This is a genomic window from Streptomyces sp. NPDC056161 (genome assembly GCF_042268025.1).
Lineage (GTDB): Bacteria > Actinomycetota > Actinomycetes > Streptomycetales > Streptomycetaceae > Streptomyces.
The window spans coordinates 57,143-114,813 of record NZ_JBHJUV010000018.1 but is presented as its reverse complement, the minus strand read 5'-3'; the positions used below and the strand labels follow the sequence as shown (position 1 = coordinate 114,813).

At 70.9% G+C, this 57,671-nt stretch carries 41 protein-coding genes and 1 pseudogene (2 of these 42 running past the window's edge); 31 read left to right on the top strand and 11 right to left on the bottom strand.

The window, feature by feature from the left end; translation table 11 throughout:
* The 19 genes from ACFC09_RS18835 to ACFC09_RS18745 all read left to right on the top strand — a co-directional run.
* Positions 1 to 452: the 3' end of an amino acid adenylation domain-containing protein gene (locus ACFC09_RS18835; protein ID WP_376529421.1), read on the top strand. The gene continues 1,219 nt to the left of window position 1, outside the view; only the last 452 of its 1,671 coding nucleotides appear in the window; its start codon lies beyond the left edge, outside the window; the stop codon is at positions 450 to 452.
* A 62-nt stretch (positions 453 to 514) separates the two neighbouring features.
* Complete coding sequence (locus tag ACFC09_RS18830) at positions 515 to 1,663, top strand: hypothetical protein (RefSeq protein WP_376529418.1); 1,149 nt, start codon at positions 515 to 517, stop codon at positions 1,661 to 1,663.
* Positions 1,660 to 2,304 (top strand): HAD family hydrolase, encoded by a 645-nt coding sequence (locus ACFC09_RS18825; protein WP_376529415.1) that lies wholly within the window; start codon positions 1,660 to 1,662, stop codon positions 2,302 to 2,304. The genes ACFC09_RS18830 and ACFC09_RS18825 overlap by 4 nt, the downstream gene beginning before the upstream one ends.
* A 301-nt stretch (positions 2,305 to 2,605) precedes the next feature.
* A complete protein-coding gene (locus tag ACFC09_RS18820) occupies positions 2,606 to 3,160 on the top strand; it encodes an AAA family ATPase (protein ID WP_376529412.1) in 555 nt (184 codons plus the stop codon).
* Between the two features lie 303 nt (positions 3,161 to 3,463).
* On the top strand, positions 3,464 to 3,631 hold the full coding sequence (locus tag ACFC09_RS18815) for a hypothetical protein (RefSeq protein WP_376529409.1): 168 nt from the start codon (positions 3,464 to 3,466) through the stop codon (positions 3,629 to 3,631).
* Positions 3,632 to 3,937: 306 nt separating this feature from the next.
* A complete protein-coding gene (locus ACFC09_RS18810) occupies positions 3,938 to 4,627 on the top strand; it encodes a HEAT repeat domain-containing protein (protein WP_376529406.1) in 690 nt (229 codons plus the stop codon).
* A complete protein-coding gene (locus ACFC09_RS18805; protein ID WP_376529403.1) occupies positions 4,614 to 5,612 on the top strand; it encodes a MerR family transcriptional regulator in 999 nt (332 codons plus the stop codon). Before ACFC09_RS18810 ends, ACFC09_RS18805 begins: the two co-directional genes overlap by 14 nt.
* A gap of 335 nt (positions 5,613 to 5,947) precedes the next feature.
* Positions 5,948 to 6,826 carry an alpha/beta fold hydrolase gene (locus ACFC09_RS18800; protein WP_376529400.1) on the top strand — a complete coding sequence of 293 codons (879 nt, stop codon included), beginning with the start codon at positions 5,948 to 5,950 and terminating at the stop codon, positions 6,824 to 6,826.
* 566 nt (positions 6,827 to 7,392) lie between these two features.
* Positions 7,393 to 7,923, top strand: a complete 531-nt coding sequence (locus tag ACFC09_RS18795; protein WP_376529398.1) for a (2Fe-2S)-binding protein — start codon at positions 7,393 to 7,395, stop codon at positions 7,921 to 7,923.
* Complete coding sequence (locus tag ACFC09_RS18790) at positions 7,910 to 8,899, top strand: FAD binding domain-containing protein (RefSeq protein ID WP_376529396.1); 990 nt, start codon at positions 7,910 to 7,912, stop codon at positions 8,897 to 8,899. The genes ACFC09_RS18795 and ACFC09_RS18790 overlap by 14 nt, the downstream gene beginning before the upstream one ends.
* Positions 8,896 to 11,106 carry a xanthine dehydrogenase family protein molybdopterin-binding subunit gene (locus ACFC09_RS18785; protein ID WP_376529393.1) on the top strand — a complete coding sequence of 737 codons (2,211 nt, stop codon included), beginning with the start codon at positions 8,896 to 8,898 and terminating at the stop codon, positions 11,104 to 11,106. Before ACFC09_RS18790 ends, ACFC09_RS18785 begins: the two co-directional genes overlap by 4 nt.
* A gap of 336 nt (positions 11,107 to 11,442) precedes the next feature.
* Positions 11,443 to 12,651 (top strand): PP2C family protein-serine/threonine phosphatase, encoded by a 1,209-nt coding sequence (locus ACFC09_RS18780; protein ID WP_376529585.1) that lies wholly within the window; start codon positions 11,443 to 11,445, stop codon positions 12,649 to 12,651.
* Between the two features lie 212 nt (positions 12,652 to 12,863).
* The gene (locus tag ACFC09_RS18775) at positions 12,864 to 14,081 is read left to right on the top strand and encodes a sensor histidine kinase (RefSeq protein WP_376529389.1); all 1,218 of its coding nucleotides are present in this window, start codon (positions 12,864 to 12,866) and stop codon (positions 14,079 to 14,081) included.
* A complete protein-coding gene (locus ACFC09_RS18770; protein ID WP_376529386.1) occupies positions 14,078 to 14,752 on the top strand; it encodes a response regulator in 675 nt (224 codons plus the stop codon). The genes ACFC09_RS18775 and ACFC09_RS18770 overlap by 4 nt, the downstream gene beginning before the upstream one ends.
* A 275-nt stretch (positions 14,753 to 15,027) precedes the next feature.
* Positions 15,028 to 15,846 (top strand): ABC transporter ATP-binding protein, encoded by an 819-nt coding sequence (locus tag ACFC09_RS18765; protein WP_376529383.1) that lies wholly within the window; start codon positions 15,028 to 15,030, stop codon positions 15,844 to 15,846.
* Entirely contained in the window at positions 15,843 to 18,377 is a 2,535-nt protein-coding gene (locus ACFC09_RS18760; RefSeq protein WP_376529381.1) for an FtsX-like permease family protein, read from the top strand. Before ACFC09_RS18765 ends, ACFC09_RS18760 begins: the two co-directional genes overlap by 4 nt.
* A 61-nt stretch (positions 18,378 to 18,438) precedes the next feature.
* A complete protein-coding gene (locus ACFC09_RS18755) occupies positions 18,439 to 19,836 on the top strand; it encodes an MFS transporter (protein WP_376529379.1) in 1,398 nt (465 codons plus the stop codon).
* A complete protein-coding gene (locus ACFC09_RS18750) occupies positions 19,833 to 21,047 on the top strand; it encodes an FAD-dependent monooxygenase (protein ID WP_376529377.1) in 1,215 nt (404 codons plus the stop codon). The genes ACFC09_RS18755 and ACFC09_RS18750 overlap by 4 nt, the downstream gene beginning before the upstream one ends.
* A gap of 89 nt (positions 21,048 to 21,136) precedes the next feature.
* Positions 21,137 to 21,259: a hypothetical protein gene (locus ACFC09_RS18745; RefSeq protein ID WP_376529374.1), complete on the top strand. Its 123-nt coding sequence runs from the start codon at positions 21,137 to 21,139 to the stop codon at positions 21,257 to 21,259.
* A 65-nt stretch (positions 21,260 to 21,324) separates the two neighbouring features.
* Here the strand turns inward: ACFC09_RS18745 and ACFC09_RS18740 are convergent, their stop codons facing one another.
* The 5 genes from ACFC09_RS18740 to ACFC09_RS18720 all read right to left on the bottom strand — a co-directional run bounded on the left by ACFC09_RS18740 (position 21,325) and on the right by ACFC09_RS18720 (position 25,995).
* Entirely contained in the window at positions 21,325 to 21,762 is a 438-nt protein-coding gene (locus ACFC09_RS18740) for a VOC family protein (protein ID WP_376529371.1), read from the bottom strand.
* A gap of 462 nt (positions 21,763 to 22,224) precedes the next feature.
* Positions 22,225 to 22,821: a cysteine hydrolase family protein gene (locus ACFC09_RS18735; RefSeq protein ID WP_376529369.1), complete on the bottom strand. Its 597-nt coding sequence runs from the start codon at positions 22,819 to 22,821 to the stop codon at positions 22,225 to 22,227.
* A gap of 32 nt (positions 22,822 to 22,853) precedes the next feature.
* Positions 22,854 to 24,332, bottom strand: a complete 1,479-nt coding sequence (locus tag ACFC09_RS18730; protein WP_376529367.1) for an MFS transporter — start codon at positions 24,330 to 24,332, stop codon at positions 22,854 to 22,856.
* Positions 24,329 to 24,829: a MarR family winged helix-turn-helix transcriptional regulator gene (locus ACFC09_RS18725; RefSeq protein ID WP_376529364.1), complete on the bottom strand. Its 501-nt coding sequence runs from the start codon at positions 24,827 to 24,829 to the stop codon at positions 24,329 to 24,331. Before ACFC09_RS18725 ends, ACFC09_RS18730 begins: the two co-directional genes overlap by 4 nt.
* 188 nt (positions 24,830 to 25,017) lie before the next feature.
* Positions 25,018 to 25,995, bottom strand: a complete 978-nt coding sequence (locus ACFC09_RS18720; protein ID WP_376529362.1) for an AsnC family transcriptional regulator — start codon at positions 25,993 to 25,995, stop codon at positions 25,018 to 25,020.
* A gap of 116 nt (positions 25,996 to 26,111) precedes the next feature.
* Between ACFC09_RS18720 and ACFC09_RS18715 the strand changes: the two genes are divergently transcribed.
* Positions 26,112 to 27,566: a carboxylesterase/lipase family protein gene (locus ACFC09_RS18715; RefSeq protein ID WP_376529359.1), complete on the top strand. Its 1,455-nt coding sequence runs from the start codon at positions 26,112 to 26,114 to the stop codon at positions 27,564 to 27,566.
* A 208-nt stretch (positions 27,567 to 27,774) separates the two neighbouring features.
* Here the strand turns inward: ACFC09_RS18715 and ACFC09_RS18710 are convergent, their stop codons facing one another.
* Complete coding sequence (locus ACFC09_RS18710) at positions 27,775 to 28,719, bottom strand: NADP-dependent oxidoreductase (protein ID WP_376529357.1); 945 nt, start codon at positions 28,717 to 28,719, stop codon at positions 27,775 to 27,777.
* Between the two features lie 83 nt (positions 28,720 to 28,802).
* Here ACFC09_RS18710 and ACFC09_RS18705 point away from each other — a divergent pair, with 83 nt between their 5' ends.
* Positions 28,803 to 29,372: a TetR/AcrR family transcriptional regulator gene (locus tag ACFC09_RS18705; RefSeq protein ID WP_376529355.1), complete on the top strand. Its 570-nt coding sequence runs from the start codon at positions 28,803 to 28,805 to the stop codon at positions 29,370 to 29,372.
* 440 nt (positions 29,373 to 29,812) lie between these two features.
* The gene (locus ACFC09_RS18700; protein ID WP_376529353.1) at positions 29,813 to 31,993 is read left to right on the top strand and encodes a SpoIIE family protein phosphatase; all 2,181 of its coding nucleotides are present in this window, start codon (positions 29,813 to 29,815) and stop codon (positions 31,991 to 31,993) included.
* A gap of 32 nt (positions 31,994 to 32,025) precedes the next feature.
* On the opposite strand, the gene ACFC09_RS18695 is transcribed toward ACFC09_RS18700, so the two are convergent.
* Positions 32,026 to 33,210, bottom strand: a complete 1,185-nt coding sequence (locus tag ACFC09_RS18695) for a type III polyketide synthase (protein WP_376529350.1) — start codon at positions 33,208 to 33,210, stop codon at positions 32,026 to 32,028.
* A gap of 508 nt (positions 33,211 to 33,718) precedes the next feature.
* On the opposite strand from ACFC09_RS18695, the gene ACFC09_RS18690 reads away from it, so the two are divergent.
* The 3 genes and pseudogenes from ACFC09_RS18690 to ACFC09_RS18680 form a co-directional block, all read left to right on the top strand.
* The gene (locus ACFC09_RS18690; protein WP_376529347.1) at positions 33,719 to 34,072 is read left to right on the top strand and encodes a hypothetical protein; all 354 of its coding nucleotides are present in this window, start codon (positions 33,719 to 33,721) and stop codon (positions 34,070 to 34,072) included.
* 143 nt (positions 34,073 to 34,215) lie between these two features.
* The gene (locus ACFC09_RS18685; RefSeq protein ID WP_376529344.1) at positions 34,216 to 36,795 is read left to right on the top strand and encodes a DUF6185 family protein; all 2,580 of its coding nucleotides are present in this window, start codon (positions 34,216 to 34,218) and stop codon (positions 36,793 to 36,795) included.
* Positions 36,796 to 36,939: 144 nt separating this feature from the next.
* Positions 36,940 to 37,203 (top strand): annotated as a pseudogene (locus tag ACFC09_RS18680) (hypothetical protein); the annotation flags it as partial.
* A gap of 239 nt (positions 37,204 to 37,442) precedes the next feature.
* On the opposite strand, the gene ACFC09_RS18675 reads toward ACFC09_RS18680, so the two are convergent.
* Positions 37,443 to 38,384 carry a class I SAM-dependent methyltransferase gene (locus ACFC09_RS18675; RefSeq protein WP_376529342.1) on the bottom strand — a complete coding sequence of 314 codons (942 nt, stop codon included), beginning with the start codon at positions 38,382 to 38,384 and terminating at the stop codon, positions 37,443 to 37,445.
* Between the two features lie 433 nt (positions 38,385 to 38,817).
* On the opposite strand from ACFC09_RS18675, the gene ACFC09_RS18670 reads away from it, so the two are divergent.
* Entirely contained in the window at positions 38,818 to 41,811 is a 2,994-nt protein-coding gene (locus ACFC09_RS18670; RefSeq protein ID WP_376529340.1) for a BTAD domain-containing putative transcriptional regulator, read from the top strand.
* A gap of 147 nt (positions 41,812 to 41,958) precedes the next feature.
* Here the strand turns inward: ACFC09_RS18670 and ACFC09_RS18665 are convergent, their stop codons facing one another.
* A complete protein-coding gene (locus ACFC09_RS18665; protein WP_376529338.1) occupies positions 41,959 to 45,810 on the bottom strand; it encodes a S8 family serine peptidase in 3,852 nt (1,283 codons plus the stop codon).
* Between the two features lie 583 nt (positions 45,811 to 46,393).
* Here ACFC09_RS18665 and ACFC09_RS18660 point away from each other — a divergent pair.
* Positions 46,394 to 47,932 (top strand): amino acid permease, encoded by a 1,539-nt coding sequence (locus ACFC09_RS18660; protein ID WP_376529336.1) that lies wholly within the window; start codon positions 46,394 to 46,396, stop codon positions 47,930 to 47,932.
* Here the strand turns inward: ACFC09_RS18660 and ACFC09_RS18655 are convergent.
* Complete coding sequence (locus ACFC09_RS18655; RefSeq protein WP_376529333.1) at positions 47,922 to 49,772, bottom strand: right-handed parallel beta-helix repeat-containing protein; 1,851 nt, start codon at positions 49,770 to 49,772, stop codon at positions 47,922 to 47,924. The two genes, ACFC09_RS18660 and ACFC09_RS18655, sit on opposite strands and share 11 nt — an antisense overlap.
* 370 nt (positions 49,773 to 50,142) lie before the next feature.
* Between ACFC09_RS18655 and ACFC09_RS18650 the strand changes: the two genes are divergently transcribed.
* Positions 50,143 to 51,264, top strand: a complete 1,122-nt coding sequence (locus ACFC09_RS18650) for a PP2C family protein-serine/threonine phosphatase (RefSeq protein WP_376529331.1) — start codon at positions 50,143 to 50,145, stop codon at positions 51,262 to 51,264.
* A 48-nt stretch (positions 51,265 to 51,312) separates the two neighbouring features.
* Here the strand turns inward: ACFC09_RS18650 and ACFC09_RS18645 are convergent, their stop codons facing one another.
* Positions 51,313 to 51,834 carry a hypothetical protein gene (locus tag ACFC09_RS18645; RefSeq protein WP_376529329.1) on the bottom strand — a complete coding sequence of 174 codons (522 nt, stop codon included), beginning with the start codon at positions 51,832 to 51,834 and terminating at the stop codon, positions 51,313 to 51,315.
* A gap of 501 nt (positions 51,835 to 52,335) precedes the next feature.
* Here ACFC09_RS18645 and ACFC09_RS18640 point away from each other — a divergent pair.
* From ACFC09_RS18640 to ACFC09_RS18630, 3 genes are all read left to right on the top strand, one after another.
* The gene (locus ACFC09_RS18640) at positions 52,336 to 52,899 is read left to right on the top strand and encodes an RICIN domain-containing protein (RefSeq protein WP_376529328.1); all 564 of its coding nucleotides are present in this window, start codon (positions 52,336 to 52,338) and stop codon (positions 52,897 to 52,899) included.
* An 814-nt stretch (positions 52,900 to 53,713) separates the two neighbouring features.
* Positions 53,714 to 55,150, top strand: coding sequence for an acyltransferase domain-containing protein (locus ACFC09_RS18635; RefSeq protein ID WP_376529325.1), 1,437 nt, complete (start codon positions 53,714 to 53,716; stop codon positions 55,148 to 55,150).
* Positions 55,147 to 57,671: the beginning of an SDR family oxidoreductase gene (locus ACFC09_RS18630; RefSeq protein WP_376529322.1), read on the top strand. The gene runs 3,760 nt beyond the window's last position; 2,525 of the gene's 6,285 nt are visible here — the first part of the coding sequence; its start codon is at positions 55,147 to 55,149; its stop codon lies beyond the right edge, outside the window. Before ACFC09_RS18635 ends, ACFC09_RS18630 begins: the two co-directional genes overlap by 4 nt.

Sequence of the window (57,671 nt, the reverse complement as noted above, 5' to 3'; positions counted from 1 at the left end):
ACGACAGCCGCTTCCTGCGCCGACGGTCCGGTGGGGCCGCCTTCGTCGTGCCGGCCGGCGAGACGGTCCGCGAAACGGACTGGTACCGGACCGGCGACCTGGTCCGCAAAGAGGGCGACGGCCTGGTCTTTCTGGGAAGGCTGGACGACCAGGTCAAGGTTCGCGGCCACCGCATCGAGGTGGGCGAGGTCGAGGCGCAGCTGACGTGCCATCCCGCGGTCCGCGAGGCGGTCGTGGTCGCCCACCAAGCCGGGGCGGAGGCGACGCTGGTGGCCCACTACACGGGTGCGGTCACCGCACCCGCCGAACTCACGGGATTCCTCCGTGACCGGCTCCCGCTCTATATGCTGCCGAGCCGCTTCCTGCACCGGGAGGCGTTCCCGCTCAATGCCAACGGGAAGATCGACCGCCGGTCGCTGCCCGCCCCCGACCCGGAGCAGACACCGGGCTGAGCAGCGAGCACCCGGCCGGGGCGCACACGCCCACCACCACTTCGACTCGTTCCGGAGGAGACATGTCAGGCACCACGACCGGTGAGGAACCGAGGATCCTCCTCATCGGTGCCGGTGATCTCACCATACGGTTGGGTCATCTGCTCGCGAGCGCGGAACCGGAGACGCGGATCGTCCTGGCGAGCCGCTCACTGGAGCGAGCCACCCGCTTCGCGAACCTGACGAAGCTGGCGGCCGGCAACCTCGGCCGCACGCGAGAGATCGAGGCGGTCGCGCTCGACATGGCCGACGTGGACCGCACCGCGGAGGAACTCCGGCGCATCCAGCCGACGATCGTCTTCCTTGGCGCGTCCGTCCAGGCCGCCCGCGCCATCATGGATCTGCCCGGCGAGTTGTTCAGACGCCTGGACGAAGCGCAGCTCGGCCCGTGGCTGCCGATGCACCTCACGCTCGCCTACGAGTTGATGCAGGCCGTGCGGGTCGCGGAGTCGGAAGCCGTCGTCGTCAACGGCGCCTACCCCGACGCGGTCGGCCCCGCGCTGGCGACCATCGGCCTCGCACCTGACGTCGGTATCGGCAACATCGGCAACATCGTGCCCGGCATCACCTGGGCGGCCGCCGAGGAACTGGGCGTGTCCCCGGCCGAGGTCGGCGTGAAGGCCGTCGGACACCACTACTTCAGCCACCATGTGCACCGCTTCGGCGAGGCGCACGGCATTCCGCACCTGCTCGACGTGTCCGTCGGGGAGACGAAGGCAGAAATCGACGCCGACGCGGCGTACGCGCGGCTGGCCGGCGGACTGCGGCGCCAGGGCGGCAAAGAAGGCCAGCAGCTGACGGCCACGTCCGCTGCGCGCCTTCTCCTCGCACTGCTGTCCCGCAGCGAGAGCTCCCTGCACGCACCCGCTCCGGGCGGAATGGTCGGCGGCTACCCGGTGCGTGTGTCGCGCGACGGCGTACGGCTCGACCTGCCGTCCGGCATCGGCCCCGCGGCGGCAGAGGCCGTCAACCGGCAGTGCCAGAAGCTGGACGGAATCGAGCGCGTGGCAGCCAACGGCACGGTCCACTTCACCGACGAACGCATGGTGGTCATGCGGAACATGCTGGGCTACCACTGTTCGGAGCTGAAGGTCACCGACTCACGCGCCGCGGCGACGGAACTCGCCGAACGCTACGACGCCTTCCTGCGCCGGAACGGTCTCGGCGCATGACCGCGCAGACCGTGCTGTTCGACCTCGACGGCGTGCTCGTCGACAGCCAGGACGCCGAAGTGCGGGCTCTGCTCGACTTCGCCGAGAGCGTGCACGCCCGGGTCCCGGCCGAGGGCTTCGCCGAACTGGTCGCGGGCCGCCGCATGAGCGAGTCGGTCGGCATCATCGGACGGCACACGGACACCCCACTGCCGGACGACGCGGTGGCACAGGTGAGGGAAATCGCCGAGCGGTACCTGGGGACCCGGCTGCGCGCCACGCCCGGGATGGCAAAGGCACTGCGGGAGATCACAGCACGCCGGTACGTCGTATCGAACTCGCCCCTGAGCATGATCGAGGACCGCCTGCGCCGGACCGGTCTCGCGGGCTTCTTCGACGGCTCCCACTTCTCGGCGTACGAACTGGGGACTTGGAAGCCGGACCCCGGGCTGTACCGGCAAGCGGTGGAACTGCTGGCGGTGGACCCCGAGACCGTCGTCGCGGTCGAGGACAGCGAGGTGGGAGTGCGCTCCGCCCACGACGCCGGTCTCCGGGTCTACTGGTACCGGCCTGACCGGCACGACGAGACCCGGTGTTCCCAACGAGTCCGCGTCTTCGGGGACATGAACGCCCTGCCGGGACTGATCGCCACCGACGCGTGACGGTGGCGGGCGCGGTGCCGTACCCGTCACAGTCCAGGATCCGTGTCCTTGAGCCGTCGGCAGGCGTTGGGCACTTGTGCCGGGAGCGGCAGTGTCACGACCAGCGTCGTGTACTCGTCCCCGCTGCCGCGGCGCCCCCTCGGCCACTGACACACCCGGCGTCCTCCGCAGCGGCCGGAAATCTCCGTACACGACACCTTCGCCGTTCGCGGGCAGATCAGAAGGCGGCACCAGCACGGCCGCGTACTGCCTGCATGAGGCTGGGCCGCAGCTGGCTGCCGCCTCTGCTATCTCTATGGGGGTGAGTTCACTTCCCACGCTCGTCGTCGTCAGCGGCCCACCCGCAGCGGGCAAGACCACACTCGCGCACGAGATCGCACGCGCAGTGGGATGTCCCGCCATCTGCCGGGACGAAATCAAGGAGGGCATGGTGCATGCCACCCCCGGATTCGAGCCGGGACCCGCGGACGAACTGAGCATGCGCACACTGCCGACGTTCTTCGGAGTTCTGGAGCTGCTGCTCAAGTCCGGCGTGACGACCGTCGCGGAGGCAGCCTTCCAGGACCGTCTGTGGCGGCCCGGTCTGGAGCCTCTCCGCCCGTTGGCCCGGATCCGCATCGTTCACTGCGTGGTCGACCCGAACGTGGCGCTGGAGCGGAAACAGCGACGTTTCGAGGACAACCCCGTACGCAGAGCGCACGAGGACGCCCCGCAGGGCGACGCTGTGGCGCACGCGCTCAGCCACAGTGAATTCAACCGGGTCTCGATGGACGCCCCCTGGATCGAGGTCGACACCACCGACGGATATACCCCCGGGCTCGAAGAGATCGCAGCGTTCGCCGGCAGGCGCGACTGACGTTCCGCCCGACAAGCTCCGGCGATCACCGACAGCACGACCTCGGCGCCATCAGGCCACCACCCGTCAGCGGGTACACAGCGGTCCGTGACGTCGGTAAGTGGGCAACAAAGGACAGCACGTACACAGAGACGACGCCGAGAGCCACGAAGTGCCCCTGCCCGGGGGACGCGTGACCCAGGGAGTCGTGAGGTGCGGTGACACGGTCCGCCGACCCGTCACAGCGGCATCGGCATTCGTGTACGAATCCTCACCGACGCCTACGGACTCGACGCCGCCGCCCGTGGGAATCTCGTCGACGCCATGCTCGACCGCCAAGTACGTAACGCCAGATGGTGGCGAGAACGTCTCACCGGCCCTGGACAGCCTGCCACCGGCAGTGAGCTGATCACCGCACGCATCGCGTGGTCCGAGCGGGAATACGACTACACCTCCGCCAACCGCTCCGCCTTCGCCCAGGCCCTGCGCTGACTTCGTGAGGCCGACACCTCACCCACCACGGGGAACGATCACTCCCCGCACAGGAGAAGACCATCGCCACGGCGGACAGGGCACCTCGGCCGAAGCGGCAGGCGCCGCGTCACGTCCATCTCGCGGCCACCGCCTTCCGGGGTGCGGCCGCTCCGCTGCGCCCGCGCAGCGATCATCGAGCACCTGGAGCCGGACCTGCTGGGACACACCCGGGGCACCCTCGCAGTGACTCGTGACCGGGCAGCCGACCCTCTTGACCTTGACACGGTGACAAGGTCTTCACTGCTTCCCAAGGAGGTGGTCCCGATGACCATGACGAGACAGGACACGGATGCGACACGAGCGCTCCAGGGACTGGAGGACAGCCGTTCGTCCGCGCGACTTCGGGCTGCTCTGGCGATCGGTACGGCGCCTGACCCGTGCTTCGTCGACAAGCTCATCGAGCGATGCGCGATCGAGCCCGAGTTCTTCGTCCGCGACATGCTGACCTGGGCGCTCACCCGCCATCCGGTGTCCCTGACACTCCCCGAACTGCTCCGCGAAGTCCGTTCGGAGCGTGCGCAGGCACGCAGCCAGGCACTGCACACGCTCTCCAAGATCGGAGACCGGCGGGCGTGGCCGGCGATCACACGGGCGCTGCTGTCCGACGCAGACGACGAGGTGGCGCGGAGCGCCTGGCGGGCCGCGGTCACGCTCGTACCGGAAGGCGAGGGGTCCGCTCTGGCCACGATGCTCGCGACGCAGCTCGGGCGCGGTGAGCAGGAGACACAGCTGAGTCTCAGCCAGGCGCTGGTCGCGCTGGGCGAAGTGATTGCGCCGGCCCTGCACGCCGCGACGACGGCTGATGACCCGCGTGTGCGTGCGCACGCGCTCGCCACACAACGGCTGCTGCGCGACCCGGACACCGGATTCGAGTTGGCGATCAAGGAAGCCAAGCGCGTCGTGGCCCTCGCCGGGGTCCCCGAGACGGACGATGAGAACTGTGCTGATCGGTGAGGTGGCAAGACGGTCCGGGGTCAGTGCCCGCATGCTCCGGCATTACGAATCGCTCGGCCTGGTGCGGCCTTCGGGCCGTACGGGATCCGGCTATCGGGAGTACTCCGGCGAGGACATCCGGCGGATCTTCCACATCGAGAGCCTGCGGTCGCTGGGCCTGTCACTGCGGGAGATCGGGCGCGCGCTCGACGACCCCGGTTTCGCGCCCTCGGCGCTCGTCGGCGACCTCATCCGCCAGACACGCGACCGCATCGCGGCCGAGACCGAGCTGCTCACGCAGCTCCGCCGGATCCATGCCGCGGATCCGACCGGCTGGAAGGACGTGCTCCGGGTCGTTGCGCTCCTGCAAGCACTGGGGTCGAAGAGCGCCGACGCGCGCCAGCGCGCGGTCCTCTCCTCGGGCGACGAGGTGCCGGTGGAGGCCCTGGTCGAGGCGGCGCTCAGCGAGACGGAGCCGAATGTCGCCGGGGCCCTGCGATGGGCGCTGGCGCGATTGGGGGGCGGCGCCCTGGCGCCGCTGGCGGAGGGCCTCAGCTCACCGGTGGCCGCGGTGCGGGAACGTGCCGTTCAGGCCCTCGTCGAGATGCCCGGTGATGAAGCCACCGCACCGCTGCGGGATGCCCTTGCGAACCCCGACGGCGTGGTCCGCGGGTACGCGGCTCTGGCGCTCGGTACACGCGGAGTGGCCGAAGCGGCCCCGGCCCTCGTCGACATGATCGTGGAGGGAAGGAACGACACCGATGCGGCCGATGCACTGAGCGTGCTGGCGAGCGACGCCGCGACAGCGGAACGGATCGCGACCGGGCTCGTCGACCGCCTCGCCGACACCACCACCAAGGCACCTGCACGCGGGCGGCTGACCCAAGCGCTGGCGGACATTCCGGGGACGACGGCGACACGTGCCCTCGCGGGGCTGTCGCATGACAAGGACCGCGCTGTTGCGCTGACCGCCGCATACCTTCTTCAGCTCCGCGACGCACGGTGACGGATCTCTCTCCCCCCGGATGCCCCACGGCCAGCAGGGCGGACGGGACCCAGACCTGTCGCCGTCCGCCGAAGAGGGACAAAGGCCAAGGACCGTCGCCCACGCCACAGCGCCCCGCTCCGGCCGGTCTCGGCGAAGACACCTGAATCGGTCCGTCCACCCCAGCCGCACATACTTCCGCACTCGGAGCACACACCTGCCCCAAGGACCTGTCGGCCCTGGTGGGCGACTGACGGAGCAAGGGCGACCGGACCTGCCTGAAGTCCTGACGCAGACAACACCCCGATACTTGCAGACCTGCTGAAAGCCATCGACACCCTGACTGAGGAACCGGAATGAACAGCATCTACGCCTCTGACGAGGGTGCTCGCCTCCTTGCGCGGCAGTACACCGCTTTCCTGGAGCGGTGGCCCGTGCCCGCCGAGCGGCTGCACCTGTCCACCCGCCAGGGGGAGACCTTCGTCGTGGCCAGCGGACCCAACCACGGGGCGCCCCTCGTCCTCCTGCACGGCTCCGGGGCGAATGCGGCGATGTGGGCCGACGACGTGGCTTTGTGGGCCCGGCACTTCCGCGTCTACGCCATCGACGTGATCGGCGAGCCCGGCTTGAGTGCTCCGTCGCGGCCCGCGCTGAACTCCGGCGCATACGCGCTGTGGCTGGATGACGTGCTGGACGCGCTACATGTCGAGAGCGCCGCGTTCATTGGGACCTCGTTCGGTGGATGGCTGGCCCTCGACTACGCAATCCGCCGCCCGAAGCGGGTGGACAGGCTGGCGCTCCGCTGCCCCAGCGGAATCGGCCGCCAGAAAATGGGAGTGCTGGTCGCCTCGCTGTTCCTGCTGCCGTTCGGGGACCGGGGAAGGCGCACGATGATGGATCTGGCCCTGGGCCCCATCTCGCCCCAGGCTGAGGGCACTGTCCAGGAGCGCACCTTCGGGGAGTACGTGATGCTCATCCACAAGTACTTCCGGCCGCGAAGGGAGAAGCTGCCCGTCTTCACGGACAGCGATCTGGCGGCTCTGGACATGCCGGTGCAAGTCACCGTTGGTGGCCGCGACAGACTCATTGACTCCCACGACACCCATCGTCGTCTCCAGCAGGTCGCACCCCGGGTCTCGGTCGCTTTCATCCCGGAGGCGGGCCATCTGCTCAAGCATCAGGCCCAGCCGGTCCTGGACTTCCTCCTCCCGGCGGAAGGCACACCTCATGCCTGACACCCTTCAGCACATCACAGGCATACCCGTACTGGTCCGCGCCGGATGCCGCGCGGCTCCGCGATGAACACGACGCGACCGATCTGATCGGTGAAGGACATCGGCACGACGCTGACCTGCCGCAGTCGCCGGCGCGGTCGATGCGCCATGTCTTCTTTTCCGACAGGTCAGCGAACTGCGGCGCGTACGCGTGCGCACGTGAGGACAGGCCGTCGATGACCGGTCCTGCACCCGTTGTCCGGTGGCTGCCGGCCTCGCCAGCAGTTCGCTCACCTGGGGATTCCTCGGACATGGGTGCGACCTTCGGCTGACCATGTGCTCCGGCCAGGGTGCACGTGACCATGACGGGCAGGAGTTGGAGGGCATCCCCGGCCAACTCCGCCTGGGCGGCACGTCGGACGAACCGGAGCTGGAGTCGCGGCCGCCGCCCGGGAATCCTCGGGATCGGACCGCGTGCAGAATCCCCCATTCGGCGCATAGCATGACATGAAGTGTTGTCCAGTGAATCGGCTCAGCGAGTCCGCGTGTGGGCTGGAGCCGTTCGTGACCCCTCGCAAGGAGGACGGATGACGGACGGGGCGAGTCGGCAGGACGTGAGCGAGCGGCCTGCGATCTCAGAGCGGGTCGTGACACTCACGGTGAACGGCCGGTCGTACACCCTGCGCCTGGACACCCGGGTCACCCTGCTGGACGCCCTCCGTGACCGGCTGGGTCTCGTGGGTACGAAAAAGGGCTGCGACCAGGGCGCCTGCGGTGCGTGCACGGTGCATCTGGACGGCAGGAGAGTGCTCTCCTGCCTGACCCTGGCGGCCCAGGCCGAGGATCGGGCGATCACCACGATCGAGGGCGTCTCGGGCACCGACGGGCCGCATCCGGTGCAGCGGGCGTTCATGGAGCACGACGGTTTCCAGTGCGGCTTCTGCACGCCCGGACAGATCATGTCGGCGGTGGCGCTGATGGCTGAGGGCCGAGCCGGCTCCGACGAAGAGATCCGGGAGTTCATGAGCGGCAACTTGTGCCGCTGCGGTGCCTATCCCAACATCGTTGCCGCCATTCGCGAGGCGGCGTCCGGGAGAGGTCACGATGCGCACCTTTGACTACGTGCGGGCCAACGACACCCAGGAGGCAGTGCGACTGCTGGCGGACGATCCGGCGGCGTCCTGCCTGGCGGGCGGCACGACCCAGCTCGACCTGATGAAGGACGGCGTGCTGGAGCCGGCGCGGCTGATCGACATCACCAGGCTCCCGCTGCACGGAATCGAGCGCCGCGGTGAGTCCCTGCACGTCGGGGCGCTCGCCACCATGGAGGAGCTGGCTGCCGATCCCACGGTTGCCGAGCGGTTGCCCATGGTGCGCGAGGCCCTGCTGCTGGGCGCGTCGGTGCAGCTGCGGAACATGGCCACCATCGGGGGCAACCTGCTCCAACGCACACGCTGCCGATACTTCCGCGACCCCACGGTCGTCGAGTGCAACAAACGCGCGCCGGGCTCGGGCTGCGCCGCGGTGCAGGGCGTGGCCCGTATGCACGCCGTGCTCGGGGTGAGCGAGCGGTGCGTCGCGCTGCACGCCTCCGACCTCGCCGTCGCACTGGTGGCACTCGACGCGGTCGTGCACATCATGGGTGCGTCGGTGCGTCGCACCGTGCCGCTGACAGAGTTCTACCTTGCGGCCGACCAGAGCCCGGAGCGCGAGAACGTCCTGGAGCACGCCGAGCTGATCACCGAGGTCGAGATCCCGCTGCCGCCGTCCGCCGCCCGGTCGGGCTACCTCAAGGTTCGCGACCGGACGTCGTACGAGTTCGCCCTGACCTCGGCCGCGGTGCTGCTCGTCGTGGACGACGGCACGATCCGTCAGGCCCGGGTCGGGCTGGGCGGGGTGGGGTCGAAGCCTTGGCGGGCCTACGAGGCCGAGCACGTGCTGACCGGCGCGCCGGCCGGCCCGGCCACGTTCCAGGACGCGGCCGACGCGGCGATGCGCGACGCCTGGACCGTCCCGGGCACGGAGTTCAAGGTCCCGCTCGCCCGCCGCACCCTGGTGCGCGAACTCCAGACAGTGTCAGGAGTGACCACATGAGCACCGTCGAGTACAGGCCGCTGGTCGGCGCGGGCATCAGCCGGGTCGACGGCCCGCGCAAAGTGACCGGCACCGCGCCGTACCCGATGGACTTCAGTGTCCCCGGTCAAGCCTACGGTGCCGTGGTACAGAGCACCGTCGCCGCGGGCCGGATCGTCCGCATGCACACCGAGGCGGCCGAGGGCTCCCCCGGTGTGCTCCTCGTCCTCACCCATGAAAACACCCCGAAGGTCGGGGCGGGTCCCACAACGGTCCTCGGGGAATCGCCTCCAGCGCCGCTGCGGAACGACCGGATCCTCCACCACGGTCAGCACATCGCCTTCGTGGTGGCCGAGACCCCGGAGCAGGCGACCGCCGCGGCGCGCCTGGTGCGGGCCGACTACGAAGTCACGGAGCCGCTGCTGGACCTCCAGGACCCGCGGGCCGAACAACTCGTCGACCCGTGGCAGATGGACACCGCGAGGGGCGACACCACCGCCGCGTTGGAGACGGCCGCGGTGACCTTCCGGGCCGTCTACACGACGGCGGACAACACCAACAACCCGCTCGGGCTGTTCGCCACGCTGGCCGTCTGGGAGGGCGACACGCTCACCGTCCACGACACCAGCCAGTGGCCGTCGATGGTGCGCACCACCCTCGCCATGGTCTTCGGCATCCCGGAGAGCTCGGTGCGGGTCTTGGTGCCCTATGTCGGCGGGGGCTTCGGCGCCGGTCTGCGCGTCTGGCCGCACGTGATCCTCACCTCTGTGGCCGCCCGGGTGCTCAACCGCCCGGTCAAACTGGTCCTGACCCGGCCTCAGATGTTCACCTCTGTCGGGCACCGCCCCAGCGGGGTGCAGTGGCTCAGCATCGGTGCGGCGCGTGACGGCGAACTGGTCGCTCTCGACCACCGCAGCCTGTCCTCCCTGAGCATGGAGGACAACGACTACGAGCCCTTCACCGCGGCCACCTCCTTCGCCTACCGGTGCCCGAACGCGATCACCCGGGATCGACAGGCGCGGATCAACATCGCCGTCCCGACATCGATGCGCGCCCCGGCCGAGGCGCAGGGCAACTTCGCGCTGGAGTCGGCCCTCGACGAGCTGTCCTACACCCTGGGCTTGGACCCCCTGGAGCTGCGGCTCCGCAATCACACCAGCGTCGACCCGCGCAACGGTCTGCCCTGGTCCAGCAAAGCCCTCCTGGAGTGCTACGACGTCGGCGCACGGCGTTTCGGCTGGTGGGATCGGAATCCTGAGCCGCGCTCCATGCGCGACGGCAACTGGCTCATCGGCTACGGCATGGCGAGCGCGCTCTTCCCGTATTTCGCGCTTCCCTGTGCAGCGCAGGCCACCGTCAACGGCGACGGCAGCGCGCTGGTGCGCAGTGCAGCCACGGACATCGGCACCGGTACGTACACCGTGATGGCCCAACTGGCCGCCGAAGAACTGGGCCTGCCTCTGGACCAGGTCCGCTTCGACCTGGGCGACTCCGACATGCCCAACTCGACGATGGCAGGCGGCTCCGGCCTGACCGGCGCCCTGGGCAACGCGGTGCACGACGCCTGCCGACGGCTGGTGCGCTCATTCGTGGAGTTCGCCCGCAGCGACGCCGACTCACCGCTGCGGGGGGCGTCCCCCGACGATGTGGAGTGCGCGGAGGGAAGGATCCACCTCGCGGGCCGTCCGGATCGCGGGGAGCCGTACGTCGACATCCTCGCCCGGCACGGACTGTCCGAACTGTCGGCCAACGGGAACAGTACCCCGCCGGTCCCCACCGAGCTGGGCATGTCCCTTGCCGGCGCGTACGGCGCCAAGTTCGTGGAGATCCGGGTCGACGCGGATCTCGGCCTGATCCGGGTCGTACGGGTGGTCTCCGTGATCGACGGTGGCCGCATCCTCAATGCGAAGACGGCCCGAAGCCAGATCATCGGTGGCACGGTCGGTGGCATCGGCCTGGCTCTTTACGAGGACACCGTCACCGACCCGCGCACCGGTCGCATCTCCAACGGCACGTTCGCCGACTACCTCGTCGCGGTCAACGCCGACATTCCCGAGCTTGACGTGGTCTTCGTCGGCGAGCCCGATCGCGGCACTCCCACCGGTACCAAAGGCGTCGGCGAGGTCGGCCTGGTGGGCATCGCACCCGCGATCGCCAACGCCGTCCACCATGCCACCGGAAAGCGTGTCCGCGAGCTGCCGATCACCCTGGACGCCCTGCTTCTCTGACTTCGGCTCGTCAAGCACCGAATGCCCCGCCGCGCCGTCTGCGCCGGCTCCCTGGCCCAGCTCGTCGCCATGTCCCAGACCCTCAGCGCCGAGCTGGAGGACAGCGGTGTCCAGCTCCAGGTGCTGTGCCCCGGCGTCGTCGCCACCGAATTCCACACGCGCCAGGGCCTCGACATGAGCGTCGTGCCCCGCTTGTCCCCGGAGGACGTCGTCACCGCCGGCCTGCGCGGACTCGAACTCGGCGAGAACTCGGCGAGAACTCGGCGAAGCGGTCTGCGCCCCGGGCGTCGAGAGGCCGGGATCGGTGCGAGACTGGGACCGGAAGGGGTGATCCCCGTGTCGGACCCATCGCACACGTCCGCCGGTACCGACACCGCCGTCGATGAGAACCGGCTGGAAGAACTGATCATCGAGGCGCAGACGGCCCTGCCCGTGGAACTGCCTGCCCTGGCGAACCGGTGCGCCTCGGCCCTCGGCTTCGACACCGCGCTGATCTACCTCATCGACCTGCAACAACGGCTGCTCGTCCCGCTCGACGAGACCCTGGAGTCGCTGCCGGTCGGCGACTCGTTGGCCAGCTGGGCGTACCGCACCGTCTCCCCGCGGCTGGCCGACGCCGACGACGGCGTGATCATATGGATGCCCCTGGTCGACGGCGCGGAGCGGCTGGGCGTGCTGGCGGTGCGGACCGCCGCGCTCGACGGGGTACGACTGCGCCGCAGCCGGATGCTGGCCCATCTGTTCGCCATGCTGCTCACCTCCAAGCGCGCCTACAGCGACTGGCTGGTCGCCCGCACCCGCACCGCGACCATGCGGTTGCCCACCGAGATGCTGCGGGCCTTCCTGCCACCCCGCACCATCGGCAGCAGCAGGTGCGTCTCGACCGCGGTTCTGGAACCGGCGTACGAAGTCGCCGGTGACGCCTTCGACCACTCGGTGGTCAAGGACGTGCTGCACACCCTGATCCTCGACTCCATGGGGCACGATCTGACCTCCGGCCTGACCGCGTCGGTCGCCATGGCGGCGGCACGGAACGCCCGCCGCTGCGGTGGCGACCTGGCCGACGTCGTCGGCTCCGTCGACCAGGCGCTCGCCCGGTGGCTTCCCGACCAGTTCTGCACTGGCGTGCTGTGCCGGTTCGACGCGCGGACCGGTGTGCTGCGCTGGGTCAACTGCGGTCACCCGCCGCCGCTGCTGATTCGTGCCGAGCGGGTGCTCGACGGGGCACTGGACAGCCCCCCGCAGCCACCGATCGGCCTGGCCGGACAACTCGCCCCGACAACCCGCCAGGTCCACGAGACGACACTGGAACCGGGCGACTGCGTGCTGCTCTACACCGACGGAGTCGTGGAGGCCCGCGATGTGGACGGCGCGGAGTTCGGCCTCGCCCGGTTCACCGACTTCATCATCAGCTCCTCTGCCGCCGGCCAGCGCCCGGCCGAGGTGCTGCGGCTGCTCATCCACGCCATCCTCGACCACGAACGCAGCCAACTGCGGGACGACGCGACCATCCTGCTCTTCGAATGGCGCCCGCAGCACTGGTGACAGGCTTTGCGCCGAACCTCGCCGCCCGTACGCCGTCTTCGCCCGAGCCACACACCGACATCACCGCACCACCGCACCACCGCACCACCGCCAAAGGATCCGGTCCGATTTTTTTGGCCGCCGACGCAACCGGTGACTACGGTTGCGTCCAGTCCGCCTCATGACCACGCGTCTCCTGACGCCGTCTTGTAGCACATCAGAAGGTGCCGCCCATGACCTCGGTGAAGGAACGTCCGCCCGCGTTGTTCGCGGGGGCCTCGCGACGGTGGGTGCGGCTGCTGCCGTGGGGTGTGGCGTTCGTGCTGTGCGTCGCTCTGCTGCCCACCACGGTCCAGGTCCTCACCGCCGACTACGGCCTGCACGGCGGCATCGCGAGCGCGCTGGCGGTTGCGCAGGCGGCGCCGCTGCTGCTCGCCGTCGTACGCCCGCTGCCGGCCTGGTACGTGATCTTCGCCGCGGACGTGTCCGGGGCGCTCGCCCTGCTCACCGTCGACTTCGAGGGGCGGCTCCTGTGGCCGTTCCCGCCCATGGAGATCGTCGGGTACGTCGGTCTCTGCCTCGCCCTGGGCCTGCGCGAGCGGCGCCGGACGCTGCTGCTGGTATGGCTGGCGACGGCGGGCGCGAACGTCGGCCTGGAGTTCGCCGTGCCCGCCGGTTCGAGCAGCAACGGCATGCTGCTCACCATTCTCAGTGGCGTCGCACTCCTGCTTGCCGGTGCGCTCCGTGAGCGGTCCGAGGCACAGCGCAGGCTGGTCGAGCAGGAGACGATCAGCGAGGCCGAGCGCGACCGGCGGACGCTGCTGGAGGAACGTGCCCGTATCGCACGCGAGTTGCACGACGTGGTGGCACACCACATGTCCGTCATCACGGTGCAGGCGGACACCGCGGCCTACCGCCTCGACGAGGTCCCGCCGAACGTGCAGGAGGAGCTCACGTCCATCGCGGCGACCGCCCGGGAGTCCCTCGGCGAGATGCGAAGGCTCCTCGGCGTGCTGAGGAGCGAGGAGACGCGCGGCGAGCTCGCACCCCAGCCGGGCCTGACACAGATCGGACAGCTGGTGGAAGCGACGGTGAGAGCGGGCATGCCGGTCGAGTTCACCCGCTGCGACGCCGAGGTTCCCGAGGCGGTGGGTCTCTCGGCGTACCGGATCGTCCAGGAAGCCCTCGCGAACGTCGTGCGGCACGCGCCGGGTGCCCCGACACACGTGTCGGTTTCGCGGGACGGAGAGCGACTCACCGTCCTGGTCGTCAACGACCCGCCGCCGGAGCCGCCCGCGGGGCCGCTTGAGGTGGGCGGCACCGGGCACGGCCTCGTCGGCATGCGTGAACGGGTACGGCTCGTCGGTGGCACCATCGACGTGGGACCGCTGCCGGACGGCGGCTTCCGGGTCGCCGCCCGACTTCCCCTGACCGGAGAGGACTTCACGTGACGACGCGCGTCATCATCGTCGACGACCAGGCCATGGTGCGGGCGGGCTTCGCCGCGCTGCTGGCCGCCCAGAGCGACATCGACGTGGTGGGCGAGGCCCCCGACGGTGCGCAGGGCGTCGAGCTGAGCCGACGCACCCACCCCGACGTCGTGCTGATGGACGTGCGGATGCCCGAGATGGACGGCCTGGAGGCCGCGCGACGCCTCCTGACGCCGCCGGCGGGTGTGACGCACCGGCCGCGCGTCCTGATGCTCACCACGTTCGACGTCGATGACTACGTCTACGAGGCGCTGCGGGCGGGCGCGAGCGGCTTCCTGCTGAAGGACGCGCCGCCGGCCGACCTCATCGCGGGGGTACGCGTCGTGGCCTCGGGCGACGCGCTGCTCGCCCCCTCCGTGACACGCCGTCTGATCGCGGACTTCGCCCGGCAACGGCCCACCGCCCGGAGCAAGCCGACGCTGCGTCTCAAGGCCCTGACGGAACGCGAGACCGAGGTTCTCACCCTGGTGGCCCGCGGCCGGTCCAACACGGAGATCGCCCAGACCCTGGTGCTGGCCGAGCAGACGGTGAAGACGCACGTGAGCCGCGTCCTGACCAAGCTCGACCTGCGCGACCGCGCCCAGGCGGTGGTCTTCGCGTACGAGTCGGAGCTGGTCACACCGGGTGAGTAGGGGCCCCTGACCGCCCACGCGGCGAAGCAGTCGTCCCATGGCAGGGGCTGCGCCCTGGACTCCGGCACGGGGCGGGCTCCCCCGACGCCGCGCAGACGGCGGACCAGCCCGTCCTTCCCCGGGTTCTTCCACCCGGCCGAGCGGGAAGGGCCCTGTCTCCTCCACCCCCTACCGGAGTATCACCTCCGGTTTGGCTCCCGGGTATGACGTCCGGCGCGCAGCCGCCCCCGCACGCTCCGTTCCGTCGGAACGAGAGAAACGCGAAAGGGCGGAACATGAGGCTACGCAGCGGCAAACGACAGAAGGCGGACGACCGGCCGGAGGCCCCGGCCGCCACGCCCGGTCTCGCCGTCGAGCTGCGCGGTGTCCGGCGGCAGTACGGCCGGGGCGCGGGTACCGTGCATGCGCTCACGGGCATCGACCTCACCCTCCCCGGCGGCACGTTCACCGCCGTCATGGGCCCGTCCGGGTCCGGCAAGTCCACCTTCCTGCAGTGCGCCGCCGGGCTCGACCGGCCATCGGAGGGTTCCGTGCGTCTCGGTGGTACGGAGATCACCGGCATGAGTGAGAACGAGCTCACCGAGTTGCGCCGCAGCCGCCTCGGGTTCGTCTTCCAGGCGTTCAACCTGCTGCCCTCCCTCACCGTCGAGCAGAACGTCCTGCTCCCCGTGCGCCTGGCCGGGCAACGCCAGGACCGCCACCGGGCGGCCGCGGTGCTCGCGCAGGTCGGGCTCTCCGACAAGGCGCGGCGCCGGCCCGGTGAGCTCTCCGGCGGCCAGCAGCAGCGCGTGGCCGTCGCCCGCGCCCTGGTCACCACCCCCGACGTGATCTTCGCGGACGAGCCCACCGGCGCCCTCGACACCGGCACCGCCGCCGAGGTCCTCGGCCTGCTGCGGACCGCGGTGGACACCCTCGGCGCCACCGTCGTCATGGTCACCCACGACCCGGTCGCGGCCGCCTGGGCCGACCGCGTGCTCTTCCTCGCCGACGGTGCCCTCGCCGACCGCCTCGCACGCGGTTCGGCGGAGCAGATTGCGGCACGGATGGCCGTACTCACCTCCCGTACGGGCGCGATGGCGGGTGCGGCGGCATGAGGCGCCCCAACGGACTCGCCCGGGAGGCCGTCCGTTTCAAGCCCGCTTCCTTCGCGGGGACCTTCCTCGCGCTGCTGATGTCCGCACTGGTCGTCTCGGCCTGCGGAATCCTGCTGGAGACCAGCCTGCGCGCGACGGTGCCGCCCGAGCGGTACGCGATGGCACCGGTCGTCGTCGCGGCGGACCAGTATGTGCGCGTGGCCACCGGAAGCGGCGAGGACCGCGAGGAGGAGGCGACCCCGCTGCCGGACACGGCGCGGGTGGACACCGGGCTGGCGGCGAGGGCCGCCGAGGCGCAGGGCGCGGCCACCGCCGTTGCGGACTTCACCTTCCCGGTGCGCGCGGCGCACGAAGGGGCAGGCACCGGCGCACGTGAACTGCCCGTCGAGGGCGGTGTGCTCACCGCACACGGCTGGGGCTCGCACACCTTCACCGGTACCGCACTGACGACCGGCTCCGCGCCCCGCGAGGGCGAAGTAGTGCTCGACGCGGGTACGGCCCGCGCCGCGAAGACCGCAGTCGGCGGCACCGCCCGGCTGCGGACCGCCGCCGGGCAGCGGGACTTCCGCATCTCGGGCATCGCCGAAGCAGGCCCCGGGGACACCACCCGCGATGCCGGCGCCCTGGCCTGGTTCGCCGACACCCAGGCCCCCACGCTCGCCGGCCACCCCGGCAGGGCCGACGCCATCGCCGTGCTGGCGGAGCACGGCGCCGACGCCGACACCCTCGCCGACTCCGTGGAAAAGGCCCTGGCCGGCTCCACCGCCTTGGTGAACGTCGGCGACGACCGCGGCGCCATCGAGGACCCGGGCCTCGGCCACGCCAAGGAGACGCTCTTCGGGATCGGCGGCTCCTTCGGCGGCATCGCCACCATCGTCGCGATCCTCACCGCGGCCGGCACCGTGGCCCTGTCCGTGGCCCAGCGCTCCCGTGAATTCGCCTTGCTGCGCGCCATCGGCGCCACCCCGCGGCAGATCCGCCGCGCGGTCGCGTCCGAAGCCCTGCTCGTCGCGCCGCTCGCCGGGATCATCGGCTGCCTGCCCGGCATCGGGCTCGCACACTGGTGGTTCGGGCAACTACGGGACCGCGGTGCCGTCCCGCACGCCGTGGACCTGTGCGTCTCCGGGTTCCCTCTCCTCGCTGCCGTCGGCACGGGTCTGCTCACCGCGCTCGCCGCCGGCTGGGTGGCTGGGCGCCGGCCCGCCAGGATCAAGCCGGGACAGGCGCTTGCCGAGGCGTCGGTGGAGCGGCTTCGACCCGGCCTGGTCCGTACCGTGCTGGGCGTCGCCGCCCTCGTCGGCGGCGGGTTCCTCACCGGCCTCTCCGCCGGCTCCACAGGGGATGACGCGGCCGGCGCCGCCCTCGGTGTCGTCCTGCTCTTCATGTTCGCCGTCGCCCTGCTCGGCCCGCTGGTGGCGCGGCTGTGCGCGGCCCTGTTCGGCCTCCCCCTGCGCGGCGCGGGCCCGGCCGCCCGGCTCGCGGCCGCCAACTCCCGTGCCAACGCCCGCCGCCTGGCCTCCGCGATCACCCCGATCGTCCTCGCCATGGCCTTCGCCTCGACCCTCGTGTTCATGCACACCAGCGAGACGCGCGCCGCCGACAGGCAACTGCGCGCGGGCGTCACCGCGGACCACGTGGTCACGGATCCGGCCGGGCTCCCGGTGGACGCGGTCTCGCGGGCCGCTCGCGCGTCGGGGGTCGAAGCGGCCGTGGGCCTGCTGACCACACAGGTGCTGGTGCCGGTCGGCTCCGGCGAATTCAGGTCGCTGACGGGCGCGGTGACCCAGGGTGTCACCGGTTCCGGCGCCGAACTCGCCGAGGTGCAGGACCTGGACGTACGCGAAGGCAGCCTCCGCGGGCTCGGCGAGGGCCGGATCGCCATCGACAGGACCCTCGCGGACGCGGCGGACGCCGGCGTCGGCGACCGGCTCCCGCTCTACCTCCCCGACGGCACCGAGGCCGACCCCGAGATCGTCGCCGTCTACGGCCGCGGCCTCGGCCTGGCCACGGTGACCATGGACCGGGCGTCCCTGGCCGGGCACGTCACTTCGGGCTTCGACAGCACACTGCTGGTACGGGGCGGCATGCGGAAGTCACTCACCGCCCTCGGCGAGGTCACCGACGCCTCCGGCTACGCCACCGAGCAGAACCTCGACGCGAAGCTGGGCGCCTGGACCAACAACACCATGGCCGCGGTCCTCGGTGGCTTCGCCGCCATCGCCGCCGTCAACACCCTGGTCATGACGGTCCTCGGCCGCCGCCGCGAGCTGAACACGCTGCGTCTGGTCGGTTCCACCCGGCGTCAGGTGCTGACGATGCTCCGCTGGGAGGCCGTACTGGTCTCCACGGTGGGCGTGGTCCTCGGCTCCGCGATCGCCGCGGCCACGCTGATCCCGATGATGCGCGGCACGACCGGCGAGGGGCCGTACGTACCCCCGCTGGTCTACGGCTCCTTCGTGGCCACCTGCGGCGGCCTGGCGCTGCTCGCGGTCACGCTGCCCGCGCGAGCGGCACTGCGCCGCCGGTCTTAGCACGAGCGCCGCACCCGCGGCTCACCCCTTTACTCGCCGGCACTTGAAAGGTAGGACGTTCATGACGGCAGCCCTGGCTCCCCCGGTCCGCATCGGGAAGGCCGCTGTCGGGGCCCTCGGGCTCCTGGCACTGTCCACCGGTGCCCTGGAGTCGGTGGTGACACCCACGCTCCCGCTTCTGCAACGCGAACTGGACATGAGTCCGGCCGGAGGGGCGCTGCTGAGCATCGTGCTCCTGATCGCCGGGGCGCTGGTCACACCGCTGGCAGGCAAGTTCGGCGACCGCTACGGCGGGAAGCGGGTCCTCATCCGGCTGATGGCGGTGGTCTCGGTGGGCGGCCTGGTGTCCGCCCTGGCGCCGAACCTGCCCGTGCTGCTGCTCGGCCAGGTACTGCAAGGGGCGATGGTGGGCGCACTGCCCCTGTCGTTCATCGTGGTACGCAAACGCCTCACCGCGGGCGAGTCGAAAGTGGCCATCGGCGTGGTCAGCGGACTCTTCGTCGCAGGCGGGATGGCCGGCACGCTGTCGGCCGGGCCGGTGGCGGAAACACTCTCCCGGCACTGGATGTTCGCGCTGCCGACGATCGCGGTCATCGGTGCCACCCTGCTGGTGCACAGGGCGATGCCGTCCGATCCGCCCGGCCGGTCGGACGACGCCGGGATCGACTGGCGCGGCCTGCTGCTCCTGAGCGGGACGCTGATCACGCTCATGCTCGTCCTCGCGCTGGCGCCCGACCTCGGCTCGCAGCCACTCGTGCTCGGCGCCCTGGTCGTGGTTCTGGCCGCCTTCGTCACCGGATGGGTGGCCGCCGAACGGCGGGCAGCCGTGCCGATGATCGACCTGCGCATGCTGGCCCGGCCCGCGATATGGAAAGCGTGCGTGCTGACGTTCGTGGTCTCCCTCGGCACCTCCACGGCGGTCTTCCTCGTGCCACAGCTGTTCGACGAGCGCGGTGACGGGTACGGATTCGGGGCCGGCGCCACCGACATCGGCTTCTTCCTGCTGCCCGGAGCCATCGCCGCATCGCTGGCCGGGCCGCTCGGCGGGATCGCAGACCGGCGTTTCGGCTCGCGTGCCGTGGTCGATGCCGGCGTCGTCATGATGGCCGTCTCCCTGGTCGCCCTGGCGGCCGTGCACACCGAGGTCTGGCACCTCGTCGTCGCCAAGGCGCTGATCGCGCTGGCCAACGGCCTGTGCGTCACGGCGATGATGACCAGCACCGCCACCGCCGTCGACCCGGACGACACCGGCATCGCCACCAGCCTGATCCTGGTGAGCCGCGTACTCGGCTACGCCGTCGGCGGACAGTTCGGCGGTGCGCTGCTCAGCGCCGCAACCCCTCCTGGGTCGGAGACCGCGGCCGAATCGGCCTACGTCACCGGCTTCGTCATAGCCGGCGCCGTCACGGCGCTGGCCCTGCTGGTCACGCGCACCATGAACGAAGGAGTCAAGGAATGACCCGCACCGATCAACCGAGAGGCGTCCGTACCGACCCGAAGGGCAGGGTCCTGATCTCGGGGGCCGGCATTGCGGGTCCCGCCCTGGCGTTCTGGCTGAACCGCTACGGGTACGCGGTCACGGTGGTGGAGAAGGCGCCCGCGCCGCGTGGTGGCGGCTATCCCATCGACGTACGCGGCACCGCACTGGAGGTCGTGAGCAGGATGGGGATCCTGCCACGGCTGCGGGAGGCGCACGTCGACCTGCGCCGGCTGACCTTTCTGGACGCGGACGGCAGTGAGGTGACCTCCCTCCACCCGCACCATGTCACCGGCGGTGTCGCGGGACGGGACCTGGAGGTGCGGCGCGGGGATCTGTCCGACGCGCTGTACACCGCAGTCCGTGACGATGTGGAGTTCGTGTTCAACGATTCCGTCGACACCCTGGACCAGTTCGGCCCCGGGGTCGATGTCACCTTCCGCCGGGGCGGCAGCCGCACGTTCGACTTGGTGTTCGCCGCGGACGGTCTGCACTCGTCCACCCGGGAGATGCTGTTCGGTCCCGAGGAGCAGTTCCACCACTACCTCGGCTACTGCTTCGCGGTGTTCACCATGCGCAACACCTTCGGGCTCTCCCGCGAGACGGTGATGTGGAACAGTCCGGGCAGGGCCGCGGCACTCTACGCGGCGGGGGACAACGACGAGGTCCACGCGTTCTTGAACTTCGCCCAGCGGGAACCGCCGTTCGGCGCGTTCCTGGACCCGGAAACCCAACGGGACCTGGTCGCCGCGGCGTTCGCCGGCGCGGGATGGGAGGTCCCGGGCATGCTGGCCGCCCTGCGCGACGCGGAAGACCTGTTCTTCGACGCGGTGAGCCAGATCCGGGTTCCCCGCTGGTCCAGCGGCAGGGTCGCCCTGGTGGGCGATGCCGCGTGGGCGCCGTCGTTCCTCACCGGGCAGGGCACCAGCCTCGCGCTGGTCGGCGCCTACATGCTCGCCGCTTCCCTGGCCGACCGGGACCACACCGCGGGCTTCGCCGCTTACGAACAGGACACACGTGAGTTCGTGACCGTGAACCAGAACCTCGTCGCCAAGGGCGGTGCCACACTCTTCCCGACCACTCCACAGGCCCTGGAAGAACGCAACAACAGGCTGCGCAAGCTCTCCGCCGTTCCCTCCGGGAAGGGCCGGCCGGCCCACTCGGCCCTCACCCTGCCGCCCCGGAGGGTCTGATCAACGGCGGATCTGCCGGTCAAGGAGAGACGCCGCGTGAGTGAGAGGACGATCGAGCCCGAATCCGTGGAGGAGCCGACCGACGGGGGGTGCCGAGGGTTCCGGCGATGGTGGCGGACCGGGCGTCCTTCAACCTGATCGACAGCGAACGGCAGGTCTGGGCACGGGGCTTGGCCGCACTGCGCTCGGCGAGCGGGGACACGAAGTCGTGAGTGCCGCGGCCGGAGTCCGTGCGACCGCCTTGTGCAAGCGCGGGGCTGGTTGACCCGATCAGCCGTCAGTTCTTCTTCAGCTCCTCGGCGAGCATCACAAGGATGCCGCTGGGGCCGCGGAGGTACGTGAGCTTGTAGATGTCCTCATAGGTCGCCACACCCCGAAGCGGACGGCATCCGTGCTTTGCGGCTGTCTCAAGGGCTTTGTCGATGTCGTCGACTGAGAAGGCGACGCGATGCATGCCGATCTCGTTGGGCCGAGTCGGCTCCGACTCGATCGCCTCGGGGTGGATGTACTCGAACAGCTCAAGGCGACCGTGGCCGTCCGGCGTCTGAAGCATCGCGATGTGGGCGTGATTGCCGTCAAGGCCGACGGCGGTGTCGGTCCACTCACCACTGACCGTGTCACGACCGACGACCGTGAGGCCGAGGTCCGTGAAAAAGGAGATCGTTGCTTCGAGGTCGCGAACGGCGATGCCGACGTTCTCAAGTCTGATGGCCATGCGTCGCATGCTACCGAGCGGGCCGATCGGGTGTTTCCGGCAAGGACGCAACCGCGCACCGGAGCGACGTCCAGGAGGACCTCGCCGGGATCGTGGACGGCCCGGGGCTTCCGTCAGCCGTCGGAGATCCCGGCGAGGTTCGCCACACCGTAGATCCGGCCCTCACCAGCAGCTACCGCCGCGTCGATGACGGACCGGTCCTTGAGGCCACCGGGGACGGCGACGGCACTCCCGCCCCCTGCCCCTGTGGATCGAGCCGCAGATGGTCGGCCCGGATTCCGGTGTGGCCCGTGACCACGCAGGTACGCGGTATCAGCCCCGCGTCCGGGCGCCGTTGACAGAAGCCGGTGAGCATGCGGGATGGGCTGTGACCGTTCGTGGGCCGAGCGCCGGGAGAGGGGGCTCGGCCCACGGTGGCCGCGACCACGAGGGACCGGGGCCGGGGCCGGCGGTGGAGCGGGCTCAGGCCGCCTTGAGCAGCTCGGCGAGTTGTGTGGTGTCGATGAGGTGGGCTCGCGACGGGAACACCTTGTCGACCAGGACGCGGTGGACCTCGGGGTCGGTGTCGGCGATGCCGTCGGTCAGGACGAAGACGCGGTAGTCGCGGTCGGCGGCGTCGATGAGGGTGGACAGGACGACGCCGCTGGTGCTGATGCCGGAGAGGATCAGGGTGTCGATCCCCCGGTCGCGCAGCTGCTCGTGGAGGTCGGTGGTCGAGCCGGCACCGAAGCGGATCTTACGGACGACGATGTCGCCGTCGGCCGGGGCGATCCGGTCGTCGATCCGAGTCATGGCGTCCTCGTGGTGCAGCATCTTTGCCGCGGCGACACCGTTGAAGGTCTTGTTGGTGGCGGGCACGGACGCCCAATCGTCTTCGGTGAAGGCGACGCGGACGTAACCGATGGTGCCGCCCGCGGCACGGACGTCGGCGATCGCGCCGGCGACGCGCCCGATGAGCGCGTCGGCCTCCGGGATGCTCGCGGTGATCCCGTTCTGGAAGTCCATCGCCAGCAGCGCGGTACGCCGGGGGGCGAACTCGGGGAGGGCGGGGGTGGTCATGCGTGGTTCTCCTTGTGTGGCGTCATCGCCGGTCAGGCGATGTCGGTCGGGGTGTCGGTCGGGGTGTCGGGGTGGTCCGGAACGTCGTCCGTCGCACCGTGCTTCTGCCGGCCCATCAGCCGGCGGTCGAGGGCGGTCAGCAGGAGCACGGCCGTGCCTGCCAGGACCAGGACGAGGCCGAGGGAGTGCAGCCCCTGGTCGCTCGCGCCGTCGCGGAAGACGATGCCGCCGATGACGGACGAGGTGATGGTGCCGAGGTGGCCGAAGGTCCGGAACAGACCGGAGGCGGTGCCGATCTGGTCGGGCGGCGCCGCGAGATAGAGGGCGGTCTGGTTGCCGACCGTGGTCGCGGCTGAGGTGACGCCGAAGACCAGGGAGACCAGGACGATCATGATCGCCGGGCCGGTCGAGGTGAGCAGCATGATCCCTGCTGAGCCCACCAGCATGCTCAGGGCGGCGGCGAGCAGCGGCCCGCGCACCAGATTGCGGCGGGCCAGCGGGTGCGACAGGAGCGCGGAGACGGCGCCCATCGGCAGTAGCAGGAGGCCCGCCTGCACTTCGGAGAAGCCGTGCGCGGCCTCCGTCCACTGCGTCATGCCGTACATCACGGAGTAGACGCCGAGGAGGGTGAGGGCCTGCCGGAGGTAGGTGCGGGCGAGGGCGCCGTTGGCGGCAAGACCGCGGAAGTCGAAGAAGGGCGCACTCCTGCGCAGCTCCCACCGGACGGTCGGCGCGGCGGCCACGACGAAGACCGCGAACGCGATCCACGCGGGGTGGGGCAGGCCCATCAGGAAGACGACAAGCGCGGTCATGGAGATGGCGAAGCCGAGGATGCCGAGGAGGTCGATCCGGTCGGCGACGGTGCGCAAGCGGCGGTCGGCCCGGTCGAGCGGCGGATCCTTGGGGAGCCGGCGCAAGGCCATCACGAGGGCCACCGCGGTGACCGGGAGATTGACGAGGAAGGCCGAGCGCCATCCTGCGGCGCCCACGAGCAGCCCGCCGATCGGCGGGCCGACGGCGGCGGTGGCCATGCCCGCGATGGCGAGGCCGCCGAGAACCCCGCCCGGCGGGGCATCCATAGCGGCGTCCTCGGCGCGGCGCCGGATCATGACCATGGCGCACGGGAACGCCGCCGAGGTGCCGATGCCGATCAGTACGCGGGCGACAGTCAGCATCGCGAGGTTCTGGCCGAAGCCGCCGATGGCGCCGCCGAGCAGGACGAGGACGATGCCGGACAGGAAGATCCGTCGCGGACCGAGCGCCTCCGCCAGTTTGCCCGCGGTGGGTTGCGCGACCGCGCTGGCCAGGTACAGCGAGGAGACCAGTACGGCGGTGCTGCCGATCGGGACGTTCAGGTCGGCGGCGATGGGGACCATGGCGGTCGCGACGATGGAGCTGTTGATCGGGTTGAGGGCCGAGCCCACGTACAGCGGTGTGGTGAACGGCCAGGCGAACGGCTTGCGGCGCGGATCGCGGGTCGCGGGGTCGGCCCGTGCGGGGGCCGTACTCATCGGGCGCCGCCGCTCCCGCCGCCGTCCTCGGTGGGTTCCCGGTCCAGGTCGGCCGAGGCCAGGCGTTCCAGCAGTTCGATGGCCTTGTCCAGGTCCTCGCGTTCGTCGGGGGCGACGAGCCGGTCGACGGCCCGCGTCAGGAACTCGGCACGGCCCGCGAGCAGCTTGTCGACCAGATCGGTCGCGGACGGATTGGGGCTCATCAGTTTCTTACGGCCGTCCGCGGGGTCGGGCTCGCCGCTCACGAGCCCGGCGGCCTTGAGCACCGCGAGGCTCTGCGCGATGGACTGAGCGCTGACGTGCTCCAGTACGGCGAGCCGGGCTGCGGTGACGGGTCCTTCCCGTACCACGGTCGCCAGGACGGAGAGCTGCGTGGTCGTCATGCCTATCGCGTGTTGCCCCGATTCCGCGCGCAGGCGGGCGCGGAGGCGTTTGATCGCGTCATTGAGGCGCTGCGCCGCCGCAGCGGAGGACTGCGGAGTGCGGTCTGCGTTCATGATTCAACGATAAAACTCCACAAGTAACTTGTCAAAGTTGCTTGTGAAGTAACCGGAGGCCCGGCCCGGCGTGCGCCGCGACGACGGTCATCCACTGCCCGAAGCCGCCCCCGCCTGGGGATCGTCCTTGTCCGGTGTCCACAGCTGAACGGGCGTGAGGCCCTACCCAACCCGAACCTGGGATCGGCTCAGAGGCTGCCAGGGCGGACCAGGCCCGTCCTCTTCACCCCGGACAGGATGGGAGTGACCTCAAGCGTGGTGATGTGTTCGAGGCCGCCGATGGTGACGCTCAGGAAGTGGTAGAGCGCGTCGAGGTCGACAGCCGCGACGGCCACGAGGAGGTTGGCGGGGCCGGTGGTCGCCGTGGTGAAGCGGACCTGCGGGTGGCGGCTGAGCTGTCGTCCGGTCTCCTCCAGTCCACCGGGTGCGACGGTGAGCCACAGGAGTGCCTCGGCACGCACACCGAGCCGGGCGAGATCGACTTCGGTCGCGAGTCTGAGCACCTGCCCGCCGACGAGTGTCTCCAGACGTCGGCGGGCGGTGAGGGCGGTGGTGTCGGCGCGGCGCGCGAGGTCGGTGTAGGAGGCTCGCCCGTCCTCGATCAGCGCGGTGATCAGCCGGTGGTCGACGGGCTGGAGGGCAGGGCGGGTGAGTGGTTCGGGCATGTCCGGCCGCAGGCTGGTCAGTTCGGTCTCCGTCAGCAGGCCGCCGCTCCAGTCGAAGGCGGCCGGAAAGACCCGTAGCAGAACGTGCGAGGTCCAGGACTGGACCGCGGGGGTGGCGGGCAGGTCGCGCAGCAGCAGGTTGTTCCGGGCGTCCGGTCCGTCCAGGTGCAGGACGGTGCAGATCTCGTCGCCGCCGCCCAGGACGTCGACCCAGATGGTGTCGGGACGGCGGGCGAGGGTGGCGGCAATGGCGCTGATCCGGTTGGGCCGGCATCGGATGCGCAGGGCCAGCGGAATCGACTCGGGGAAGTGCACGGGGTTGCGTACGGCCGTGGCGCGCAGCGTGCCGTCGCCGAACAGGGGTGCCGCACGGCGTACGACGGTGCGCTCCGAGAGGCCCAGGGCACGGCCGACCGTGCGCCAGGAGGCGCGCGGAGCGGCCAGCATCGCGGCGGCGATCCGGCCGTCCGGTTCATTCAACTGGTGGCGTACTTTCTCCACAATTCAAGATCGTATGTCTTTGTTCCTCGATTCGGCTGGTCATATCTCGCTCAGATCTTCTCTCCGGCCTAGAAAAGTCTCATCGCGATCGAGACGAGAGAAAGCAGGTGAGCGCGATGGCCGGTATCGAGCACACGGTCGTGGACACCGACCGGGGCAAGGTCAGGGGAATCACGGAGGGTGGAGCGGTCTCCTTCCGGGGAATCCCTTACGCCGCGTCGCCGGTCGGTGAGCTGCGATTCGCGCCGCCACAGGCGCACCCGGGCTGGACGGAGGTGCGGGAAGCGGCGCAGGCCGGCCCGTCCGTCCCCCAGGCGGCATCCCGGCTGGAGCGGGTGCAGGGACGGCGCGTGCCGGACTGGAACGAGGACGGCTGCCTGACCGTCAACGTCTTCACCCCGCGCCGGGCGCGCGAGGACGGCGCGGCCCGCCCGGTCCTGGTCTGGTGGCACGGCGGCGGCTTCACCAGCGGCTCCGGGGGCTGGGACTGGTACGACGGCGGCCGCCCCGCCGCCCTCGGAGACATCGTCGTCGTCACCGCCAACTACCGTGTGGGACCCCTGGGTTACCTCTACCTGCCGGAGATCGGTGCGGCCAACCTCGGCCCGCAGGACCAGGCCGCCGTTCTGCGCTGGGTGCAGAACAACATCACCGCCTTCGGTGGCGACCCGCGGGCGGTCGCCGTCGGCGGGCAGTCCGCCGGAGCGTACTCGGCTCTGTCGCTCGCGCTCGACCCCGAGACGAACGGGTCCATCACGCGGGTGCTGCTGGAGAGCGGCCCCTTCGGCCTGAAACCGCAGGACCCGCACCGAGCCGCCGAGAACGCCGACGCCTACCTGCGCCTGCTGGGTGTCCCGGCCGGTGCCGATCCGGCGAGGGCCCTGCGCGCCCTGTCGGCCAAGCAGTTGCTGGACGCCTACGGCCGGCTCTCCGCGCAGCTCGCGGCTCCGGGCGACGTCGCCCCGCCGATGTATCCGGTCCTCGGCGCCCCCGGCATGCCACGTACCTGGCAACAGGGCCTCGCCGAGGGCGCCTTGGAGGGAAAGCCGCTGCTGATCGGCACCACCCGTGACGAGGCGACGGCGTTCTTTGCCTTCGACCCCCGCATCCAGACCCTCACCGATGCCGCCGCCCTGGATGTGCTCTCCGTCCAGGTCGGCCGGCAGGCCGCCCAGGACGTCTACCAGCAGCACTCCGCCCGGCTCCCGCAGGCGACACCGGCGCAGGTCTTCACCGCGGTGCAGACCGACGGCCTCTTCCGCGACGGCTCGCTGGAGATCGCCGACCATCACGCGGCCGGCGGCAACACCACCTACGTCTACCAGTTCGACCACGCCCCTGCCGAGGACCGCTACGCCTTGGGCGCCACCCACTGCGCCGAACTGCCCTTCCTCTTCGGCACCTTCGACGCCTACCCCGACAGCCCCGTCCTCGCCGGGGCCGACGACACCCGGCGTGCCCTTGGCCGCGAATTCGCCACGCGTCTCGCCGAGTTCGTCACCGCGGGGACGGCCGGTGACTGGCTGCCCTACGCCCCCGCAGCCGCCGCCCGCATCCGCCACTTCGGCTGAGGGACTCAGCCGTCATGAAGCACGCCGGCGTCCCGCGGACGCGGGGCGCCGGCCATCGCGTACGGCGGGAGTCGGTGGACAGCGGATGGGAACGCCCCGCGCGGTGTCGCGTGCGGCGCGCGAGCACGGGTGCCGGCAGGGCCCGCCGACGAAGGCGGCAAGTGTGTTGCGGGCGCTCGCTCCCGGCGGGTGGAGCGTGGCGCGGTGTTCAGTGCAGACCTGGCCGCATCGTGATCACGACCTTGCCGTGGACGTGACGTCCGGCTTGCAGTGTCACGGCATCACGGATCTCCTCGACCGGGAAGGTCGCGGCGATCGGTACGGTGATCGCGCCGGCGAGGATCGCGTCGCTGATCCGCTCCATGGCGTCCGGGCTCGCGTCGAAACCACCGGTCGTGCGGACGCCGCCGGGAGGACGGGGACCCGCGGCGATCGTGGAGATCCGCTCAGGCGGGACGCCGAGCGCGAGCGCGGCCTCGGCCGTCTCGGTGCCGAACAGGTCGGCCGCCGCGGTCACGCCCTCCGGAGCCAGCGCCCGCACCCGGTCTGCCAGTCCGGGGCCGTAGGCCACGGGCTCGGCACCGAACTGGCGCAGGAAATCGAACGTGCCCTGCCCGGCGGTCCCGATCACTCTGGCGCCGGCGAGCTGCGCGAGCTGTACGGCGAACACGCCCACACCGCCCGCGGCGCCGCCGACCAGGACGGTGTCGCCGGACCGCAGGCCGATCGCCGCCAACGCGGCGGCGGCGGTCATGCCGGCCACCGGAAGCGTGGCCGCCACCTCGTCGCTGATGCCCTCCGGCGTGCGCCAGAGCGGCTCGGTCGCCCCAGTGGGTGTCCTGACCACCACGAAATCGGCAGCAGCCCTCCCCTGCGCGCCACCGTAGACACGGTCGCCCACAGCGAAACCCGTGGCCGAGGCGCCGACCTCGTCGACGACCCCGGCGAAGTCGTACCCGAAGCCGGACGGCACGCTGATGCCGAACTGGGCCGCGACCTCGGGCTGCGAGGCAATGATCCAGTCCATGGGATTCAGGCCGGCGGCCGTGACACGGACGCGGACCTCGCCCGGCCCGGCATGGGGTTCCGGAACCTCCCGCAGCTCCAGTACTTCGGGACCACCGAACGTCTCGTGGACAACAGCCCGGCTCATGAGTACTCCCAACGGACAATGTGACGGGACTTGGTCCTATGACCATACATGGGCGACGGCACCAAGTCCCGTAGCATGTCCCCATGGCCCGCTGGCAACCCCACGCACCCGAGCGACTGTTCGTCGCTGCCCTTGAACTGTTCGAGGAACGGGGCTACGAGAACACGACAGTCATCGAGATCACAGAGCGCGCCGGACTGACGAAGAGCACCTTCTTCCGGCACTTCCCGGACAAGCGAGAGGTGCTCTTCGGCGGGGGCACGATGACCGGACTGCTCGTCGACGGGATCGACACGGCACCGGCCGGGGCCGGCCCCCTCGAAGCGGTGGCGCATGCCCTGGACGCGATCGGCAGGGAAGCCTTCACCTCCGATCGTCGCGAATTCAGCGCCCGGAGGTCGGCGGTGATCGCCGCCAACCCGGAACTGCGTGAACGCGAGGCACTGAAGGAACTCGGCCTCATCGCATCGATGATCGACGCACTCAAGCGCCGCGGGGTTCCCGACCTGACCGCACGCGTGGCCGCCGAGCTGGGCGCGCTCGCCTGGAACATCGCCTACGAGCGCTGGAAGGACACGGCCAACCGCGAGGACTTCGCTGAACTCGCGCGCCGGACACTCACCGAGGTGCAAGCGGCCAGCACCTTGTGCTGACGGCGGGCTCCCGGCACAGACACGTTCCCGCAGCCCGCATCCGCGCAGCCCGCCGCCCGTCAGGGCGAAGGGGCACTCCTCGCCGCACCGGCGGTGCGGCGAGCCTTTTCAGCGTGGTCGCCGATCGGGGTGGGGCGAAGGCGACGTGAGGGCCGGGGCCGCAACGGACAGGGCCCCGCGCCGTTGAAGGAAGATGCGACCTTCCGCAGATCCCGCACCAGCGCCAACCGCATGACCGTCACCACCAGGGCCGTCCGCACCCTGGAGTGGCGACGCTGAAAATGCTCACTGCTTGTATTTCTTTACTCACTTTTACCCCTTCGGTGAGCAGGAAATTTGTGTTACTCATGAGATGTGCGGTGCGGGATCTCGTGACCTGACCGCACGGACTCGGGAATAACTTCCGGCATGTGTCGGAGCCAGCGAGCTGGGTGAGCTGCATGGACCCCACACCCTCCTCTTCCTCTGCTTCACCGTTCGACATGGTCAGCGGCGCCCTGGCGGATTACATCCCGAGGGCGGCCGGAACGACGACAGCCCATGGTCCTGCCGCTGCGCCGGGCGGGCACCACGCCCGTCGGCCCTCGGGTACCGACCAGGAGACCGCAGGCCGGGAACAGATCCTCGGGGCGGTCATCCTCGACCGGGATCTGAGGATCGTCAGCTGCAATCTGGACGCCGCCCCTTTCACGGGGGTGGCTGTCGCGCCGGGGGACACATTCGCCGAGCTGCTACCACCCGAGGACGTACCGACGGTGATGAGGCGGTTGCAGAGGGTCATCGAAACGCGGGAGGCGCATGTCGCACGGGTCCAGCGCCTGCGGCGGGACGACGGGACCGAACTGGTGGTCTCGATGAGCATCCTCCCGGCCGCGCCACCGCAGGAAGGTCTCACGGTCTCGCTGATCGCCATGGCCAAGCGGCTGCACCTGTACGCTGCCGCGACCGCGATCGGGACGTCATTGGACATCGGGGAGACCGCGCAGTCCCTGGCCCAGTCCCTGCTGGCATGGGGTGACGTAGCCGCCGTCGACCTCGACTACGCCGTATGGACGGGCGAGGCGGTCACCGAGCAGGCGCAGGACCGCATCCGGCTGCGCCGGGCGGCTCTGGTGCCGGACCGGGCTTGGCCCGCGGGATACCTGACTCCCGGGGACAACCTTCCCCGCGAGGCGAGCCGCCTGCTGGCCGGTGCGGTCATGCGCGACGACGTGCCGCAGGCCATCGTCATTCCCGACCGTGCGGCGATCGAGCGGGCACTCGACGATCCGCAGTTGGTACGCGCCCTGGTACCCGGCGACCGGCCGGTGAGTGTTGCCTGCATACCGCTGGTCGTGGAAGGCCCGGAAGGCACGCCGGGGCCCATCGTGCTGGGCATGACGGAGGTCTGGCGACGGCCGGAGCGCCTCTTCCGCGATGGTGAACTGCTCGACCTGCAGGAACTTGTGGCCAAGACCGCCCGCCACGTGGACCTGGCCCGCCAGCATCAGCGTGAGCACGCCCAGGTCCTGGCACTGCAGCGCCGGCTGCTGCCACGGGCCGGCAGCGACACCATCGAGGTCGCCAGCGTCTACGAGCCCACCACTCCCGACAGTGCGGGCGTCGGCGGTGACTGGGTGAACAGTTTTCCGCTGCCGGGTGGCCGTACCGCGCTGGTGGTCGGTGATGTCGTGGGGCACGGCCTCGGTGCCGCGGCGGCCATGGGCCAGTTGAGCGTGGAAGCCCGCGCGCTGCTGTCGGCGGGGATGGACCCCGGGGAGGTGCTGGAGCGTCTGGACGAGACGGTCACGCTCCTGGACGACACGGACGCGGGGCTGGCGGCCGGATACAGCGCGCTGGGCTCGACTTGCTGCATCGCGGTCTACGATCCGGTCGACCACCGGGTGGTGATGTCCAATGCCGGCCACCTTCCCCCCATCCTCATCCGTCCCGACGGGTCGGCCGACACACTCTCGGCGCAACCGCATCCGGGCCTGGGGGCCGTGTTCGCTGTGCGGGAGCCGTTCGATGTGCACGAGTTCGCCGCGCCACCCGGCTCGCTGCTCGTCCTGTACACCGACGGCCTGGTGGAGGATCCGGCGGCCTCGATCGACGACGGCATCGGCCGACTGACGGACGCGGTGCGCGAGGTGCATCCCTGGGACGATCTGCAGCAGGCCGCGCGTCGTGTGGTCGCCGGTCTGGCCCCGCAGGGACGCCTGCGCGACGACGTGACCCTGCTGCTCGCCCGTATGGCCGGTCGTCGCAGCCGGGACACCGCCACCTGGCACCTGCCCGCCCGCGACGACACCGCTGCCCGCGCCCGCGTCCTGGCCTCCGCCCTCCTGCGGCGATGGCACACCAGCGACCAGGCCCGGGGCGCGGTGCTGCTGGTGATCAGCGAACTGGTCACCAACGCCGTCCGGTTCGGCACCGGGCCCGTCACGGTGCGGCTGGTGCGGTCCGGGAGCCGCCTGTCGTGCGAGGTCGGCGACACGGGCAATGGCCGACCGCGCCTGCGCCGCGGTGAGCTCCTCGACGACAGCGGGCGGGGTCTGCACGTCGTCCACAAGCTCACCACACGCTGGGGAGTTCGGTGGACCGACACCGGCAAAACCGTCTGGGCGGAACTGGAGGCATAGCCCCCGCACCGGAATGAGGGGGTGGGCTGCGGCTACAGCCACTCCCCCTCCACGGCCGTGGCCGTCAGCCCGGGAGCGGCCGCGTACAGCACCGTGCGACGGCCCGGCTTCTGGCCGGCGTCGTGTGCGCGTCGCAGGATGTCGAACACGGCGGCACCGCCGCGGTTGCCCGTGGTGTAGCTGTCCCGGCTGTAGGCCAGAAGGCCCGTCGGCCACCCTTCGGGCATCGTCTGTTCCATGTATTCCAGCACGCGCGTTCCACCGGGATGCGCGAGCAGCAGATCGGGATGCCACGCGTGCGGGTCGTCCTGGTGGCGTACGCGCAACCACTTCCACATCGCCGCGACCGTCTCCTGTACCGCACGCGGCCCCCGGCGGTCCATCACGAAATGTGTGCCGTCGTCCCGAGTGTCCAGCCGGTGCAGGTCCGTGGTGCCGGGCAGGGTGTGGTGCCAGACCGCATCCAGCCGCAGAATCGATTCTTCTCTGGGCCGGCCCGTCACCACCACGGCGACGGCGGTATCCGCGAACAGCAGCCGGACGATCAGTGATTCCAGTGTGTCGTCGGCGGGCTGGTAGGTGGTGCTCAGCGCCTCCGATATCACGACCAGCACCACCCGGTCGGGGTCCGCGGAGACCAGATCGGCTGCCAGCGCCAGCGATCGGGTGCCGGCGATGCAGGCCCACTGGGTGGCCGGGAGCAGCAGTACGTCGCTCCGCAGCGGAAGCCGGTTGAGCAGGGACAGGTCGAGGCCCGGCAGGGCCGGGGTGGTGGAGTGACTGGTAATCAGACAGTCGATGTCGGCGGCATCGAGTCCGGCGGTCCGCAGGGCCCGGCGGGCTGCGCTCTCCCCGTACGTCTGCACGGCCGCCCAGGCGGACGCGGTGCGCTCCTGGACGGTCTGCGGCGCCGGTATCGCCTCCAGTGCCGCGATCGCGCGGTTGACCTCCTGGTCGGTGAACCCGCCGCGGGCCAGCGCCTCACGGGCCTGACCTGCGCCCGGAGTTCGTAGGCCGTTCTCGCCGCTGGGCGCTGTGGCTGTCTCCAGCGGCAGCATCCACCCGCGGGAGGCGATCCCCGTACTCGCGGCGATGCCGTCGATCCGCGGCAGCCACGGCGCCTGCGGATGCCGGCTTCGCACCTCCGCCAGGATCTGGCCCGTCTCCACGGCGTGTTCGCCGTGCACCACAACCGGAGGACACAAGTAGGCGCCCACAGTTCGCACCTCTCTCCGGAAGCCCAAGCGTGACGCGAAGTGTCTGAAACCTGCCTGATACAGCGGGCCGAAGTCAAGATGCCGTCATCGCACTTTACTTCGCACTCGGCCGCCCTTGGGCTGTATCACGAACGAACGACGTCATGCGGATTGCGTCCGACAGCAACGCGGTCGGCATGCTTGCCGATCAGTCCCGGGTCGTGCGACCGCCCAGCCCGGACCGTTGTCGCACGCGCGCCGGGGCGCCGCGGAGCGCCTTGGGACCCACGGTGGGTGTGCCGGTGCCGACGGGGCCTCACCTTCAGTGCAATTCATACGATTACGGGCGAAGAGTCGATTGAAGGGCCCAGCGGTACCAGTGCAACCAGCCCGCCGCTGCCCGGGCGGGGATGAAGACATCCGGATCGGCACCGTTTCCGTCAGCCGGTCGCCGGTGGTGTGGGCGATGCGGGGCCGTCCGGCCAGTGCGGGCCAGACGCCGGGCGAGGGTTCGGATCTCGTTGACGGGGTGTCGATCCAGGGGACGTCGACGAGTTCGTCGATGTGCACGCGGTGGCGGCCGGCGAACATCCGCGAGTACGGCCGCGTCGTGCTCATGGGCGGCGTCGGCATGCGCGGCGGCGACGACCTCGCCCTCCCCTACCCCTGGATCGTGCGCAACTCGCTCAGCGTGCGCGGACAGTGGCTGTACCCACGCACGGCGAAGGTCGGCATGATCCGCATCATCGCGTCGGGCGCACTCGACCTCGGCCCCGAACAGGCGCGGACCTTCCCCCTCGACGCGATCAACACCGCCGCCGAGCACACCGCCGCGCATCCCGGACCGTTCGACCGCACCGTCCTCACCCCGTCCGCCGGCTGACACCCCCGTCCGGGTCCCCGCTGCCCTGCCCCGGATCGCTCCTTGCCGGAATCAGCGCGTCCGGGGTATAGGTCTGTGGTCCAGGCGGTGCGAGATGAGTGGGGGGCTCATTGGGGCGGGGGCTGCGGCGCGTTCTCTTGCTGTTGTTCACTACTGCGCTGCTGTGCATGGTGCCCGGCACGTCCGCTCAAGCAGCGGACGACGAATGCCGCACCGGACAGTTGAAGTCGGCGCGCATCACCGCGTCGGTGCGCTTCAAGCACGAGGACGAGGACTACACCAGGGCCGAGGGGCGCCTCACGGTGAAGGCACCCAAGTCCTGGAGCCGGGCGGCAGATCTGCTGCTGAACGGGGACACGGAACGGTACCGGACGGCCATGCGGTGTCTGCTGCGTTATCCCGACGACCCCTTTCCGTACCGGGACACGGAGGGACGTACCGAACCGCCGGAGGTGGCCGTCGAGAAGAAGTGGGTGACGGTCGACCAGCGAGTCACGACGTGGGTCGTCAGTCTGCAGACCCGTGACTTCGGTCCCTGGCGCCTCACCCCGGGCAACCGGTTGTGGCACCTGGAGCTGATACGTGTGCCCGCCCTGGACGGGGCCTGGTGGCAGGAGGTCACCGTCGAGCTGGGCGGGCGGGCTGCCCGGAGCGTCTCCCCGGCGCCGGACACGGGTGCCACCACCAGGCTGACCTGGACCAGGGAGAAGGCGGGCAAGCCTCCCGCGGTATCGGTCACCCTGCAACCGCCGGCGGCCAAGGCATCGGCGGCACGCTGGAGCGAGGACCCCTGGTATCTCCTCGATTCGCTGGCCTGGCTTCCGCTGGACGGAGTGTTCCTCGCGCTGCTCCTGGTCACGGTGCGCGCGGTGCGGCGCGCGCCCGCCTCCACGCCACGCACCGACGCCGAAACACACACGGCCCGCAATCTGCTGGTCATCAGCTGGTTGGTGTTCGCAGTCACCGTCGTCCGGTCCTTCGACGACGGGCTGCTGAGCCACTTCGCCGGCCAGGGCACAGCCTTGTTCTGGACGGACCGGCACCGCACAGCCGTCCACTTGGGACTGACCCTCCTCACCGGGCTGGCACTGTGCGCCTTCGGCAGACCGGGACGGACCGCCGTCGTCCTCGTCATCGCCGCCACCGGATACGTGACCGCTGTGGCGTGCCGCCCCGAGTGGTTCGCGCTGCCCGCCCAGCTGTGGCTCGACTGGGAGAATTCCCCGGAGGAGGTGCGGTGGTTCCGGGAGAACTGGGCCATGGTCCCGTTCGCCGCGGCCTGCGCGTGCCTGGTCTTCGTCTGGCTGGTGGGTGCCACGGCCTCCCTGCTGCGGCTGTGGCGCTCCGCCGGTGCCCCGGCGCCCGGATGGCTGCGGGGCCGTTTCCCGCACGGTCTGCTGGCCGGGCTGGTCCTCGTATCGGTGGCGGTGTCCGCGGTGAGCGTGTGGACCGCGCAGAACCTGTGGGAGCACCAGAGCTGGCTCAGCAGGCGCGACGTGCACGAGGTCTACGGCCTGTGGCACGTGGCGACCCTGTTCAACGAGATACGGTGGTTCCCCTCCGACTGGCTGGACTGGTTCCACGGAACCTACTTCTGGTGGTGGGGCCCGTCCCTGGCGATCCTGGCCGTCCTGCGCGCCCGCGACAAGGCGGCCGTCCCGGCGGCCACTCTCCCCTCGCCGGCGGAACTGTGGACCCTGAAGGTGTTCTTCGTCATCGGCGTGGCGCCTTTCGCCGGCTGGTACGCCGGTGTTCCCCTGCCCCTGCTGCCCCTGCTGGCGCTCTGGCTCACCCTGACCGGCCTGCTCACCCTCGGCACGCGGCGCGCGGTCCTGTACCGGAAGCTGCTCCCGGGCCACCGGCTGCACGAGGTGGCCAAGGAGTCCGGCCGACGGCGACTGCTCAAGGCGGCACGGCGCCACCGTGAGCTGCACGCCCAGCTGCGCCGCCTGGAGCAGGGCCAACAGGACGCGGACCGCACCCAGTTGGAGCGCGAACTGGACCGGCTGCACCGGCTGCCGCACCCCTCCCCGCCGCCCGGCCTGCCGCACACCTGGATACGCCTGCCGCCCTCCATCGGCCCGGTGGAGCTCGCCCTGGCCTGGGGGCCGCGGACCACCTGGTGGGGCAATGCCTGCCGGGCGGCGTACTTCGCCGCGCTGATCTCGGCGCCCGCGGTCGCCATACTGACCTGGGCCGAACAAGTCCGCGGCGTTCGGTGGACCGACAAGTTCGTGCAGCGCTTCGGATTCGTCGAAACGGTGACGGCTGCGGTCTCCAATGAACTCCTCTGGGTGGGCGCCGGTTTCACGCTGGGCGCACTGTGGCGTGTGCTGCCCGGCCGACGCGGCCCCGCGCGCGCGTCCGGGCTGGCCCTCGCCTACGCGGCTCCGGTGCTCGTGCAGTGGACCGGCGGCTGGATCGTCGGCCAGCCCATCGGCACCTGGCCGCTCGACCTCAGCCTCACGCTGCTCGTCCTCACCCTGACCGGAGTCGCGATGGACATCGACACCTTCCGTGGGGAGAAGCACTACTGGCCCACCAGGGCGAGCATGCTGCTGTCCGTGTACCAGTGGCGGACTGCCTCGGTCCAGGTGGCGTTCCTCATCGGCCAGATCGTGGCACTGGTGACCATCTGGCAGCAGCTGAAGGGGAACGACCCGATGATCCTGATCGAGCGGAGTCCCAGTGAAAGCACGGGAGGCGACGGCTCCGGAAACTAGCGCGCCAACGCGACGATCGACGCCGACGTCAGGCTCGTCCACTCGGGCCTGTCGCGGAACCTGCTCCCGCGGACCGGGTGCACACCGGTCGGCCGGCCGCCGTGGGCAGCCGTTACGAACTGGCGGCCCAGACCGTGTCGCCATGCCGTGGGGGCGCAGGCGCGGATCGTACGGGTCCTCCTCACCGCCTCGGACACCACCGCCCGTGAGCGGCTGGCGCGCCGGGAGCTCGGCTCGGAGCTGGAACAGGAACTGACAGGCAGTGCCCGCAAGGCGCGGTTGCTGGACCAGGGCGTCCCCGCGGAGACGGTGCGGGTGGTGACGGACGGGAGGGCTGTCGTGGACATCGCGCGCGAAGTCGTCGTCGCCACCGGCTGGTCGGGGCCGTGTTCCCCGCTCAGGCCGTGACGGCACCGGCACGCCGGTCCGGAGGGGATCACGGCCACCGTTGGTCATCGGTGTGTGCAGGCTGAAGACCGGGCGGTGGCCGCAGGCCGCAGATCGGCTCCTGCCCGCCGGCAGCAGACGTATCGAGGCCCGGATGCGCTGCGCCGCGGGGGTCGCTCCTCCCGGGTGGAACCGCGCCGCCGCGCACACGAGTTCGTGGTCGGGCTGCCGTCCGACGTGTCTGACGGAGTCCTGGGCGGTCAGCTCCGGGCGGCGCGCGCGTTGCGTATGGCCCGGGTGACGACCGGTGGCAACACGTCGATGGCGACCCGGCGGACCCTGCTTCCGCGGCGGGACGCGGCTCGGGCGGGCGGGGCCGCGGGAGCAGGCGTCGGCGCGGGTGCCGGTTCCGGGGTCCGGGACGCCGACTCGGCGGCCCGCTCCGCATGCCGGGAGAGCGGGAAGGCGGGCGCCGGCATCTTCTTGGACTTCAGGCGGATGATCCGGTGCCCGGCGGCCTCCTGGACACTCAGGTGGCAGTCGGTCCGCTCCTGCGCCATGGCCAGCAGTTCCTCCTGGACCTGCTCCGGATCGTCCCAGGTGCCGTAGAGCTTCTGCGTGCTCAGGCAGACGGGCCGCAGGCCCCGGTTGAGCACGGCCTCCCAGGTGGCTATGGAAACGCCCGGTGTGTGCTCGGAGCGGAAGTCGTCGAGGACCACGATGCCGCCGGGCAGCAGCAGGTCCCGGGCCGCGCCTATGTCGGCACGCACGTGCTCGTACAAGTGGGAGGCATCGATGTGCACGAACCGGCAGGAACCGCTGTCCACCTCGCCGGGCACCAGGGAGCTGGGTCCTTGCAGTACGCGGGGGAGTTCGTCGTGGAAGGAGCGGTAGTTCTCCTCGAAGACGCGCCGGGTCAGGGCGCTGTACGACTTGACCGACTCGGCCCGGTTGGCGTCGTCCGGGGCATCGCCCTCGAAGAGGTCGCACACCGTGTACTTCTCCCCCGGCTGCCGGTGCCGGCCGGTGAAGATCGCGCTCTTGCCCATGTAGACACCGACCTCCAGGAGGTCGCCGTGCATTCCGGCGGCCTCCTGCCTGTTCAGGAACCAGTCGAAGAGAGTCTGGTCGAGCACAGGGAACCAGCCGGGCACGTCGTCGAGACGATGCGGCAGCCGTGTTTCTTCCTGGATGGTGGCCATACGGGAAGCACTTCCTCACTACGGAGCCTGTGTCTTGTCTGCAGAAAGCCTGTGGAGCAAGGCACTACAGTGCTCACCCCGAGAGGCAGTGCGAAACCCACGAAAAGACCAACGGTCGTTGAACTTTCGGCCACCCCACCCGCCTCGCAGCCGGGTACCCGGTCACGGATCCCACCGTCCACCCGCCGGCCTGCCGACGCCGGTCCAGCGCCGACCAGGACGGATACGAACCGGAGAGCGGGAACCACAGGAGTCCTCACACTCCCGACCGGGTGTTTCACACCTTCCGTACCGGTATGTCGCGCACGGCGCTCCAGGACGAGGCGAACCTGCGCCTTAAAGGCTGTGCAAACAATATGCTCGGGTGCAGGCGTGCGTCCCAAAACGGCGGGCGCCGGGTACACATGTCGTCACAGTTGGTACGGGAGAGTCTGTGCGTACGCGTTTCGCCGTGCTCGGGCCGGTCAGGGCCTGGCGCGGCGGCACGGAACTGGTCCTCGGGCCGCCGAAGCAGCGCGCCCTGCTCGCACTGCTGCTGACCGAGGCGGGTCATCCGGTCACCGTCCACGAGATCGTCGACGCCCTGTGGGGACAGGACCCGCCGGACACGGCCGTCAACATCGTCCAGCGGCACATCGGAGCACTGCGCCGACTGCTGGAGCCCGATCTCCCGGCCGGCAGCGAGTCACGCCGACTGCTGCGCGGCTCGGGCGGCTACCGACTTGAGGTGGCGGCGGACGATCTCGACCTGCTGCACTTCCGGGCCCTGCGGCAGCGGGCCGCTCAGGCCGGGGAACCGGTCGCCGCCACCGAACTGCTGATCGAGGCGCTGGCGTTGTGGCGCGGGCCCGCGGCCTCCGGCATCGCCGCCGCAGTGCGGTCCCACCCGGCGTTCACCGCCCTCGACGATGAACACCTGGCGACCGTCAAGGAAGCCGCCGAACTCGCCCTGGAGGCGGGGCCCGGCCTCGGCGCGCGGGTGCTGGTGACCCTGCGGCAGGCCGCGGCGCAGCACGCACTGGACGAAGGGCTCCAGGCCAGGCTGATCCTGATGCTCGCGGCCACCGGACACCAGGCCGAGGCCCTGGACGTCCACCGGACCGTACGCACTCGGCTCGCCGACGAACTCGGCGTACAGCCAGGCCCCGAACTGCAGACCGCCATCCAACGCATCCTCGGCGGCACCCTCGCCCTGCGTGCCCCGGCAGCGGCCCGGACCCCGGAATCCACCCGGACCACCGGGTCCGACGGGTCCGACGGGTCCGACGGGTCCGACGGGTCCGACGGGTCCGACGGGTCCGACGGGTCCGACGGGTCCGACGGGTCCGACGGGTCCGACGGTACGGCACGGACGCGGGCAGAGGCACGAACCGGCGCCCGCACCACGGTGCGTCCCGCCCAGCTACCCGCCGACCTGCCCGCCTTCACCGGCCGCCACACCGATCTCGCCCGTATCCAGCGCCTGCTGCCCGCCCCCGGGGAACCGGTACCGGCGGTGGTGATCAGCGCCATCGGCGGCATGGCCGGTGTCGGCAAGACGACGCTGGCGGTGCACTGGGCGCACAGCGTCGCCGACCGCTTCCCCGACGGGCAGCTCTACGTCAACCTGCGCGGCTTCCATCCCACCGGTTCGGTCATGAGCGCGGCCGAGGCGATACGGTCGTTCCTTGACGCGTTCGAGGTACCCGCGCAGCGTGTACCCGCGGGCCTGGACGCCCAGGCGGCGCTCTACCGCAGCCTCCTCGCCGGCCGGCGTGTCCTCATCGTCCTGGACAACGCCCGGGACACCGAGCACGTCCGTCCACTGCTGCCCGGAGGGCCCGGCTGCCTGGTCGTCGTCACCAGCCGCAACCAGCTCTACGGCCTGGTGGCCGGCGAGGGCGCGCACAGCCTGACGCTGGACGTGCTCAGCCATGAGGACTCCCGTGAGTTCCTGTGCCGCCGGCTCGGCGCCGAACGCGTCGCACGCGAACCCGACGCCGTCGCGCAGATCATCGCGCTGTGCGGGCGTCTGCCTCTGGCGCTGGCCGTCGTCAGCGCCCGTACCGCGGTCCATCCGGGCTTCTCGCTCGCCGCAATCGCCGCCGAACTGCGCGACAGCCAGGACAGCCTGGACGCGTTCGCCGGGGAGGCCCCTGCCGCCGACGCACGCAGCGCGTTCTCCTGGTCGTACCAGCTCCTCACCGACGAGGCCGCCCGACTCTTCCGGCTGCTCAGCCTGCATCCGGGCCCCGACTGCTCCGCGGCCGCCGCCGCCAGTCTGGCCGGACAGCACACCGGCCACGTCCGGCCGCTGCTTGCGGAGCTGGTCCGCGCCCACCTGCTCTTCGAGCCCGTACCCGGCCGCTACGGCAGTCACGAACTGCTGCGCGCCTACGCCGGCGAGCTGAGCCGGGCAACGGACAACGCCGAGGAGTTGGAGGCGGCCCGCTGCCGCATGCTCGACCACTACCTGCACACCACGCACATGGCCGACCGCGCGCTCGCGCCGAGCCGGGACCGTATCGGGCTGCGCCCCCACCTGCCCGGAGTGACCCTCCCGCGCCTGCCCGACCAGGCTGCCGCGGCCGACTGGCTGGAGAGCAACCGCTCCGTCCTGCTCGCGGTGATCGAGCAGGACGCCCGGCACGGCAGCGGCGAGTACAGCTGGCAGTCGGCCGCGACCCTGGAGCTCTACCTGGACCGCAACGGGCGTTGGCAGGAGCAACTCGTCGCCCAGACAGCGGCGTTGGGTGCGGCCCAGCGTCTGGGTCACATCCGTGGTCAGGCGCACGGGCACCGGGCGCTCGGCTTCGTGAGCGGCCGACTCGAACGATGGGACGAGGCCGACGCACACCTCGCGCGTGCCATGGAGCTGTTCGGCGAGACCGGCGACCGGGCCGGCCACGGCGGGGCCCACCGCTACGCCGCCTTCCTCGCCAACCGGCGGGGACGGCACGAGGAGGCCCTCGGTCACTACGCGCAGGCAAGCACTCTCTACCACGCGGCCGGACAGCACCACATCGCGGAGGGAAACATCGCCAACGAGGTGGGCTGGACACACATCCTGACGGGCAAGTACCAAGACGCCCTGGACCAGTGCGGCCGGGCACTCTCGGCCCACCAGCGGGCCGGCGACCGCAACGGCGAGGCCGCCGCCTGGGACAGCCTCGGCTACGCCCACCACCACCTGCACGAACACGACCGGGCGCTCACGTGCTACGGGCATGCGCTGCGGCTGTACCGGGAGATCCGCGACCACTATCTGGAAGCCGACACCCTGGTCCACATGGGCGACACCCACCATGCGGCCCGCGACGGCGCACGGGCCGCACTCGCCTGGCGCGAAGCGCTCGACATCCTCACCCGGATCGACCACCCGGACGCCGCGCACGTCCGCGGCCGGCTGAAGGATGTCGCGGTGCCCGGTCCGTCCCCGCACGGCTGACCATCGGCGTTACGGAGGCGGCTCCCGGCTGCGCGCTCCGCCCTGCCAGGAGCCTTCGGCCATGCACAGCGCCGTCCCGTTCTGGCACGACGTCTGCGGGCGCCGGGCTGGTCGGCCCGGCGCCCGCAGGTCACAGCCGCTCCGCCGTCAGTGCCCCGTTGAAGGGGCGCGGTGCAGGTAGGCGCGGTCGATCGTCTGCCGGACGCTGTCGCCGGCGGCGTCCGTCGCGGTGACCCGGAGCGTCACGAACGCGTCCTGGCGGACCGAGGAGGGGCGTTCGACGGTGGCGGTGAAGTCCGTACCGCCGCCGTGCCGGCCCGTGCGGGCCGTGGTCCAGGTCCGCCCGTCGTCGTACGACGCCTCGACCTTGAGGGACACCCCGCGCGGGGCGGCCACGCCGTCCGGCATGCGTACGTCGAGATCCACGCTGTGCGACCGTCCCGGGCCCACCGCGTTGCGGGCGTCCACGGGCACGGCGTAGTCGACCTGGAGCAGGGGCAGCAGGGCGGTGGTCGCCGCGGTGTCCGAGGTGAACGTCCAGGATGTCGTGGTGCCGGTGCCGAACTGCCAGTTGGCCGAGGTACGGGCGGTGGTCAGGTCGAGCCGGTAGTCGGCCTTGCCCGCGGGCACCTCGAAGTCGCCCCACGCGCCGCTGTCGGACTCCGCGACGCGCCGGCCGTCACGGTACAGCTCCGCTCGGGTCACGTCGCTCGCGTCGCCCACCGCGGACGTTCCCGCACCGCCGCTTCCCCAGGCGTCCCTCTCCGCGTACGACCAGTGGCCGGTGTCGGAGTCGGTGAACTCCGGGATGTGGAACGACAGGGTGTCGCCGTTGCGCACCGACGCGGGCCAGCCCGTCACACCACGCGGGATCGACGGCCGTACCGGAGCCGCGAACCACCTTTCCGTGGCGCGCTGTCCGGGCTTGTAGGTGTGGGCCGCGTCGTGCATGCCGACGCCCAGCTCGACGTCCGGGTCCATGACGGTGTCGTGGTGCACGGTGTGGCGCCACAGCGTGTCGCCGGCCGTCACGTATTCGACTCGCTCCTGGCCCGTGGGTACGTCACGGGTGTACTGGTTCCAGGCCGTGTCCTGGTAGGGCCGCCATCCGAAGCGCTGCTCGCTCCCCCAGGACGAGGCCCCGGTACGGGTGTAGGTGGCGCGCACCACCGCGCTGTTGCGGTCGGAGACGGTGTGGACCAGGTGTTCGGGGATGCGCTGCTGGGACACCTGCATCACGTCGTACAGGTACGGGCTGCGCACGGTGCCGGAGAAGTCCACCGCGGTGGTGCGCTGTCCGGCGCGCCTGAGCAGGTCGGTGCCCTCCGACGTGCCGGCCCGCATGACGGGCAGGGGCAGGCGGTCGCCCTCCGGGTGCCAGCGCGTCCAGGGGTAGAAGCCCTCCGGCATCACCAGCATCAGCGCCTTGGCCCCGGCGTCCGCGGCCGTCTGCGCGAGCGCCCGGTCGTCGCCGTAGTCGTAGCGGATGACGGCGAGCTTCCCGCGCACGTGGGCGGCCTTCAGGTCGTCGGCGGTGCCCGCGCCGGCGTCCACCGCGGTCAGCCGGGCGCCCTTGTCGTCGAAGACCTGAGAGGTCGGCAGGTAGTACGGGGTGAAGGCCGAGGAGGTGCCGGACACCTTCGCCCGCAGCTGGGGCGCCGTCATCTGCCAGCGCGAGGCGAACTCGAAGGTGCCGTCGGTGACCTGGGCCGTGGGGCTGACGTAGATCCGCTTGGCGATGTCGAAGAACATCACGCCCTGGATCAGGCCGTGGCCGTCGATCTTGCGGTACGTCTGGTAGCTGAGGATGCCGCGTTGCTCGGCGGGTCTGGGCGTGCGGATCTGCACCTCGGTGACCTTGGCGGCATCCAGCGTCACCGTGGTGTCCTTGGCGACCGTCACCTGCGGGTTGATCAATTCGACCAGTTCCTGGCCGTCCGCGGCGTCGTTCAAGGAGCCCTCGTCGACCTGGTAGGTGCCGTCCTCGACGACGGCGACCGCGGGGTCGGTGCTGGTGTACGGGACGAAGCCGTCGGCACCCCAGATGGTCGGCAGCCGGCCCGGCAGCACCTTGCCGTCGCGGTCGCGGACGACCACGGTGAGCCGGTGCAGCGGCGCGTGCACGGCCAGGGAGAGCGTGGTGTGGGCGAGGACGGTGCCGTCGGCGCGGGTCGCGGTGGCGTAGCCGTAGTAAGAGCCTCGTGTGGCGTTCTTCGCGTCGATGCTCAGCGGCACGTCGGCAAAGGCGCCGGGCGCGAGGTGCACGGTGTCGGCGTCGGGCGTGACGACACCGGCGGGCAGGGCGATGCCGTCGGAGTTCGCCAGGGCGACGGTCAGCTTCAGGTCGACGGGCTGGTCACCGTTGTTGGTGTAGTGCAGGACCGCCGTCTGTCGCTGTCCGGCGGAGCCCACCTGCACGGCCGGCAGGGTCACGCTGCCGGTGGCCGTGACCGCGCCCATCGCGGCCGCGACGTCGATCCGGCCACCGCCCTGCGCCGTCACTTTGGTTCCGGTCACGGTGTGCGCCGTGCTGACCAGCGCGTCCTTCAGCTGTTGCCCCGTCCAGTCGGGGTGCTGCTGGGCGAGCAGCGCGGCGGCACCGGCGACGTGCGGGGTCGCCATCGACGTACCGGACGCGGCCGTGTAGTTCGCGTCGACCGGGTCGCCCATCGTCGTGCCGGCGGCGCGCGCGGCCACGATGCCGACACCCGGGGCGGTCACGTCCGGCTTGACGGCCTTGTCGCCGAGGCGGGGGCCGCGGCTGGAGAAGGGGGCGAGGGAGTCGTCGCGGTCGACGGCGCCCACGGTCAGCGCGGCGTCGGCGGCGCCCGGCGAGCCGATCGTGGTGTCGCCGTTCTCGCCGGCGTTGCCGGCGGCGACCACGAAGAGGGTGTCGCCCGAGGCGGAGAGTGTGTCGACCGCCTGGCTCATCGGGTCGGTGCCGTCGGACGGGTCGTCCGAGCCCAGGCTCATGTTGACGACCTTGGCGTGCTCGGCCGCCGCCCACTCCATGCCGTCGATGACCTGCGACTCCGAACCGTAGCCGTCGTCACCCAGCACCTTGCCGATCAGCAGGTCCGACTTCGGCGCCACCCCCTTGCGGGAGCCGGAGGACGCCGCGCCCGTGCCGCCGACGGTCGACGCCACGTGTGTGCCGTGTCCGAAGTGGTCCACGGTGTTCGAACTGCCGGAGAAGTCCTTGGACTTCGCGATCCGCCCCGCCAGGTCGGGGTGCGTGGCGTCCACGCCGGTGTCCAGCACGGCCACCTTCACACCCTGGCCCTCGTATCCCGCCTTCCACGCCTCCGGCGCGTTGATCTGCGCCGTACTGCGGTCCAGCACCGGGGACACCCTGCCGTCCAGCCACACTCGCGGGGTTGCCGCGACGCGGGCGGCGCCCTGGGCGGTGCCCGGGGTCAGCGTCTTCCAGAAGGCGCCGAGGTCGTCGTCCGCGACCCGCAGCGACCGCGCGTCGATGCTGTCCAGGGTGCGCTCGGGGGCCGACGCCACGTTGAACGCGGCGACCCGGTCCGCGACGGCGGCCGCGGCCTTCTCACTCGTCGCGGTCGTCCGGGCCGTGCCGGAACGCGGCTCGGCGGAGACGATCAGCGGCAACGCCGATGTGGCCGCCTCGTCGTAGCCCTGGGCGATCAGGGTGGTGACGTCGAAGAGACGCCGGTCCAGCGTCCCGGCGGCGATCAGGTCCGCGGCGTCCGAGGGCAGCACCGTCAGGTCGCCGCCGTCCTCCTGGTACGTGCGGAACACGATCCGCTCGCGTCCCGGCCCGGGTTCCACCGACGCGGTGGTGCGGCCGTCGGCGGCGGGCGTCACCGTCACGCGGTCGCCGGTCACGAGCCGCACGGTCGCGGAGTGAGCCCCTGGTGCGGAGGCGGGTTCCGCCGCGCTCGCTTCGGACGTCTGCGCGGACGCGGACTGCACGCCCCCAGCGGTCAGGAGCAATGCTGTCGATATCGCCGCCGTCAGGCGGTTCCATGCCATCAGCCGAGCACCTTTCGTTCAGCGTGTGGTCACGAGTAATACGAAAGAATCCGCCGACGCCAGGGGCATGTCACGACCCTCAGGTGTCACAGCTGCGACTTGTCCCAACGGCGCCACGGCAACGACTTCGCCGGCGTTTCCCGCTCCCGGCCGTGGAGGCTCCGCTTCGCCGGCACGCCACGGGTTGCCGCTGACTCGGTCGCCGTCGACCTGACCGCGACGCAGGTCCTGGCGGACCTCGGCAGCACACGCGCGGCCGTCCGTCCGGGTCCCCGCGCACGGCTCGACCGCGCACGGCCGGCGTGTCGACTCGTCACCGCGCGCGACGGGAGTTCCACGACCACAACGTGGTGTCGACGACCGGCCGACCCGGATCGAACGAACGCCGGCAGGTCGTGGCAGGACTCATCAGCGAGCGACGTGTCGCGTTAGGGTTCGTCACGCGCCGATGTGCGGACTTGGGGCGGGTGCGCACCCGGCGGTGTGACGCGGTCGGGACAGCCCGCCCCGAATTTCTGTCGCTCGACAGGAATTCCCGGAAACCCCCGGGAATTCCTCCCCTGCGCCGAAGGCAGGTGCCGCCGTGACGACGACCGACGACCGTACTCTCGACGACCATTGCCTGGAGGCGTTCGGCTACCACCAGGAACTGCACCGCAGTCTGGGCCGGTACGCCTCCTTCGCCGCCGGGTTCTCCTTCATCTCGGTACTGACCACCGTCTTCCAGTTCTTCGCCTTCGGGTACGCGTCCGGCGGCCCCGTCTTCTTCTGGACCTGGCCCGCCGTGCTCGTCGGGCAGTTGCTGGTCGCGGCCTGCTTCGCGGAGCTCGCCGCGCACTACCCCATCTCGGGCGCCGTCTACCAGTGGTCCACGCGCCTGTCGAACCCGTCGTTCGGCTGGTTCGCCGGCTGGATCATGGTGATCGGGCAGGTCGTGGTGGTCTCGGCGGCCGCGCTGGCGTTGCAGATGGTACTGCCCGCGATCTGGCCCGGCTTCCAGTTGGTGGGTAGCGATCCGGCGCCGACGTCGGCGGACGGCGCGGCCAACGCGGCGGTGCTCGGCGTGATCCTGCTGTCGCTGACCACGGTGGTGAACATCGTGGACAACCGGGTGATGTCCGTGGTCAACCGGATCGGCGTGACCGCCGAGATCCTCGGTGCGGTCCTCATCGTCGTACTGCTGCTGACCCACGCCAAGCGGTCGCCGAGCATCACCTTCCACACCGCGGGCGGCGCCGCGAACGGCCTGTTCGGCGCCCTGCTCGTCGGCTCGTTCACGGCAGCGTACGTGATGATCGGCTTCGACAGCGCCGGTGAGATGAGCGAGGAGACCGTGAGCCCGCGGCGCACCGCGCCCCGCACGATCCTCGCCGCGTTGAGCGCCGCCGGACTGCTCGGCGGTCTGGTGGTCCTCGGAGGTCTGCTCGCCGCGCCCAGTCTCACCGACGGGCACCTGGGCGTCGACGGGCTCGGCTACGTCCTCACCAGCAGCCTGGGCGACGGGGTCGGCAAGGTCCTGCTGGCCGACGTGGTGGTGGCGATCGCGGTGGCGACACTCGCGATCCAGACCGCGGCCAGCCGGATGCTGTTCTCCATGGCCCGCGACGGACAACTGCCCTTCGCCGAGCGGCTCGCGAAGGTCAACCCGCGCACCGGCATGCCCAGCGCGCCGGCGACGGCCGTCGGCGTCCTGTCGGCGGCCCTCCTGCTCCTGAACTTCGCCTCCCCGGACGCCTTCCTGGCGATCGGCACCACCTGCATAGTGCTGCTGTACCTGGCCTACGCCATGGTCACCGGCCCCCTGCTGGTACGCCGGATGCGCGGTGGGTTCGCTCCGCTCGGCACCGACGAGACCGGCGCGCCCGTGTTCTCCCTGGGCCGCTGGGGCGTTCCCGTCAACGCCCTCGCCCTCCTCTACGGCCTGTTCATGGCGGTCAACCTCGCCTGGCCGCGGGCGGCGGTGTACGACCCGGCGGGCGGACACTGGTACTTCCAGTGGTTCACCGTGCTGTTCCTGGGAGTGACGGTGACCGCCGGTGCCGGGTACCGGCTGTACCGCAGGCGGCAGTCGACGACCCGCGACGTGCCGCGGCCCACCGTGCACGACACAGTCAGTCCGTGACCACGGAGGTGTTCAGGCCCTGGTCGTAGTGGTTGCGCGCGATCCGGATGTCCGAACTGCCGTGGAAGACGAACAGCGGGGAGGTGTACGGCGGGTGCTCCGCCCCGTCCAGCCGCCGGACGGTGTTGCCGGTGAAGGCGAATCCGCCGACGCTCTTGGCGTCGACGACGGTGATGTCACCGATGTCGAAGGAGTTGCGCTCGACGGAGATGTTGTGGTGCACCGGGTTCGCGGGGTCGACGACCTGGTTGGTCGGCTCCACGTAGATGACCGGACCGCTCGGTCGTGTGAACGAGTTCCCCCGGATCGTGAGGTCGGCGACCGGCCCGGACTCGTACCACTGGTAGGCGTCCGCCGAGACGTAGACGCTGGCCATGGACATCCCGTCGAAGCGGTTGCCGGTGATGAGGACGGGTTTGCGGGTGGTGATCAGCACACCGCGGGTCGGCACGTTGCGGAACACGTTGCCGGATATGACGACCGACGGGGTGGCCGTGATGTTCTCGGCGACCGTGCCGCCGGTCTCGACCCCGTCGGGAACCGGTCGGTCGAAGGTGACGGTCATCGTGGTCAGCGGCTTGTCGTGGTCCCTCCCGCTCGGCCCGTCGACCGCGGTCACCACCGCGTGCGCGTCCGCGAGCGGTGTCATCGTGCGCTTGGCGGCGAACTCGACCTCGTCACCCGGCGCGAACTGCGGGAATCCGGCGGTCTGCGGGTGTTCATAGGCGAGGGTGAGGGAGGACGGCCCAGGTTTCCCGACGACCTCCAGGTAGGTGCCGTGGATGTTGATCGGGTCGTCGTGCGGGCCGTCGAAGACGTTCCTGGTGAGGGAGACCTTGCCCTTGACGCCGGACATCTGCACGAAGTCCGCGAATGAGGCTGTCGACCGGCCGGACGCCGGGTCGGGCGCGAAGTTCACCTTGTCGATGGCGATGTTCTCGCTGAACTGCCCCACCACGCCGAAGGACTGTAGGTAGTAGGCGTTCATCGAGCGCATCGTGACGTTCTTGGACTCCCAGATGAAGGCGCCCGGCTCGGTCCGCTCGATGAGACGCATCTGGTAGACGAGCCCGGCGTCCGTCGGCCGGGCAGCGGTCGCGTAGTCGATCCGGATCCGGTGGCCGCCGAGGTCGGTGACCGCGGCGACGTCGTTGAACAGCGGGTTGTCTCCGCGCCAGGACCGTTGCGCCCCGGGGTCGTGGATCTGTGTGTACTGGAGTCCGTCGACACCCGACCAGTACGGCTGCCCGGTGGCCGGGCTGGTCTCGCCGAGCCAGGTGATGTGCGTGCCGTTCACCCGGTACGGGCTGGTGGCGGGGATCGACAGTACGCGGTAGGCGTGCCCGTCGGCGACCCCTGCGTCGGCGACGGTCGCGTCGATGACCTCGGGGGCCGCGTAGTCGAAGGAGAAGTTCGTGAAGGTCACATCGGTGGAACGGATCGACGCGAACGCGGTCTGCAGGCCGTGATAGACGAGCTCGGCTCCGCCGCCGTCGACGGTGACGTCGTGCATGTCCTCGACGAGCAGCCCGATCCTCTTGTCCCGGTAACGCTGGTCGGCGCCGACGGTGTTGGACACGTAGAGCTCACGTGTCTCGGCCCGTTCGGGGTAGAGCTGGTAGGTGCCTTTCGAGAAGACGATCCTGACCGGCCGGTCGACGCTCTTGGCGTGCCGCAGCGCCGCGGTGACGGCGGGCGTCGAGTCCGTACGGCCCGTGGGGTCGGCTCCGTAGGCGTCCACGTCGACCACCACCGGTGTCGCCCTCGGTGCTGCGGCGACAGGGCTGCCCACACCTGGGAGCAACGCCAGTGCGACCCCGAGAAACACGAACCGAGACATAGCCCCTCCGGAGCACACGTGACTCACGAAACATCCAATGCTTATTCGGAGTTCCGCCAGTTGCCCGGTCGGATCCTCTCGCAGAGTCTCTATAGATCCGATCTCTGGGTCAATGGTGTCGACGAGTGTTTGCACCTCATGCCGAGGGCCGCCAGGACTGCTACCGCGGGTTCGCGGTGGTCCACCGGTGGGTCGCCGATCCGTTTCCCGGAAGCGGTCCCTGACCGATCGGGCGGCCCCCTGTCGTTGGAGACCGCCCGGCCGGACCGTGTGGGTGCCGTGGCTCGCGTGGACCGAGCTGTCCTGAGCTGTCCTGAGCTGCCTGAGCTGCCTGAGCTGCCTGACACAGGCATTCCCATACACTGCCTAAATGAAATATTCTGCTCGTTTTTGGCGCCATACGGGCAGCCCCTGGGAGACGCTGGCGTTCCTGACGCCCTTGGCACTGACGGCCATCATCACCGTGCTGGCGTTTGTGACTCCGAGTCATCTCTACTTCAGCCGCTTCCTCTCGCTGGCCCCCGCGTTCGCCGCATCGGTGTGGCCGGTGGCCGGAACCGTGGCCATCGGTGTGCTCGCCGCTGCCCTCGACGCGGTGATCGCCGTGTCCACCGGCAACCTGGGGGAGATCACGCACACACACCTGTTCACCCTCGCAGTGATTGCCGGCGCCACCGCGGCGGCCGCCTACGCGAGTCACGTGCGCCAGCAGCGGGAGCAGACCCTCGCCGACGTCCGCTCCGTGGCCGAGACGACCCAGAAGGTCCTGCTGCGCCCCATGCCGCACCGTCTCGGCCGGTTGGACATCGAGGCCCTGTACCTGGCTGCGGCGGCCCAGGCCCGCGTCGGCGGCGACTTCTACGAGGCACTGGAGACGTCCCACGGCGTCCGGCTGATCATCGGAGACGTGCGCGGCAAGGGCCTCCTCGCGGTCGGCACCGCTTCAGCCGTCGTCGGCTGCTTCCGGGAGGCCGCGTACGACGAGCCGGACCTGGCGCGGCTGGCGCGCCGACTGGACGTGAGCATGAACCGCTACACGACGCTGTTGCCCGGCGAACAGACGGAGTACTTCGCCACGGCCCTGCTCGCCGAGATCCCCGACAACGGTGCAGCCATCGCACTCGTCAACTGCGGGCATCCGCCTCCGCTGTTGTTCCACGCGGGAACGGTCCGTGAGATCACCCCCACGGCGCCCTCACCGCCCATCAACATGGGCACACTGCTCGGCGAGGACTACCGCATCGATACCGTCCCCTTCACCGTCGAGGACCAGATGTTGCTCTACACCGACGGTGTCACCGAGACCCGCGACCTCGCCGGCGCATTCTTCCCACTGGTACAGCGTGCCGGTCGGTGGGACGTGGACTCCCCGTCCCGGCTGCTGGAGCAGTTGCACGAGGACTTGGTCCACTACAGCCGCAACCGTCTCGACGACGACATCGCGGCCATTGCCGTCCGTGCGGCCGCCCCCACCGCGGCTCCCAGGGCGTGAATACCCTTCACCGACACCGTGGACACAGGACCTGACAGCCTCGCGTACTCAATGTTGGACTGCGACCTTGGCGGCTACGATGATCAATCCGAGTACGAGGTTGACGGCCCCGGCGGACGCCACCGCGAGGCGGGAGGCACCGGTCCGGAGGGCCGCGGCGCCGGCCCAGGCGACCTGCTCGGCCACGGCGACGCCGAGCGCCAGCCAGGCCGTACCGGTGAGCCCCAGGCCCAGGAGCGGGCTGATCACAAGGGCGGCGGCCGGCGGCACGGCCGCCTGCACGATCGGCCACTCACGGGCGCCGACCTGTCGGACCTCCTGCCAGGTCAGGACCTGGTGGCTCAGCCGGTTGCCGACGACGTCGGCGTAGACGTGGGCGGCCCAGAACACCACGCCGGTGCACAGCAGGATCACCACCAGCTCAAGGCGCGGGAAGGGGCCGAGCGCGCTGGCCCCGGCAATCACTGAAGCGGCCAGGAGCGAGCCGTAGATCGCGCCGGTGTAGTCGGTCCGGGCCCGGCCGGTCGATCGCCGGGCGTCTGGTTCCTGGGGAGAGGTACGCGGGGTCACCTCTCCAGGATCACCGGAACGGTCCCATCCCGCTCCGCCGCCGTCCACGGGGCGGATTTCTGCTGGTACGGCGCGTACCGCAGTTCAGCTCCGCCCTTGCGGAAACCTCGCCCGCCCGGGTCGTCAGCACGTTCGTACTCATGCCGCCCCCGCCTTCGCCCGAGGACCCGCATCCCGCACCCGCACGTGCGGCCGTGGCGTCGACGCGTCAGCCTGGCGCCTCTCCGTGTCCTTCGCGCCGGTGACCGCCCGACCGAGGAGGAACGATTCCGCATCTCGTGAACCGGCCAGCTTCCACCGGTGGTCGAGATGCGCGGAGCCCGCCCCCGGCCCAGTGTCGGCCGACACGCCGACGCGGCTGCCCATGCGCCTCGGCGCGCCAAACCAGCTCGGTGCATTTGACCGAAAACGCACAGATCACGACTTTACGTAACAGGCTAATTACTCTTTGCTGTCGTCGTTTCGAGGGCTCTGCCCTCTCCTCCTCGGAAAGGATTCGCCATGACGGCACGCAAGCGGTGGACCGTGGCCCTCGGCGCCGCGGCGGCCGGCGCGGGACTGGTACTCGGCTCCCACGTCTCGGCCACCGCCCAGCCTTCGCAGGCGCTCTCGGCCCAGGCGGTTCAGGTCCAGCAGGTCACCCTGCGGCTGGCCGCCGACCCCGGCCAGGTGGCCAACGTCAGCGGCGGTTCGCAGGAGAACGGCGCCCGCGTCATCCAGTGGCCGTTGTCCAGGACGGACAACGAGCGGTGGGAACCCGAGGCGGTCTCGGGCGGCTACTACCGCTTCCGCGCGGTGCACAGCGGCAAGTGCCTCAACGTCAAGGGCGGAGGCAACGAGAACGACACCGACATCATCCAGTACACCTGCGGCAACGCCGCGAACGAGCAGTGGAAGTTCGTGCCCAAGGGCATCGGTTACCAGATCGTCGCCAGGTCCAGCGACAAGTGCCTCAACGTCAGGGGAGGCGTCGGCAAGGGCAACCCCCTGATCCAGTACACCTGCACCGCAAACGGAGCACCGAACGACGTCTGGCTCCCCGTCTGGGAGACCGTCACCGGCTGACACTCCTCGCCTGTCGGTCCACCCCGTAAGGCAGCGGTCACCGACCGCGAGCGGACGCCCGCAGGCGTAGCCGCTCGATGACAACGGCCATGGCCGGCCCGGCCGCGCCCGCCATGGCCGGCTTCTCGCCCCGCGTTCTCCCCCGCACATCGGCCCCGCTCCGCCTCGGCCGCCCGAGACAACGCCACAACACCCGGCGCCCCGGGAACACCGGAGCATCCACGACACGAGGCCACCGGCCCGGCGCAGTCGAAGCGAGAGCATGCGGGGGCACCGGGTCGGCACGGCCGCCTCCTCCGTCACGAAGAAGCGCACTCCGCTGCCTGGGAGCGCCCGGTCGTAGCGGACGGGGCCAACCCCGCGCGTTCGGTCGGCGGATTCTGGTCGCCGCCACCCCCTCGTCACCCGTGTGGGTGATGACTGCGGGCATTCACGGCGGGATGCTCAATATGCGTGTGCATGGGGGGCGGGCGTTCGCCCTGGTTCCTTTCCGGTTCTGGTTCCCTTTTCCGGTCCCTGTTCTGGCTCTCGTCCGCGTCATGTCCTGATTGTTGTCCCGGCCCTCGATCCGGCCTCGCTCCGGCCCCGTCCTGGTTCTTGTTCCGGCTGTCACACGGCATCCTCCTGCACACGCCCCGCCGTCCGCCCCCGAGCGGGGCCGGTGCGGCACCCCGAGACGGGAGCCGCCGGCCGTGCCGTTGCCTTCCCTGTCTCCCCTTCCCCGCTCCCGCGCCGCCGGGCGCTGCCCGCGCAGCGCGGACGGCACGGGCCTTCTCGGATTTCTTCCGGTGTCGCTCTGTGTGGAGGAGTTGCTGTGGCCGAGCGCTGCGCTGTCGTGTTCCCGGGGCAGGGGGCCTACCTGCCCGCTGTCCTCGCCCGGCTCGCCGTCGATGAACCGCTCATCGAGGAGACGCTGCGTCTTCTGGACAGCACCGCTGTCCGTCTGGGGCGGAGTGCCCCGTCCCGGTTTCTCCTGGACGAGGCAGCGCCGGCCTTGTCCGAGCTGGTGGACGAGGCACCCGCGGACCTGCACACGGCGCTGTTCGCCGCCGAGATGGTGCTCTTCCGGCTGCTGACGGAGCGCCATGGGCTGCGTCCGGACGTGCTGCTGGGACACAGCTTCGGCGAGCTGGTGGCCCTGACCGCGGCCGGCGTGTACGGGCTGGAGGAGGGCATGGCGCTGGTCGCCGCCCGCGACGAGGCGTTCGCGGCCCGCCCGCCGGAACCCGGTGGCATGCTGGCGCTGGACGTCTCCGCTTCCCGGGCCGAAGGACTGCTGGTGGGCCTCGGTGAGTGGGAGGTGACCCTGGCAGCGGACAACAGCCCCCGCCAGTGCGTGGTGTCCGGCCCCGTCGGGGCCCTGGGCCGGGTACGGCGAGCCGCCGAGGCGATAGGCATCACACCGACCGCACTGCGGGTCCCGTACGCCTTTCATCACCGGATACTCGCCGCCGTGGCGGGCGACTTCACCCGCCGGGCGGCCTCCTTGCGGGCCAGGCCGGCACGGTACCTGCTGCACTCGGCGATCCTCGGACGGCGGGTCGACGACACCGACGCGGTGGCGGACCTGGTCGCCGCCCACCTGGTGCGTCCGACACGGTTCACCGGCGCCGTCCGCCTGCTGCACGCGCAGGGCGTGGAGGTGTTCGTGGAGTGCGGCCCTCGCGGCGTGCTCAGTGACCTGGTGACAGCGACGGTGCCGGGCGTACGGGTGGTCGCACCACTGCGTCGCCGCGTCAGCGGACCCGAACTGTCGGACGCTCTGCACGATCTGACGTCCGTTCCCCCGGCGGCTCCTGTTCACCGGCCCGGCCCGGCGTGGGCCCCCGTCGGCGCGGCCCACGACCGTACGGCGGCGCGCACGCGTGCTGCATCCGCGGCCGCCGAGACTGCGATCGCGACCGCGACCCCGGCCACGACCACGGATGCCGTCGGCACCGCGACCGAGGAACCCTCGGAGAGTGCGGCGCAGCTCCCGGACCGCCGATCCGTCGTGGCCACCCTGCGGACCCTGTACGCGAACGCCCTGGGCTACCCGCCCGAAGTCCTGACCGACCATGCCGATCTGGAAGCCGATCTGGGCGTGGACTCGATCAAACAGACCGAACTCTTCGCTCGGGCCGCCGCTCATTTCGGACGTACCCTGCCCGCTGACGGCTCCCGCCTGACCAGCTACACCACCTTGGACGCGCTGGCCGGGCTCCTGGGCACGCTGCCCGCACACGCCACGCGCGCGGGGGTGTCGGCATGAGCGGTCGGCCCGACGTGCCCGCGGCACGGGACCTGAGCGGAAAGATCGCCCTGGTGACCGGGGGCGGCAAGGGCGTCGGGGCGGCCATCAGCCGGGAACTCGCCCGGCACGGCGCGCTCGTGGTGGTGAACTCCTTCCACTCGCCGCGGGCCGCCGACGAGACCGTCGCGGCGATCCGTTCCGCCGGGGGCCGGGCGGAGGCGCTACGGGCCAGCGTCGCCAAACGCGATCAGGTGACCGCGATGTTCGCGGCGCTGGCCGAGCAGCACGGCGGCGTGGACATCGTGGTCAACAACGCCGCGCGGGGCGTGTTCGCCCGCTTCGACGACCTCACCGACGCCGAGTGGCAGCGGGCGTTGGACACCAACGTCCACGGAGCCCGCTGGTGTGCCCTGGAAGCGGCACCGCTGATGGCCGCGCGCGGCGGCGGAGCCATAGTGAACGTCTCGTCCATCGGCGCAGGACTGGCCATGGACAACTACCTGCTGGTGGGGGTCTGCAAGGCGGCGTTGGAGGCGATGACCCGGTATCTGGCCGCCGATCTCGGCCCGCTGGGCATCCGGGTGAACACCGCTTCGGCCGGGCTGCTGGACAACTCCACGGCCGGGCTGTTCCCCGATGCGGACGCTCTGCGGGCGACCTGTGCCGCGGCGGCTCCGCTCGGCGGGGTGGGACACGAGGACGACCTTGCCCAGTTGGTGTCCTTCCTCGCCTCTCCGCAGGCCCGCTGGATCTCCGGACAGTGCCTGCTGGCCGACGGCGGCCTGTCCGTGGGCCGCGCCATGCTCACCCCGCACCGCCCCGCACCACCCACCGCCCCGGCCGAGAACCCGCCCGCCGACCCTCCGCACACCGCCCCCGCACCGCTTCCGGCCACCGCCAAGGTGCCGGCCACCGGCGGCCCGGCCCCCACTTCCGTAGGACGTGCCGCCTCCGCCGGATCACCGGCCCTCGGCAGCCCCGGTGGCCCGGCCGCCTTGTCCGCTCCGACCGCCGTATCCGCTCCGCGGCCCGCACCCTCCGCCGCCCCGGCACCCGTCGGCCGTCGCGGGACGGCCGCAGCGGCAGCGGCAGCGGTACGGGACGGTGACGGCACGAAGCGGGCGGCGACACGCACCGCGGCCATGGTCGGCGGTGACGGCACACGGACGACGGCGCGCACGGTGGCCGTGGTGGGCATGGGCCTGGTGGCTCCGGGCGCCGAGGGACCGGAGGCGCTCCGGCAACGGCTGATGGACGGCGTACCGCAGTTCAGCGAGCCGGGAGAGCGGTTCCCGCTGGAGCACTTCTGGTCGTCCGAGGACGTCGTGGACCGCACCTACAGTCGGGTCGCCGGCTACGTCCGCCCCGCGCCGGACACCGCATCGGACACCGCGGAGGATTTCCTCACCGCCTGGACGCGGGCCGCACTTCTCCAGTGCGACGCCCCGCGGCTGGCGTCCGGCGCGGGCGTCCGCACCGCGTGCTTCACCGGTGCCTGGGCCGAGGGGTCACAGCATGTGGAGGAGAGCCTGCTCGTCGAGGCCGCCGCCGACGGCATCGCGGAGCACTGGGACCCGGGCTCGACCGGGGGTCCCGAGGCGCTGCGGGCGCTGCTCGTCCATTGGCTGCGGTCCGTCCACCCGCACGCGGGCACGCCCGCCCGGCACCTGCCACCGGCTGCTCTGCGTGCCGCCGTCGCGTCGCTGCTTCCCACACCGGCGCCGGTGCAGGTCGTCGACACGGCCTGCTCCTCCTCGCTGTACGCCATCGACCTGGGCGCCCGCGCCCTTCTGGACGGGGAGCTGGATCTCGCCCTGTGTGGCGGGGTGTTCTCCCTGGGAGCGCGCTACAGCGTGTTGTTCTCCCAACTGCGCGGGCTGAGCCGTTCGGGTGCGGTCCGTGCTTTCGACGCGCGCGCGGACGGGGTGCTGTTCGCCGACGGGGCGGCGTTCGTCGCCCTCAAACGGCTGGATGCCGCCCGGGCCGACGGCGATCACGTCCTGGGGGTGCTGGCCGGTTTCGGCGCGGCGTCCGACGGACGTGGCCGGGCCGTGCACGCCCCCAACGCCACCGGTCAGCAGCGGGCGCTGGCCCGCGCCCGAGCGGTGTCCGGCGTCTCACCGGAGCAGATCGACTGGGTGATCGCCCATGCCACCGGCACCCCGGTGGGCGACCGGGTCGAACGCGGTGTGCTGTCGGAGCAGTTGCCCCACGCCTGGTGCACGTCGAACAAGTCGGTGTTCGGCCACACCGGCTGGGCGGCGGGTGCGGTGTCGGTCGTCCATGCCTTGCAGGGCATGGCGCACTCCACGATCCCGCCGCAGATCCCCTACCGCTGCCCCGACGACGCGCCCCCGCTGCGGGTGCCGACCGCTCCGGTGCCCTGGCCGCGCCCGGTCGAGCGGCCACGGACGGTGGGGGTGTCGGCGTTCGGGTTCGGCGGGACCAACGGCCATCTCCTGCTCCAGGACGCGCCCCGGCCCGGCGAGGCCGCGCCGGCCTCCCTGCCCGCCACCGTCGACGACGACCCGGTGGTCGT

What these genes read in the sequence shown, in the direction of transcription:
- ACFC09_RS18830 (WP_376529418.1), top strand. Translation starts at nt 515, where the DNA reads ATGTCAGGCACCACGACCGGTGAGGAACCGAGGATCCTCCTCATCGGT.
- ACFC09_RS18825 (WP_376529415.1), top strand. Translation starts at nt 1,660, where the DNA reads ATGACCGCGCAGACCGTGCTGTTCGACCTCGACGGCGTGCTCGTCGAC.
- ACFC09_RS18815 (WP_376529409.1), top strand. Translation starts at nt 3,464, where the DNA reads ATGCTCGACCGCCAAGTACGTAACGCCAGATGGTGGCGAGAACGTCTC.
- ACFC09_RS18810 (WP_376529406.1), top strand. Translation starts at nt 3,938, where the DNA reads ATGACCATGACGAGACAGGACACGGATGCGACACGAGCGCTCCAGGGA.
- ACFC09_RS18800 (WP_376529400.1), top strand. Translation starts at nt 5,948, where the DNA reads ATGAACAGCATCTACGCCTCTGACGAGGGTGCTCGCCTCCTTGCGCGG.
- ACFC09_RS18795 (WP_376529398.1), top strand. Translation starts at nt 7,393, where the DNA reads ATGACGGACGGGGCGAGTCGGCAGGACGTGAGCGAGCGGCCTGCGATC.
- ACFC09_RS18790 (WP_376529396.1), top strand. Translation starts at nt 7,910, where the DNA reads ATGCGCACCTTTGACTACGTGCGGGCCAACGACACCCAGGAGGCAGTG.
- ACFC09_RS18785 (WP_376529393.1), top strand. Translation starts at nt 8,896, where the DNA reads ATGAGCACCGTCGAGTACAGGCCGCTGGTCGGCGCGGGCATCAGCCGG.
- ACFC09_RS18775 (WP_376529389.1), top strand. Translation starts at nt 12,864, where the DNA reads ATGACCTCGGTGAAGGAACGTCCGCCCGCGTTGTTCGCGGGGGCCTCG.
- ACFC09_RS18765 (WP_376529383.1), top strand. Translation starts at nt 15,028, where the DNA reads ATGAGGCTACGCAGCGGCAAACGACAGAAGGCGGACGACCGGCCGGAG.
- ACFC09_RS18760 (WP_376529381.1), top strand. Translation starts at nt 15,843, where the DNA reads ATGAGGCGCCCCAACGGACTCGCCCGGGAGGCCGTCCGTTTCAAGCCC.
- ACFC09_RS18755 (WP_376529379.1), top strand. Translation starts at nt 18,439, where the DNA reads ATGACGGCAGCCCTGGCTCCCCCGGTCCGCATCGGGAAGGCCGCTGTC.
- ACFC09_RS18750 (WP_376529377.1), top strand. Translation starts at nt 19,833, where the DNA reads ATGACCCGCACCGATCAACCGAGAGGCGTCCGTACCGACCCGAAGGGC.
- ACFC09_RS18740 (WP_376529371.1), bottom strand. Translation starts at nt 21,762, where the DNA reads ATGGCCATCAGACTTGAGAACGTCGGCATCGCCGTTCGCGACCTCGAA.
- ACFC09_RS18735 (WP_376529369.1), bottom strand. Translation starts at nt 22,821, where the DNA reads ATGACCACCCCCGCCCTCCCCGAGTTCGCCCCCCGGCGTACCGCGCTG.
- ACFC09_RS18730 (WP_376529367.1), bottom strand. Translation starts at nt 24,332, where the DNA reads ATGAGTACGGCCCCCGCACGGGCCGACCCCGCGACCCGCGATCCGCGC.
- ACFC09_RS18725 (WP_376529364.1), bottom strand. Translation starts at nt 24,829, where the DNA reads ATGAACGCAGACCGCACTCCGCAGTCCTCCGCTGCGGCGGCGCAGCGC.
- ACFC09_RS18715 (WP_376529359.1), top strand. Translation starts at nt 26,112, where the DNA reads ATGGCCGGTATCGAGCACACGGTCGTGGACACCGACCGGGGCAAGGTC.
- ACFC09_RS18710 (WP_376529357.1), bottom strand. Translation starts at nt 28,719, where the DNA reads ATGAGCCGGGCTGTTGTCCACGAGACGTTCGGTGGTCCCGAAGTACTG.
- ACFC09_RS18705 (WP_376529355.1), top strand. Translation starts at nt 28,803, where the DNA reads ATGGCCCGCTGGCAACCCCACGCACCCGAGCGACTGTTCGTCGCTGCC.
- ACFC09_RS18700 (WP_376529353.1), top strand. Translation starts at nt 29,813, where the DNA reads ATGGACCCCACACCCTCCTCTTCCTCTGCTTCACCGTTCGACATGGTC.
- ACFC09_RS18675 (WP_376529342.1), bottom strand. Translation starts at nt 38,384, where the DNA reads ATGGCCACCATCCAGGAAGAAACACGGCTGCCGCATCGTCTCGACGAC.
- ACFC09_RS18665 (WP_376529338.1), bottom strand. Translation starts at nt 45,810, where the DNA reads ATGGCATGGAACCGCCTGACGGCGGCGATATCGACAGCATTGCTCCTG.
- ACFC09_RS18655 (WP_376529333.1), bottom strand. Translation starts at nt 49,772, where the DNA reads ATGTCTCGGTTCGTGTTTCTCGGGGTCGCACTGGCGTTGCTCCCAGGT.
- ACFC09_RS18650 (WP_376529331.1), top strand. Translation starts at nt 50,143, where the DNA reads ATGAAATATTCTGCTCGTTTTTGGCGCCATACGGGCAGCCCCTGGGAG.
- ACFC09_RS18640 (WP_376529328.1), top strand. Translation starts at nt 52,336, where the DNA reads ATGACGGCACGCAAGCGGTGGACCGTGGCCCTCGGCGCCGCGGCGGCC.